General features: G+C 32.9%; 43 protein-coding genes and 5 pseudogenes (2 of these 48 running past the window's edge). 28 read left to right on the plus strand and 20 right to left on the minus strand.

The window, feature by feature from the left end; genetic code table 11:
• Together Dongsha4_RS08435 and Dongsha4_RS08440 are read right to left on the minus strand one after the other, a co-directional pair.
• Positions 1-304 carry the 5' portion of a hypothetical protein gene (locus Dongsha4_RS08435; protein WP_330205228.1) on the minus strand. It extends 53 nt beyond the left edge of the window, so only the first 304 of its 357 coding nucleotides appear in the window; the start codon lies at positions 302-304; the stop codon falls past the left edge of the window.
• On the minus strand, positions 301-894 hold the full coding sequence (locus Dongsha4_RS08440; protein ID WP_330205229.1) for a sigma-70 family RNA polymerase sigma factor: 594 nt from the start codon (positions 892-894) through the stop codon (positions 301-303). The genes Dongsha4_RS08435 and Dongsha4_RS08440 overlap by 4 nt, the downstream gene beginning before the upstream one ends.
• Before the next feature lie 138 nt (positions 895-1,032).
• Between Dongsha4_RS08440 and ftsY the strand changes: the two genes are divergently transcribed.
• Positions 1,033-2,412, plus strand: coding sequence for a signal recognition particle-docking protein FtsY (ftsY, locus tag Dongsha4_RS08445; RefSeq protein WP_330205230.1), 1,380 nt, complete (start codon positions 1,033-1,035; stop codon positions 2,410-2,412).
• A 192-nt stretch (positions 2,413-2,604) separates the two neighbouring features.
• Here ftsY and Dongsha4_RS08450 read toward each other — a convergent pair whose 3' ends face one another.
• On the minus strand, positions 2,605-3,042 hold the full coding sequence (locus tag Dongsha4_RS08450; RefSeq protein WP_330205231.1) for a hypothetical protein: 438 nt from the start codon (positions 3,040-3,042) through the stop codon (positions 2,605-2,607).
• Positions 3,043-3,176: 134 nt separating this feature from the next.
• A complete protein-coding gene (locus Dongsha4_RS08455) occupies positions 3,177-6,365 on the minus strand; it encodes a valine--tRNA ligase (protein WP_330205232.1) in 3,189 nt (1,062 codons plus the stop codon).
• Between the two features lie 150 nt (positions 6,366-6,515).
• On the opposite strand from Dongsha4_RS08455, the gene Dongsha4_RS08460 reads away from it, so the two are divergent.
• Positions 6,516-6,782, plus strand: a complete 267-nt coding sequence (locus Dongsha4_RS08460) for a hypothetical protein (RefSeq protein ID WP_330205233.1) — start codon at positions 6,516-6,518, stop codon at positions 6,780-6,782.
• Here the strand turns inward: Dongsha4_RS08460 and Dongsha4_RS08465 are convergent.
• Positions 6,696-7,034 (minus strand): annotated as a pseudogene (locus Dongsha4_RS08465) (DUF4440 domain-containing protein); the annotation flags it as partial. The gene Dongsha4_RS08460 and the pseudogene Dongsha4_RS08465 overlap by 87 nt on opposite strands.
• Positions 7,035-7,636: 602 nt before the next feature.
• On the opposite strand from Dongsha4_RS08465, the gene ltrA reads away from it, so the two are divergent.
• Both ltrA and Dongsha4_RS08475 read left to right on the plus strand, forming a co-directional pair.
• Entirely contained in the window at positions 7,637-9,460 is a 1,824-nt protein-coding gene (gene ltrA / locus Dongsha4_RS08470) for a group II intron reverse transcriptase/maturase (RefSeq protein ID WP_330203424.1), read from the plus strand.
• A gap of 295 nt (positions 9,461-9,755) precedes the next feature.
• Positions 9,756-10,067 carry a cupin domain-containing protein gene (locus Dongsha4_RS08475; protein WP_330205234.1) on the plus strand — a complete coding sequence of 104 codons (312 nt, stop codon included), beginning with the start codon at positions 9,756-9,758 and terminating at the stop codon, positions 10,065-10,067.
• A 24-nt stretch (positions 10,068-10,091) separates the two neighbouring features.
• Here Dongsha4_RS08475 and Dongsha4_RS08480 read toward each other — a convergent pair whose 3' ends face one another.
• Both Dongsha4_RS08480 and Dongsha4_RS08485 read right to left on the minus strand, forming a co-directional pair.
• On the minus strand, positions 10,092-10,967 hold the full coding sequence (locus Dongsha4_RS08480) for an alpha/beta hydrolase (protein WP_330205235.1): 876 nt from the start codon (positions 10,965-10,967) through the stop codon (positions 10,092-10,094).
• 11 nt (positions 10,968-10,978) lie between these two features.
• Positions 10,979-11,416, minus strand: coding sequence for a hypothetical protein (locus tag Dongsha4_RS08485; RefSeq protein ID WP_330205236.1), 438 nt, complete (start codon positions 11,414-11,416; stop codon positions 10,979-10,981).
• Between the two features lie 205 nt (positions 11,417-11,621).
• On the opposite strand from Dongsha4_RS08485, the gene Dongsha4_RS08490 reads away from it, so the two are divergent.
• Complete coding sequence (locus Dongsha4_RS08490; RefSeq protein ID WP_330205237.1) at positions 11,622-12,005, plus strand: hypothetical protein; 384 nt, start codon at positions 11,622-11,624, stop codon at positions 12,003-12,005.
• A gap of 182 nt (positions 12,006-12,187) precedes the next feature.
• Here Dongsha4_RS08490 and Dongsha4_RS08495 read toward each other — a convergent pair whose 3' ends face one another.
• Entirely contained in the window at positions 12,188-13,108 is a 921-nt protein-coding gene (locus Dongsha4_RS08495; protein ID WP_330205238.1) for an Hpt domain-containing protein, read from the minus strand.
• Positions 13,109-13,198: 90 nt separating this feature from the next.
• Between Dongsha4_RS08495 and Dongsha4_RS08500 the strand changes: the two genes are divergently transcribed.
• From Dongsha4_RS08500 to Dongsha4_RS08515, 4 genes are all read left to right on the plus strand, one after another.
• A complete protein-coding gene (locus Dongsha4_RS08500) occupies positions 13,199-14,350 on the plus strand; it encodes a cysteine desulfurase family protein (RefSeq protein ID WP_330205239.1) in 1,152 nt (383 codons plus the stop codon).
• An 87-nt stretch (positions 14,351-14,437) separates the two neighbouring features.
• Positions 14,438-15,628, plus strand: a complete 1,191-nt coding sequence (locus Dongsha4_RS08505; RefSeq protein ID WP_330205240.1) for an FAD-dependent monooxygenase — start codon at positions 14,438-14,440, stop codon at positions 15,626-15,628.
• A gap of 214 nt (positions 15,629-15,842) precedes the next feature.
• On the plus strand, positions 15,843-15,959 hold the full coding sequence (locus Dongsha4_RS08510; protein WP_015220814.1) for a photosystem II reaction center protein I: 117 nt from the start codon (positions 15,843-15,845) through the stop codon (positions 15,957-15,959).
• Between the two features lie 233 nt (positions 15,960-16,192).
• Positions 16,193-17,110, plus strand: coding sequence for an NAD(+) kinase (locus Dongsha4_RS08515; RefSeq protein ID WP_330205241.1), 918 nt, complete (start codon positions 16,193-16,195; stop codon positions 17,108-17,110).
• A gap of 129 nt (positions 17,111-17,239) precedes the next feature.
• On the opposite strand, the gene pflA is transcribed toward Dongsha4_RS08515, so the two are convergent.
• Together pflA and Dongsha4_RS08525 are read right to left on the minus strand one after the other, a co-directional pair.
• Positions 17,240-17,983, minus strand: a complete 744-nt coding sequence (pflA, locus tag Dongsha4_RS08520; RefSeq protein WP_330205242.1) for a pyruvate formate-lyase-activating protein — start codon at positions 17,981-17,983, stop codon at positions 17,240-17,242.
• Positions 17,984-18,181: 198 nt separating this feature from the next.
• Complete coding sequence (locus Dongsha4_RS08525) at positions 18,182-19,684, minus strand: cryptochrome/photolyase family protein (RefSeq protein WP_330205243.1); 1,503 nt, start codon at positions 19,682-19,684, stop codon at positions 18,182-18,184.
• A gap of 140 nt (positions 19,685-19,824) precedes the next feature.
• Between Dongsha4_RS08525 and Dongsha4_RS08530 the strand changes: the two genes are divergently transcribed.
• Positions 19,825-24,267: a PAS domain S-box protein gene (locus Dongsha4_RS08530; protein ID WP_330205244.1), complete on the plus strand. Its 4,443-nt coding sequence runs from the start codon at positions 19,825-19,827 to the stop codon at positions 24,265-24,267.
• 139 nt (positions 24,268-24,406) lie between these two features.
• Here the strand turns inward: Dongsha4_RS08530 and Dongsha4_RS08535 are convergent.
• Positions 24,407-24,789 (minus strand): annotated as a pseudogene (locus tag Dongsha4_RS08535) (endonuclease domain-containing protein).
• Positions 24,790-24,865: 76 nt separating this feature from the next.
• Positions 24,866-25,804: pseudogene (locus Dongsha4_RS08540) on the minus strand (transposase).
• Between the two features lie 253 nt (positions 25,805-26,057).
• Between Dongsha4_RS08540 and Dongsha4_RS08545 the strand changes: the two are divergent.
• The 13 genes from Dongsha4_RS08545 (at position 26,058) to Dongsha4_RS08605 (ending at position 40,083) form a co-directional block, all read left to right on the plus strand.
• Positions 26,058-26,558: a type IV pilin protein gene (locus tag Dongsha4_RS08545; RefSeq protein ID WP_330205245.1), complete on the plus strand. Its 501-nt coding sequence runs from the start codon at positions 26,058-26,060 to the stop codon at positions 26,556-26,558.
• A gap of 175 nt (positions 26,559-26,733) precedes the next feature.
• Positions 26,734-27,276, plus strand: a complete 543-nt coding sequence (locus Dongsha4_RS08550; RefSeq protein ID WP_330205246.1) for a type IV pilin protein — start codon at positions 26,734-26,736, stop codon at positions 27,274-27,276.
• A 76-nt stretch (positions 27,277-27,352) separates the two neighbouring features.
• Entirely contained in the window at positions 27,353-28,159 is an 807-nt protein-coding gene (locus Dongsha4_RS08555) for a hypothetical protein (protein ID WP_330205247.1), read from the plus strand.
• A gap of 19 nt (positions 28,160-28,178) precedes the next feature.
• On the plus strand, positions 28,179-30,374 hold the full coding sequence (locus Dongsha4_RS08560) for an O-linked N-acetylglucosamine transferase, SPINDLY family protein (protein ID WP_330205248.1): 2,196 nt from the start codon (positions 28,179-28,181) through the stop codon (positions 30,372-30,374).
• A gap of 167 nt (positions 30,375-30,541) precedes the next feature.
• Positions 30,542-33,583: a hypothetical protein gene (locus Dongsha4_RS08565; protein ID WP_330205249.1), complete on the plus strand. Its 3,042-nt coding sequence runs from the start codon at positions 30,542-30,544 to the stop codon at positions 33,581-33,583.
• Between the two features lie 53 nt (positions 33,584-33,636).
• Positions 33,637-35,697 (plus strand): hypothetical protein, encoded by a 2,061-nt coding sequence (locus tag Dongsha4_RS08570; protein WP_330205250.1) that lies wholly within the window; start codon positions 33,637-33,639, stop codon positions 35,695-35,697.
• A 44-nt stretch (positions 35,698-35,741) separates the two neighbouring features.
• Complete coding sequence (locus tag Dongsha4_RS08575) at positions 35,742-36,218, plus strand: Uma2 family endonuclease (RefSeq protein ID WP_330205251.1); 477 nt, start codon at positions 35,742-35,744, stop codon at positions 36,216-36,218.
• A gap of 31 nt (positions 36,219-36,249) precedes the next feature.
• Positions 36,250-37,455, plus strand: coding sequence for a tetratricopeptide repeat protein (locus tag Dongsha4_RS08580; RefSeq protein WP_330205252.1), 1,206 nt, complete (start codon positions 36,250-36,252; stop codon positions 37,453-37,455).
• 75 nt (positions 37,456-37,530) lie between these two features.
• Complete coding sequence (locus Dongsha4_RS08585; RefSeq protein ID WP_330205253.1) at positions 37,531-37,812, plus strand: hypothetical protein; 282 nt, start codon at positions 37,531-37,533, stop codon at positions 37,810-37,812.
• A gap of 55 nt (positions 37,813-37,867) precedes the next feature.
• A complete protein-coding gene (locus tag Dongsha4_RS08590) occupies positions 37,868-38,746 on the plus strand; it encodes an IS982 family transposase (protein ID WP_330205254.1) in 879 nt (292 codons plus the stop codon).
• 93 nt (positions 38,747-38,839) lie between these two features.
• Entirely contained in the window at positions 38,840-39,094 is a 255-nt protein-coding gene (locus Dongsha4_RS08595; protein WP_330205255.1) for a hypothetical protein, read from the plus strand.
• 74 nt (positions 39,095-39,168) lie between these two features.
• Entirely contained in the window at positions 39,169-39,909 is a 741-nt protein-coding gene (locus tag Dongsha4_RS08600) for a class I SAM-dependent methyltransferase (RefSeq protein ID WP_330205256.1), read from the plus strand.
• A 6-nt stretch (positions 39,910-39,915) separates the two neighbouring features.
• Positions 39,916-40,083: a hypothetical protein gene (locus tag Dongsha4_RS08605; RefSeq protein ID WP_330205257.1), complete on the plus strand. Its 168-nt coding sequence runs from the start codon at positions 39,916-39,918 to the stop codon at positions 40,081-40,083.
• Positions 40,084-40,134: 51 nt separating this feature from the next.
• Here Dongsha4_RS08605 and Dongsha4_RS08610 read toward each other — a convergent pair whose 3' ends face one another.
• The gene (locus Dongsha4_RS08610; RefSeq protein ID WP_330205258.1) at positions 40,135-40,707 is read right to left on the minus strand and encodes a Uma2 family endonuclease; all 573 of its coding nucleotides are present in this window, start codon (positions 40,705-40,707) and stop codon (positions 40,135-40,137) included.
• A gap of 46 nt (positions 40,708-40,753) precedes the next feature.
• Between Dongsha4_RS08610 and Dongsha4_RS08615 the strand changes: the two genes are divergently transcribed.
• The 3 genes from Dongsha4_RS08615 (at position 40,754) to Dongsha4_RS08625 (ending at position 44,947) form a co-directional block, all read left to right on the plus strand.
• Positions 40,754-43,138: a tetratricopeptide repeat protein gene (locus Dongsha4_RS08615; RefSeq protein ID WP_330205259.1), complete on the plus strand. Its 2,385-nt coding sequence runs from the start codon at positions 40,754-40,756 to the stop codon at positions 43,136-43,138.
• A 190-nt stretch (positions 43,139-43,328) separates the two neighbouring features.
• Positions 43,329-43,547, plus strand: coding sequence for a hypothetical protein (locus Dongsha4_RS08620; protein ID WP_330205260.1), 219 nt, complete (start codon positions 43,329-43,331; stop codon positions 43,545-43,547).
• 131 nt (positions 43,548-43,678) lie between these two features.
• Positions 43,679-44,947: a class I SAM-dependent methyltransferase gene (locus Dongsha4_RS08625; protein ID WP_330205261.1), complete on the plus strand. Its 1,269-nt coding sequence runs from the start codon at positions 43,679-43,681 to the stop codon at positions 44,945-44,947.
• 101 nt (positions 44,948-45,048) lie between these two features.
• Here Dongsha4_RS08625 and Dongsha4_RS08630 read toward each other — a convergent pair whose 3' ends face one another.
• Entirely contained in the window at positions 45,049-45,663 is a 615-nt protein-coding gene (locus Dongsha4_RS08630; protein WP_330205409.1) for a Uma2 family endonuclease, read from the minus strand.
• A 44-nt stretch (positions 45,664-45,707) separates the two neighbouring features.
• Complete coding sequence (locus Dongsha4_RS08635) at positions 45,708-47,045, minus strand: class I SAM-dependent methyltransferase (RefSeq protein WP_330205262.1); 1,338 nt, start codon at positions 47,043-47,045, stop codon at positions 45,708-45,710.
• 112 nt (positions 47,046-47,157) lie between these two features.
• Here Dongsha4_RS08635 and Dongsha4_RS08640 point away from each other — a divergent pair, with 112 nt between their 5' ends.
• Positions 47,158-49,350, plus strand: coding sequence for an O-linked N-acetylglucosamine transferase, SPINDLY family protein (locus Dongsha4_RS08640; RefSeq protein WP_330205263.1), 2,193 nt, complete (start codon positions 47,158-47,160; stop codon positions 49,348-49,350).
• A 45-nt stretch (positions 49,351-49,395) separates the two neighbouring features.
• A pseudogene (locus Dongsha4_RS08645) lies at positions 49,396-49,823 on the plus strand (Uma2 family endonuclease).
• A gap of 274 nt (positions 49,824-50,097) precedes the next feature.
• Here the strand turns inward: Dongsha4_RS08645 and Dongsha4_RS18985 are convergent.
• The 5 genes and pseudogenes from Dongsha4_RS18985 to Dongsha4_RS08665 all read right to left on the minus strand — a co-directional run.
• Positions 50,098-50,190: pseudogene (locus Dongsha4_RS18985) on the minus strand (YgiT-type zinc finger protein); the annotation flags it as partial.
• 55 nt (positions 50,191-50,245) lie between these two features.
• Complete coding sequence (locus tag Dongsha4_RS08650) at positions 50,246-50,416, minus strand: DUF2283 domain-containing protein (RefSeq protein ID WP_330205264.1); 171 nt, start codon at positions 50,414-50,416, stop codon at positions 50,246-50,248.
• 80 nt (positions 50,417-50,496) lie between these two features.
• A complete protein-coding gene (locus tag Dongsha4_RS08655) occupies positions 50,497-50,718 on the minus strand; it encodes a hypothetical protein (RefSeq protein ID WP_330205265.1) in 222 nt (73 codons plus the stop codon).
• A gap of 4 nt (positions 50,719-50,722) precedes the next feature.
• The gene (locus tag Dongsha4_RS08660) at positions 50,723-51,010 is read right to left on the minus strand and encodes a type II toxin-antitoxin system HigB family toxin (protein WP_330205266.1); all 288 of its coding nucleotides are present in this window, start codon (positions 51,008-51,010) and stop codon (positions 50,723-50,725) included.
• Between the two features lie 106 nt (positions 51,011-51,116).
• Positions 51,117-57,671, minus strand: partial view of an FkbM family methyltransferase gene (locus Dongsha4_RS08665; protein ID WP_330205267.1) — the 3' portion only. 456 nt of this gene lie beyond the right edge of the window; only the last 6,555 of its 7,011 coding nucleotides appear in the window; its start codon lies beyond the right edge, outside the window; the stop codon is at positions 51,117-51,119.

The following is a 57,671-nucleotide window of genomic DNA, read 5'->3' on the forward strand; positions in this document are numbered from 1 at the left end:
TTTCCTCATCATGGTCAGAAGCCATTTGAGGGGAAGAATTTGGTTTAAAGATATATGCAGATACCAAGAGTATTACTGTTAATATGGCTGTGGGGAAGATGAACCTACGCCATCGTTTAGTCTTTTGAGATTGTTGTTTTTCTGTGAGAATTGACATCATGATTAAGTCTTCACAGGGCTTTAACTCCTCTGGTGGAGGAGGGCAGTGGGTTTGTAAAAAACTAACTAATTGCTCATCTTGGGATGATAAATAGATGTCTTCTACATCGCAAATTCCATCGGAATTACCACTTTCGTGTTTCATAAGCTAATACCTTCAAGTTCTAAAAATTGACGCAAATTTTTTCTGGCTTTGAATAAACGAGATTTAACCGTACCAAGGGGAATAGATAATATTTCCGCTATTTCCTGTTGTGGTAAATCTTCTAAATCATGAAGAACTATGACTGCTCGGTGATCTAAACTGAGATGTTGTAATCCTCTAGCTACCAATTCTTGATAGTGAAGTTTCAACAACTCTTGATGATTATTACTAGATTTTGCCAGACTATATTCCAAAGATTGTTTTGTCTGGTTAATATTTGCCTGATGACGTTGCAATTCTCGCTTTTTGCTAGAACCTTGATCATAGGCAACATTCCAACAAATACGATAAAGCCAAGTGGAAAAATATTGAGGATTACGTAATTGGGGTAAAGATTTCCAAACTTTTAAAAATACCTCCTGTTGTAAATCATCTAATACTTCGCTACCACACAACTTATATAAAGTTGCTCTGACTTTATGATGATAACGTTGATATAGTAAACGAAATGAAGTTTTATTTCCTTGTTGACAATTCCTGACTAAATCAGAATCTGCAACTTCAGAGTAATCATCAGCTAACACGCTCATCTCAATTTTTGTGATTTATTGTTGCTATGATTTTAGACTTTTGACTTTGAGTAAAGGTTCACATTCTCTTGGTATAAACCTGAAACCGATTCCTTTCTAGGGTTACAATATATTAATGAATATTTATGCACAATCACTATGTTTAATTGGTTTCGCCGTAAAAAAGAGAATAAAGAAAATATTGAACAAAAACCTCCTGTTGTTGAAGATAAACAATCTAATGCTCCTTGCTCAACCTCCGAAACTCAGTCTCAACCTTCTTTAGAGTGGGCAAAAGCCGCTTATGCTAATATTCAGAAACAAAAGCAGGAAATTCCTGACAATTCAGAAGATGATAGAGTTGCTTCTGTCGAAAATAGTCTTTCTGCTGAGGGGGAAAATGTTGATTCGTCTTCAACGGTGGAGGAAAAAACTGAGGAAGTCAAGGAAAATGCCCCTGCTTGGATGCAAAAAAGCGATCGCCTCTCTGCTTTAAAAGAAACGGCTATAGAAACGGAAAAAGAAGAAGAAACCCCATTAGACGAAGATTTTGTTTGGTCTGCACAGGTGCTTGAGTCTCAGGGAAGGACACCTGATGATGTGTCGGAGGAAGAATTTACATGGCTGAGAAAATTACGTCAAGGATTGGGCAAAACCCGTCGTAACTTTGTTAATCAGTTAAAGTCGGTTATCGGACAAGGACCTCTTAATCAAAACGCTATTGAGCAAATTGAGGCGATGTTATATAGTGCTGATGTGGGTTATGAAGCAACGGAATATATTGTTAATACTTTACAGAATAAGTTAAAAGAAGAATCTCTGGCTTCTGAAGATGCGATCGCATCCTTAAAGGAAATACTACAACAAGTTTTAGATGAACCGTTACAAAAATTAACAAAAACTGAATTTGAACCAGAGGCAGGAAAACTCAATATTTGGTTATTAACAGGAGTGAATGGTGTAGGTAAAACCACCACTATCGGGAAATTAGCACACCTAGCGAAAACATCAGGTTATCATTGCGTCATAGCCGCCGCCGATACTTTTAGAGCCGCCGCAGTAGAACAAGTTAAAGTGTGGGGAGAAAGGACGAATACCCCTGTAATTGCCAATGAAGGTAAAAATACAGACCCTGCGGCCGTCGTATTTGATGGTATCAATGCTGCGATCGCACGTAATGCAGAAATACTATTAGTTGATACAGCAGGAAGATTACAAAATAAGAAAAACTTAATGGAAGAACTAGCCAAAATTCGCCGTATCATAGATAAAAAAGCCGTAGATGCCAATATCGAATCACTATTGGTACTAGATGCTACCCTAGGACAAAATGGCTTAAAACAAGCCCAAGTATTCTCAGAAGCCGCTCAACTAACAGGAGTAGTTTTAACCAAACTCGACGGCACAGCTAAAGGAGGAGTAGCTTTAGGAGTATGTCGAGATTTAGGCTTACCAATTCGTTTTATTGGTGCAGGAGAGGGCATTGAGGATTTGCGCCCCTTTTCTAGTTATGAATTTGTCGAAGCCCTTTTAAGTTAATCATAAGAGGAAATAGGGTGTTCTGGGTTCGGAGTTCGGAGTTAGGAGTTAGGAGTTAGGAGTCAGGTTATTGGAAGAAAGTAATAAGTAATGAGTAATGAATGTTCGGAGTTTTTAATGATTCACTATTCACCCCAACACTATTTACCTTTGCCCTTTGCCCTTTGCCCTTTGCCCCTTGCCCTTTATAACTTATTGATGTTGGGATTTAAGTTTTTCTTTTTCCCACGACAAAGTTTGTTCTAACTCCTGTAATTCCTCTCGTCTCGTTTCCACTTCTAAGCGAATACGGGTTAAATCTTGGCTCTGAGAAGTCAACTCTTGACGCCATTTTTCCAGTCTTGCTTCTTCTTCAGGTATATTGATATTACTGCGAAAATTCCCTTCAATTAAATACTCTTTGAGTAAATTTAAAATCCAATCTTTAGCTGATTGACAACGCAAAATTTGTCCTTGATTATTTAATTCCACTAATAATAATAATCCCTCTTTAAAATTATCATCATTATCTAAAGGGATATAGTGATTGTTGCAAAAAGTCCATTGTAATTTAGACTCTTCCACAGCAAGAAGATTTAATAAAAGTTTTCCTGTGTCAGTATCTTTGATAACTTCGGCTAAATGCAACATTTTTGGTAATAAACTTAGGTTTAGGTTTTAGGGTTTGGGGTGTGAGTAGTAGGGAGTAGGGAGTGGGGAGTAGGGAGAAATGAGTAATGAGTTTATTAATTCTTAATTTTTAATTCTTCATTCTTGATTGTTAATTATTTTAGTAATTCTAGGCGTTTTTGTAAGATTTCTCCCTGAATTTTGCTTTCTGCTAAGGCATTTCGAGCGTTTTCAATAATGTCATTGGGTGCTTTGTTAACAAAATTAGGATTATTTAAACGCCCTTCTAAAGATTTAACTTCCCCTTCAATTTTAGAGAGCTTTTTCTCTAATTTTGCGGTTAGTTTTTCAATGTCGATTATACCCTCTAAAGGAATTAAGATTTGAATTGTACCCACTACAGAGGCGATCGCCTTTGAGACTTCATCGGTTAAACTATCAGTAATGGTAAGATTCTCTACCTTTGCCAATTCCATAATATAGTTTTGGGTTTGTTGTAGAATTTCTCTTTCTTCAGGGTTTTCTGATTGCAGAATAGCGTTAACTTTTACCCCCGGTTTAATTTCTGCTTCCGCACGAAGGTTACGAATAGCACGTATTGTCTCGAAAAGAAGGCTAAAGCTAGTTTCTAATTTCTCATCGATAAGAGTGGTAAAGGTAGGGGTGATAACTGGGGGTGTATCTTCCGTTTCTATTTTAATCAGGGAGTCGGTTTTTTGAATATTACCGAATATCTCCTCTTTAAAGTTGGCTAACCATTGCAAAGTTTCCTGTCTTTTCTCCACAAAGATGAAATTTTGATAGACAAACCATCCTGTATAACCTAAACCAATCAGGCGTAAGAAGGGAGAAAGTAAGGGAAAATCATGGATAGCGGTGGTAATGGAGGAAATCAATTGAATAACTACTAATACCAAAAATGCGATCGCAACTACGGTAAAAGGTTGTTGATATTTTCTCAAGAAACCGCTAATTTGATCGGGTAATTGGTCTAATAAACTTACCACTTGATGACCTAATTTAACTATAGTGCCTTCCTCTGTATTTTCAAAACTCACTAAAGCCTGTTGAGGTTGAGTCATTTTTTGAATAGTAGTTAATTCCATCAATTCATCTACCACAGGTAAAGATTGCAAAGCTAAACTATCATCACTATTTTGAGTTAAAGTGTGCCAAATTTCCTCAGTGATATGAGGCATAAAAGGATGTAACAGTTTGAGGATACCTTCCAAAACATAAGCAAGGGTTTGTTGTGCTACCTTACGGGAAGCAGAATCTTTGTCTTGCCATAAACGGGTTTTCACTAACTCGATATACCAGTCGCAAAAGTCACCCCAGATAAACTCATATAATCCCTTTGCTGCTTCTCCTAATCCGTAATTATCAAGATATGTTTCCGTTTCCTTGACAATTTGATTAAAACGTGACAATATCCAGCGATCGCATCCTTCTAATTGAGTTAAGTTAGGATAGCCTAATTGGGCGGGGGTTTTACCATCTAAATTCATCAACACAAACCGCGCGGCATTCCATAACTTATTGGCAAAATTACGAGAGGCTTCTACCGAATCAGACTCATCGGTTTGACGGTTATATTGTAAACTAATATCCTGCCCTGCACCAGCTACTTCACGAATTAAGGTATATCTTAAGGCATCTGTACCGTATTTATTGCATAAAAGTAAAGGATCAATACCATTATTGGCAGATTTTGACATTTTTTTGCCATTTTCATCCCTTACCAAACCATGAATATAAACATCCTTAAAGGGCATTTTACCAGTAAAGTGACCTGACATCATGGTCATACGAGCAACCCAGAAAAAGATAATATCAAATCCCGTCACCATCGTGGTATTGGGGAAATAAGTATTAAAATCATCGGTATTGTTAGGCCATCCCATAGTAGAAAAAGGCCACAACCCAGAAGAAAACCAAGTATCTAATACATCTGGATCTTGAGTTAGAATAATATCCTCACCATATTTTTCAACGGCTTTGTCCCTCGCACTGTTTTCATTATGTGCTACAATAAAAGGAGTCTCATCGGTAATTTCCCCGTTAGTTAAACTGGTGACATACCAAGCAGGAATCTGATGCCCCCACCACAGTTGTCGAGAGATACACCAGTCTTGCAATTTAACTAACCAATCACGATAGACTTTTTCCCATCTTTCAGGCACAAAATGAGGGGATTGATTATCGTCTAATTCTGTTAAGGCTTTCTTGGCTAAGGGTTCAATTTTAACAAACCATTGAGTTGACAGTAAAGGCTCAACAGGCACTTTACCTCGATCGCTGTATGGTACACTATGACGATAATCTTCAACTTTGACTAAAAATCCTTCTTCTTCCAGTCGTTTAACCACATTCTTACGAGCGACAAAACGATCTTGTCCTGCAAATTCTCCTCCTTCTTCGTTAATCGACCCATCTTTATTTAAAATATTAATAAAAGGTAGATCATGACGTTTACCTATTTGAAAATCATTGGGATCATGAGCTGGTGTTACTTTAACACATCCTGTCCCAAAAGTGCGATCGACAAAATCATCAGCGACAATGGGAATCTCTCGATTAGTAATAGGCAAAGTAACGGTTTTACCGATTAAATCTTGATAACGCTCATCATTGGGATTAACTGCTACGGCGGTATCTCCCAACATAGTCTCAGGGCGAGTGGTAGCAACCTCTACATACCCTTCTCCTTCCGTCAAAGGATAACGAAAATGCCATAAATGCCCATCAACTTCTTTATTTTCTACCTCTAAATCAGACACCGCCGACTGAGATTCTGGACACCAATTCACCATATATTGACCACGATAAATTAATCCTTCTTCATACAGTTGCACAAAGGCAGTTTTTACCGCATCACATAAATTCTCATCAAGGGTGAATCTTTCCCTACTCCAGTCAGCAGATAAACCTAATCGTTGTAATTGATTAACAATAGTGCCACCTGATTGATGTCTCCATTCCCATGCTTTCTCTAAAAATTTCTCTCTTCCTAAATCGTAACGGGTTTTACCTTCGGCTTTGAGTTGCTTTTCAATGATTGTTTGTACGGCAATACTAGCATGATCTGTACCGGGTAAACAAAGGGTATTTCTTCCTTTCATACGGTTATAACGCACAAGGGTATCAATCAAGGAAGTATTAAAAGCATGACCCATGTGTAGAGTTCCCGTCACATTAGGAGGAGGAATAACAATAGCATAGGTTTCTCCGTCTTTATCGGGATTAGCTTTAAAGGTTTCTTTTTCCCGCCAAAATTTTTGCCACTTTGCTTCTGTTATCTGAGGATCATATTGAGGAGGTAAAATAGTTTCGGGTGTAGTCATAATAATAGAATTTTTTTAGTTAAATATAAATATTTATCTATTGTGGTCTTATTTATTTTCCCATAGATTAACTCTCAAATATTATTTGTTATGTTGCTAGATAGGTTAGAATAGGTTTTAATCGTAAATTTTGATCTGGAGATAAAGACCATGTCAAGACTAAAAAGTTGGGAATCTCCCCGTCGTCAGGGAAGAAACGACAAGGGAAAGGGTGGTTCTGCACGAAAGCGACAGTTAAAGAAAAGATTACAAATGTTGCGTAATCAATTAAAAAGTAAAGGGGAAGGGAAAGTTATCTCTTCCTTTTTTTGTTTTCAACGGAATTTTATTTTAATGTTGTCCTGTAGGCGACATATTGCGAATGGCGGTAATTTTCCACTGGTCATTTTGACGAGTAACAACAAATGTACTCCATAAATTTCTAACTCTATTGTCATTTAATTCTATTTGATAGCGTGTATCTACGATCGCTATATTTGGGTCTAAAAATCGAATTTGCTCTACTGTGATAGTTCTTTTTCCCTGATTAGTATTAGAACTGCGTAACATCCCATTGATGGAACTTTCTATTCCTCTTCGCCATTCTCCCGAAGAAACTAATTGATCAATTTCAGTGGTTAAAATTTTTTCTAGTTGGGTAACGTCTTTATTTTCTCTGGCTTGGTTATATTGTTCGTGCGATTCGTTCTAGTCAAAGTTAAGGCAAAATAGCCAAGACGTAAACTAGGCAAGGTTCACATATAATGTACCTTGACAACTTATTTACCATGAAGGTGTAAATCCTTCCCTCTCGATGTTGGAGTGACGGCATAACCGACAGTGAATTAGTGTTTGGTAAACTAAACGCTGAAGCTCGGTTAAATGGGAGTAATGAATAACCTTAATTCAAACTCTGTCTAGCGAAGTTATCCATGAGTAGGAAACAAACCTATGCCTGAATCATCGTAATTCCAATCCAGTGAAAATAAGGTTGATACACTGGGGACAAAAAAGTCAAAGGTCTAAGATACTAGCAGCCTGAAAATGCTGAACTAGGAACATCTATATAGACTCGGTGAAAAGTAGGATTCTAAAGATAACAAAGAATGGTAAATAGGAACGAAGTAACCCCACACTGACTCTTGTAAGATGAAACTCACAAGTAGTAACCAGCGTAAGTCAATATGGGAAAGGATTGAGTAAGAAGCCAAAGCTCCTTTGTAATGAAAGAGATATGCTGACGTACTCACTTTGATAAACAATGTAAACAATCGATTAGTAATTAATAAGTCATGGACTCGTTGAAGTATGAATGGAACAACTGGAACGAAATAGACTGGAAAACAGTCGAAATTGCAGTGTTCAAGTTACAAAAGAGGATTTACAAAGCAAGTCAACGTGGTGATATAAAGTCAGTACACAGACTACAACGTTTACTCACTAACTCTTACTTTGGTAGGTTATGGGCAACCAGAAGGGTAACACAAGACAATCAAGGAAAGAAAACCGCAGGGGTTGATGGAGTCAAATCCTTAACGCCCAATCAAAGGTTTAAACTTACAAATAACCTTAAATTAAACGGTAAAAGCAAACCGACAAGGAGAGTTTGGATACCCAAATCCAACGGGGAGCAAAGACCACTTGGAATACCCACAATGGAAGAAAGAGCAAAACAAGCTCTATTAAAACTAGCCTTAGAACCACAATGGGAAAGTAGATTCGAGGGAAACAGTTATGGCTTCCGTCCAGCAATGTCATGTCATGACGCTATAAAAGCAATATACAACAGTATAAGTCAAAAACCTAAATATGTTCTGGATGCTGATATAGCAAAATGCTTTGACAAAATTGACCATAATAGATTGCTTACAAAACTTGAAACATACCCAACATTAAGGAAACAAATAAAAGCATGGCTAAAGAGCGGAGTAGTTGATAAAAACTGGTCAGCTACTGAGAAAGGAACACCTCAAGGTGGAGTAGTCTCACCACTATTAGCCAACATTGCACTACATGGAATGGAACTAGAAATAAAGAAATTCATGGAAAGTGTGGATAGTCTCAAAGTTTTTGGAAGAAGGGTAAGTAAACAAGAAAAGAGAAATAGTATAAGTCTAATTAGATATGCAGATGATTTTGTAATATTACATCACAACTTAGACATAATTCTCGAATGTAAAAAAGTAATTGAAGGATGGTTAAAGGAAATAGGGTTAGAGCTAAAACCTAGTAAGACTAGAATTTCTCACACCTTATATGAATATAATGGACACAAAGGGTTTGACTTTCTCGGTTTTAACATCCAACAGTATAAAGTTGGAAAGAATCAAGGGGGAAAAACAGGAAGTAAAAACAACAAAAAACTCGGATTCACTACCCTGATAAGACCAACCAAAGAAAAAATCAAAGCCCATATACAAAAGGTAAAAGAAATCGTTAATAAGCACAAAAGTAGTCCACAAATAGCATTAATCAAAGAACTAAATCCAATAATAAGAGGGTGGTCAAACTACTATAGTGCGGTAAACAGTTCTGAAATATTTTCATACTGTGACCACGTTCTATACCTACAATTAAAAAGATGGGCAGAAAGAAGACACTCAACTAAATCGAAAAAATGGGTTGTCAACAAATATTGGCACACCAAAGAAAATAGAAATTGGGTCTTTGCTACGATTAAAGAGGAAGGTATGGGAATGGAGTTAGCATTACACGCTGACACAAAAATTAAATACCATACAAAGGTAGAAAAAGGCAGAAGTATATTTGACGGAGACTTAATCTACTGGAGTACACGCATAGGAAACTATCCTGAAATGCCTACAAGCAAAGCAAAATTGCTAAAAATACAAAAAGGCAAATGTAACTACTGTGGACTGAACTTTAAAGATGGAGATATGTTAGAGATTGACCATATTATTCCAAAATCAAAAGGTGGTAAGGATATATATAAAAATCTACAACTCCTCCATAAACATTGCCATGATGATAAGACATCCATAGATGGGAGTCTGAATTGTACCCATGACAAGGGGTTTATCAGAGAGGAGCGGAATGAGGTGAAAGTCTCACGTTCCGTTCTGAAGACGAGTGTAGGTGGCGACACCTATGCTTAGTTTAACTATTAGTTGATTAATTTCTTGCTCTTGAGGAGTTAATGTTTTTGTATTTTGAGCAGTTACGAATGAGGTGGATGATAGAAAAGTTGAAATTAAGAAAAAAATATTGATGATAAGAGTATGATTTTGGCTTTTCATGATTTTTTAGATAGTAATATCAATGATAGATATGGCTTTATTTTCCTTGTTGAAAGTCGAATAATAATCATTCAAGATAACACACTGGAATAGTTAGATAATTTCCGTTAGGCTAAGACTACTATGAGCTTTTTTGCAACTATCTTTTTTCTGTATGACTAAAGCCGAGAATTTGTTTAAAAATATTCCTTTTTTGCTTGAAGGAGAGGAGTTTTTAGAACTTCTAAAATGTCGTAATATTGCGATCGAAAGAATTGTTAGTAGTGATAAGCCCGATAATAAAATTTATAAGCAACTTCAAGATGAATGGGTTATTTTAATTAGAGGAGAGGCAACATTAAAAATAAATGATGATATTGTTAATCTCAAAGCTGGAGATTATGTTTTTATTCAGGCTCAAACTCCCCATCAGGTACTTGTTACTTCTAATAATTGCTTGTGGTTAGCTATACATATTTATCCTTAGTTTTTATTTTATATTTTGTATTTTTTATTGCGTTTTTTCTAGTTGTAATGATTGTAAAAATTGATTAATGGTTTGATTAAATTCATCAGGTTCAACAATAAAAGCCCAATGATTCCCTTTAACTTTAGCCATTTGTAAATTGGTCAAAAATTGTTTATAGGGACTAATTTGCCATGATGTTCGATTTAATCCTTTTTCTGGAAGAACTAATAAACTGGGTAAGTCTAATTTAGTTGTCAATCCTTTTTCTCTCATGACATCTTCAAAAATTTCGTTACGAGCGGATTGAGAGAATTTACTACTCCAATAACCATCTTTTTTTTGTTCAATACCATAGTTAAATATTTTCTGTTGCCAAGGTGTCCAACCTTGATATTGTTTGAGAGTTTTTGCTGTATTTTCTATGGATAAATAATCGGGAAATAATTGCATTAATTTAAGAAATGGCAGAACTTTATAAAGAAGAGGAAAAGTAAATCTGAAAAAAGAAGGCATAGAGTTAATAAAGAAAGGATCTATAAGGGTTAAACTTTGACATAATTGAGGATTTTGTGTTACCCAAATACAAGCTATTTTTGCACTCCAAGAGTGAGCAATTATATGGGCTTGTTGCCAGTTAAAATGTTGATAAATTTTTGATAAATCCTCTAAATAATCATCTTTAAAATATCCTGTTTTTGGTTTACTGCTGTCTCCATGACCTCTTAAATCTGGGGCTATAATATGATAATTATCGTTATTTGTGGATAAATATTCTCCTAATTTTTGCCAAACTAAGCAATTATCAGCCATGCCATGTAATAGCAATATGTTTTGTGATTTACCCTCTAATAATCCTTGATTTTTCCACTCTAAATAAGCTAAATTTAGATTCCCTAATGCTATTTTTTCTCTATTCATTCTCGGTTTTTTTAGTTTGCAACAGATTTTTCTTGTAATTTCACTGAGGGAGAAGCACTACCATAATTGACTCTACACCCCATATTAAATAAACTTGTACCACACTCCAGAGGCACTATTTGATTATCTAATTTTGCACTACAACTGATATATTTATCATCATTACTATCTTGCATCATACAGTCGATCGCTTCTGCTTGAGCATGATTTGCCCATCCTTTTAAACTCTGTAAAGCAATAATATGTTTCCAAAAGAAAATAACCCATAAAGACGATATAAGCGCGATCGCAGCTATAATTACTTTTAATTGCCAACTAAAAATAAAAGATTTGATGTGATTAAATAAATTGTTCGACTCTTTTGATTCAACAGTTTCAGAAGATGTAACCACATTTTTAACGGAGGAAGATTCTTGATTTGTTGGTTGCTTATTGGCATTATCACTCATAATTTTTACCTCAGAAATTTCTTTTTCTAGTTCTGATCATAATCAAATTTCAACAAGATGAAATCAAATAACAATTGACATGATTCGACTCTTTCTGAAAATTACTTTTTATTTCTTAAAAAAAATTCATATAAGTAACAATCTGTTATAATTCTTAACTAATAATTTCATAAAAATTAATAATAACTAAAGGAGTAATAATTTCATGGCTGGTTTATTCGGCTTATTTGGTAGGAAAAATAGTAATCCTCAACCCGCTCAACCCAAAGATGCGTATTTCTTAGATCCTGATTCTGCAAAGACTTTCGGAGATATTGATTATATGCGCAAATCTAAAACTGTCAGAAGAACTTTCCCCAAAACTGCTAGTAATCCTAGCGGTGGAGAATTAGTACAAGAAGTATCTTCCACAAAAATGGCAAAGAAAAACCCCAATCAATTCGGTGGTTTTAATAGCTCTTCCAACGTCAATTCTACTCCTTCCACTAGCAATAATACAGAATCATCCCCTAGTTTTTCTGATCAACGCCGTAATACTGATACCAGTATGGATATGTTCCGTAATATGGCAAAGAAAATTAAGAAATAATTAGGGGTTCGGGGTTCGGAGTTCGGAGTTCGGCTTTTACACTCCTTTGGGTTGTGAACAGGATTTTTAATTTTTAATTATCAACTATTCACCCCAACACTATTACTATTCATCTTTGCCTCTTGCCCCTTGCCCTTTACCCTTTTTACTTTGCCCTTTGCCTTTTAATTTTACTCGCCCACTTACTTAGCTTGTAGTAAATCCACCAATTTAGAAATCTGCTCTGGATTAAATACCTTGTGAATGGTTTCGGCGGCAATTACGGGATCAACAGTAACTAAAACCTGTGGTAATTTAGAATGGGCTAATTGTTCTAAGCCCTGAGATGGTGTTATTTCTGAGCCTTTTCCTACTTCTAAGCAGTCTCCAGCTAATTTCACTTCTTTGATGATGACTGGTGCTAACAAACGATAGGAATGTTTTGGGTTGCCAATGGCGAGTCTGGCACACTTGAGAAGATTTTGCCACCCGTTTTCTGCTGGTGCTATTTTCACCAATTTATCACACATTCCCTGCAATTGTTGTCGATTATTGGGAGTAGCATCTTGTTTGAAAATCACTAGCATTTGCTGTAAGATTTGCCTAACCTGCATCGTAATTTCGTCGCTAGGAATTGCCGTTAAAGACGGAGTGGAAGAGCGAACAGAGGCAGAGGTAATCTTTTGAACATCGGGGCTTTCTCCTGCCACTAACTGCTCAATGTAGTTAAGTAGTTCAACAAAATGTGGTTCGGCTTCTTTCATTATCTCTTCTCCTTCATCCTCGGATAAGCCAAAAGGTCCTTGGAGACGTTCTAATAAGTCTTGTAGAATATCGTAGGCTTTGAGAAAGAGACTTTCTAGGGTTGAGTCTGGTTCAATGGTTTCATCTCTAAGGATTTTAAAGGCATCTTCGAGACGGTGGGATGTTTTTTGGATACTGGTAAAGTTGAGCATTGCCGCACCACCTTTGATGGAGTGGGCTGCCCTAAATAGTTCGTTAATTCTTTCTTCGTCATTGATGGCGGATTCTAGGTCTAAAATCCCTTTTTCAATGGTTTCTAAATGTTCTTTTGCTTCCTCAATGAAGTAGCCGACAATCTTCTCATTATTCGCACTATCCATAATTTTTTACTCCCACATAGTGAAAACCGTCTTTAACTGTTTGTTTATAATAATAACTGATACTTTTATCTTCAGGTTACTAAATCTCTTATGCGCGATCGCCCCATTTATTTAGATGGACACGCTACCACACAAGTTGATGAACGAGTGATTAAGGCTATGATGCCCTATTTTACTGAATATTTCGGTAATCCTTCTAGTAATGCCCATGTTTATGGTTGGGAGGCTCAGGCGGGAGTGAAAAAAGCGAGAGATGCGATCGCATCTGCCATTAATGCTGAACCCAGAGAGATCATTTTTACCAGTGGTGCAACAGAAGCCAATAATCTAGCCATTAAGGGAGTTGCTGAAGCCTATTTTCAGAAAGGCAGACATATTATTACAGTAGAAACAGAACATAGAGCAGTCATTGAACCCTGTGAGTATTTGCAAAGTCTCGGTTTTGAGATTACTTTTTTGCCAGTAGAAAAAAACGGTTTATTAAACTTAGAATTACTAACAAAAACTATCAGAGAAGATACTATCTTAGTGTCAATTATGACGGCTAATAATGAAATAGGAGTAATTCAGGATATAGAAAAAATAGGGGCTATTTGTCGTGAAAACGAAGTTGTTTTTCATACTGATTCTGCCCAAGCTATTGGCAAAATTCCCCTTGATGTGCAGAAAATGAATATTGATTTGATGTCTTTAACCGCCCATAAAATTCATGGTATAAAAGGAATTGGGGCATTATATATCAGAGCAAAAAATCCTAGGGTAAGCATCGCCTCTCAAATTCAAGGGGGAAGACAAGAAAGAGGTTATCGATCTGGTACACTATGTACACCGCAAATAGTGGGTTTTGCCGAAGCGATAAATATAGCTTTGAAAGAGATGGAGCAAGAAAATAAAAGACAGAAAGAGTTAAGAGACTATCTATGGCAAGAATTAAAACATTTAGATGGTATTTACTTAAATGGAGACTTAAATCAACGATTAGCAGGAAATTTAAACATTAGTGTTGAGGGAGTAAATGGATCTGCATTATTATTAGCATTACAGTCTCAAATTGCCGTGTCATCTGGTTCTGCTTGTTCTTCCACATCCACTAAACCTTCCCATGTTTTAAAGGCTTTGGGACATTCCGATGAGTTGGCAAGGGCTTCGTTACGATTTGGCATTGGACGTTTTAACACTCTCGAAGAAATTAAAGAAACCGCCAGTTTCACTCTACAAACTATTAAAACTCTAAGAAGATGAATTATAACTAATCTGAGTTCAATATAAAATTATCGGTGTTGAAAAGGTATCAGGTATCAAGTGAAAGAATTGATTTTGTAAAACATTATGGAAAAGGAAATTATTATTGTTGGTGGGGGTATTGGGGGATTAACTTTGGCTCGTGCTTTACAGTTAAAGGGAATTGGTTTTCAATTATATGAACAGGCAAAATCTTTTGAGGCTCTAGGCTATGGTTTGCAAATTAGTCCCAATGTGGTTCGAGTTTTTCAACAATTAGGATTAGATAAGGAGTTAGAAACCATTTCTCATCGTTGTTATGGCTTTCAGTTAAAGTCTTTTGATTCTGACAGAGAAATTGCATCTTGGCAATTAAATCAAAAAATTCCTTACTATCAATGTCGCCGAGCAGATTTGCACCAGTTATTATATGATTCTATTGAGGATAAAAGTAGAATTCATTTTTGCCAACGGTTAACAGACTACCACCAAGAGGCAGAGAGTTTATATTTTAGTCTTGAAAATGATCCTCAAAAGTATTCTGCTAAGGCTTTAATCGGAGCGGATGGAGTGCGATCGCATCTTAGAAAGTCCTTGTTTCCCAATTATGAGGCGAAATACTCAGGTTATTTTGCGTTTAGGGCAATTTTGCCATTTTCTGAAAAATATCGACCTTTATGGGGCACAGCTACCGTTTGGATGGGGAAAAATCATCATGTTGTTGCTTATCCTAATGAGAATAAACAGAGAGGAAAGTGTTGGTTAAATTTAGTGTTAGTGGTAAGAGAAAAAAATTGGCAGGAGGAGGGATGGGCGATTACTGCTGATAAACAAGAAATTTGGCAACGTTTTGGCAATAAATCACCCTTACTTGACGAAATTTTGCAAGATTTACTCAAAACAGAGGAAACCTGTTATAAATGGGGCTTATTCACTCATCAACCTTTATCCTATTGGTCAAAAGGAAAAGTAACTCTGTTAGGGGATGCCGCTCATCCTATGTTACCATTTCAAGCCCAAGGAGCAGGAATGGCTATCGAGGATGCTTATGTTTTAGCAAATTGTTTGTCTCTGGAAACAAAGATAGAAACCGCCCTACTCAAATATCAACAACTACGCCGAGAAAGAGCGACTAAAGTTCAACAAACATCCCGAAAAAATGCTGACATATTTCACGCTACAGGCATAAGTGCGATCGCTCGTGATATGGCATTAGGCTTGGCAGTGACGGTTAATTCTAATTTAATCAATCTTAAAACTGCGTGGATATATGATTATGATGTCACTAACCCAGACTAGATAACCTGAGTTCAGAATAAATTTTCATCTATGAGTGATGGAGAAAAGGGCAAGGGGCAAAGGTAAATAATTAATAACTTCTAACTCCGAACTCCGAACTCCGAACTCTGAACTCCTAACTCGTTTCTCCCTAATTCCCCAATAATTCTCATAAGGTAAGGACATTTTTCGGTAGAATAGACCAAGAATAAAATCATTAGGAGTATATAAAAAAGTGTTAACCCTTAAAATTGTTGTAAATATTGTTGTAGCGTCTTTTATCCTTCTATTTATCTTTGGTTTCTTATCTGGAGACCCTGCTCGTAACCCCGGACGTAAAGACTTAGAATAATATCATACTTTAATATTAATAACAACGGTGGGGCTTTTTGTGCTTATAAACCCCGCCTTTTTTATGGAGAAAAGGTCAAAGGGCAATAGTAAAAAATAATTCGTTACTCTTTATAGCTTACAAAAATAGGGAAAAATTTATCGGCGATAGCAACTTTTAGTGATAAAATAATTTGTCAACTGTGCTATGCAGACCACGGCAAATAAAAACTTAATTGATCAGGAAGAATATTGATGCCCAAAATAGGCGTAATTTACAACGATATTAAACCCATTGCTTGTCAAGTCGCCACGGAATTAAAGGAAAAATTGACAGCCGAAGGTTATCAAGTTCACCTCGCCACTGGTTATGCTGGTATTTTGGGATATTCCAGACCCGATCGCCCCGTTTGTTATAGTGCCATTGAAAAAATTGCACCTTTTGGCTTTGACCAAGATATGAAATTTGCCATTGTTTTGGGAGGAGATGGTACAGTTTTATCCGCTTCTCGACAGGTTTCTCCTCACAATATTCCCATTTTAGCCGTCAATACAGGGCATTTGGGCTTTTTAACGGAAATCTACCTTAACCAACTACCAAAAATATTAGATGCCGTTTTAAGAGACGAGTATGAAGTGGAAGAACGTTCCATGATGAGGGTTCAAGTAATTCGAGATGGTCATTTACTCTGGGAAGCCCTTTGCTTAAATGAGGCTGTGATACACAGAGAACCATTAACAAGTATGTGTCATTTTGAAATTGCCATTGGCAGACACGCCCCCGTTGACATCGCCGCCGATGGTGTTATTATCTCAACTCCCACCGGTTCAACAGCTTATTCTTTGAGTGCAGGAGGTCCAGTGGTTACTCCAGATGTACCCGTATTTCAATTAGCCCCCATTTGTCCTCATTCTCTTGCTTCTCGTGCGTTGGTTTTCTCTAATCAAGAACCTGTAACTATTTACCCTGCTACTCCTAATCAAATGGTGATGGTGGTTGATGGTAATGCAGGTTGTTATATTTTACCAGATGACCAAGTGGTAATAGTGCGATCGCCCTATCCTGCCAAATTTATCCGCTTACAATCTCCCGAATTTTTCCGTATTCTCCGAGAAAAACTAGGTTGGGGATTACCTCACATTGCCAAGCCAACCTCTGTAGAAATTCCCTAATAATTATGATGCTACCTCACCTGATTTCGATATAAAATTATCTGGTGGTGATATATGAATAGGAAAAAATATCTATAATTGACATAAACTGCGGTTGAATTTATTGAAAATACATCTTATTGATACATTTTATTGAACATTTAAACCATTTCTTTTGAATATTTCTGAAACTTTAGCAATCAATTCGGGGGAAGGTGGTTGGGTATTTTTTAGTTGATAGTCATATCCTAACTGTTCCCACTTATATTCACCCATTTTATGAAAAGGTAAAACCTCAACTTTTTCAACATTTTTTAATCCTGCCACAAACTCAGCTAACCCTTGGACATTATGATCAGGATCTGTTAGATTAGGCACTAAAACAAAACGAATCCATGTTGGTTTATCAATTTCCGCTAAATAATTAGCAAAATCAAGGGTAGGTTGCAGAGAAACACTTGTTACTCGTCGATAAATTTCAGGATCATAAGATTTAATATCCAACAACACTAAATCAGCCGATTCTAATACTTCCTTAGCTTGATTTAATTGCACATATCCTGAAGTGTCCAAAGCAGTATGAATTCCTTTTTTATGGCACTCCTGAAAAATTGCCTTGACAAATTCTGGCTGCATTAAAGGCTCTCCTCCTGTCACCGTGACACCTCCCCCTGAATAATTGAAATAAGAATGATATTTCTCAATTTCTTCGATTAACTCCCCTACTGTTATTTTTTTTCCATTTTCTATATGACGACAATCAGGATTGTGACAATATAAGCATCTTAGAGGACATCCTTGGGTAAAAACCACGAAGCGAATACCTGGCCCATCTACTGTGCCACAACTTTCTGTGGAATGAATTAAACCAGTAATCAAATTATTATCATTCATACAATAAGTTGGTTAAATTTCTGATGTTTGATGAGGTTCTTTTTTTGCCCTCTAATATCATTCTATGTCAACTTACTCTGAGTAGTTAATTTTATCTGAAACCTGCCAATCAGCAGATATTTTTATATCGAACTGAGGTAAGATATGGTAAAACAATCTATGTTTTGAATTAGCACTAATATGGTAAATTTGAAGACTTTATTCTATAGTTGAACTAGCCAAATTACGCATTTTATTTAATTCATCAGGAGACATTTTTTCTAAATGTTTTAACACTAAATTCATTCTTCCTTGAGATCGCAATTTATCTTCATGACGAGCTAAAAAATCCCAATATAAATAATTAAAAGGACAAGCATTTCCTGTAGTTTTTTCTTTTGGATTATAACAACAATTAGAGCAGTAATCACTCATTTTATTGATGTAGTTAGCCGAAGATGCGTAGGGTTTTGATGCTAATAAGCCACCATCAGCAAACTGCCCCATTCCTAAAACATTGGTTTGCATTACCCAGTCATAAGCATCTATGTAAACACCGTGAAACCATTTTTCTATTTCTTGGGGAGAAATACCTTTAATTAAAGCATAATTACTAATTATCATTAATCGCTGAATATGATGGGCATAACCTGTATTTTCTGTTTGTTTTAATACCTGTTTTAAGCAGTTCATTTTTGCTTGTTTACTATCCCAGAAAAAAGACGGTAAGGGTTGTTGATGGTTAAACCAGTTTGCTTGAAAATAATCTTCTTTTACATAATGGTAAATTCCATACATATATTCTCGCCAACCTAATATTTGACGAATAAAGCCTTCTACAGAATTTAAAGGGAATGATTTGTCATAATAAGCCTTTTCCACAGTTTTAATAACTTCTAAGGGTTGTAATAAACCCACATTAAGATAAGGTGAAATAAGACTGTGCCACATAAATTTTTCATTAGTTATCATGGCATCTTGATACGTTCCAAATTTTTCTAAACGATAATTAACGAAATTATCTAATACTTTTAAAGCATCTTTTCTTGTCACTGCCCAGTTAAATTTATCACTATTACCATAGGTTTTTATGTCTAAGTTTTTAACTTTTTCTATTACTTGTTGTGTGATATTATCTGGCTGAAATATCAGAGGTTGAGGAGGAGATAAGTTATTTTTAGGGGGTTTTCTATTTTCTTTATCTAAGTTCCATTTTCCGCCCACTGGTTGATTATTTTCTGTTAATAATATTTGCCATCTTTTTCTACTTTCTCTGTAAAAATCTTCAAGAATTAACCTTTTTCTTTTATCTGCCCATTGTTTAAATTCTTCTGGTTGCCATAGAAAATTTGGGTTAGCATATAGTTTTATATCGCAGTCTAATTTGAGATTTTTAATTGATTGTAAAAAGATGCGATCGCACGGAGTTATTGTTCTGATTTCTGTAAGACTATATTTTTGAATTGTATGAGATAAACCTTCATTAAAATTTTCAACTATTTGATAATTTACTTGCCAATTATTTACCATTAATTCTTCAGCATAATGACGCATTGCTGACCAAATAAAGATTAGTTTTTGTTGATGATAAATTCTTTTTTTAACATGATTTAATGATTCAATTAAAATAACTATTACATCTTTTTTGTTAGCTTCTAATTCTGATAAAATAGGATGATTTTCAAGGAGTTGATCACCTAAAATCCAAACACCAATAGTCATAATTTGTATGAGAAAATTTGTACAATTTTATTTTAATAGCAAAAGATTATTTCCTGCGTTCGTCTTATATACTACTGTGCGATCGAATCTATTTTTAAGGTAAGTTAATAATATAATGACATGAATTAGAGATTTGATTTATGTTTCCCTTGTCGCAAAACCACCCCATTAACCATAATTTCCTTCGGGTTGCCTTAGATACTTCTTTACTCGACGTGATTAAACTATTAAGTAATAGTCACAAAGATAGAGAAAATCAAGGATTGAGTTGCGTTGTTGTCATTAATCAAGGAAGATTAGTTGGCTTAATTACAGAAAGAGATATAGTTAAAATATCTGCACAGCAGTTGTCTTTGGAAAAATTAGTTGTTGCAGAAGTAATGACAAGGGATTTAATCACCTTTTCTGTGGATAAGTTGGGCAACATAACAGATTTGATTGATATTTTTCGTAAATATTATATTCGTCACTTACCCATTGTTAATGATAATCAGGAAATTTTGGGCATCGTTACCCCCGAAAGCATCCGCAGTGGTTTACAACCCCTTGATTTACTCAAACACCGTTATGTTAGCGATGTCATGCGTCGTAATATTATTTGCGGTTATTCTCAGCAAAAATTAATTGATTTAGTTAACGTTATGGCGCGTAATGCTATCAGTTGTGTTGTCATTGGCAAAGAAACGGAAAGAAATACCATAAAACCCTTGGGCATTATTACCGAAAGAGATATTGTGCGTTATCAGGCTTTAAGAATTAATCTCACTCAGATTAGTGCGGAGGAAGTTATGACACAACCTCTGACGATGATAAAAAAAGAAAAATCTTTATGGGATGCCCATTTAATGATGTCAGAGTATGGTTTTCGTCGTTTGGTGGTGGTGGATGATGAGGGAGATTTACAGGGCATTATTACTCAAAGTAGCATTTTAGAGGGAATAGATCCCAGAGAATTGCAAGGAGTTATTAAAGTTTTAGAAAAGCAAGTTGAAGTTTTACAAACAGAAAAAACTCAGTTATTGAAAGAATTACTAACCCAACAAAAGCAAAATTTGCAATCAGCCGAGAGAAGGGGAAAATTAATTTCTGATATTGCCCTCAGAATTCGCTCATCTTTAAACCTGAAAACTATTTTACAAACTGCCGTCGATGAGGTTTTGTCTCTCCTTGATACGGAGAGGGTTATTATTTATCACCTAGAAGAAAATAACAATCATATCGCAGTAGAAGCATTAAAAAATAATTCCTTCTCTTTAGCAAACTATTCCCTTGATGATGAATGTTTAAGACAAGAATTTTTACTATCAGGCAATCTATGGAAAACAAAAGTTATTAATGATATTAGTGAAGAAGCGATCGAATCTTGCTATCATCTACTAACAAGTAGATTTGGGGTTAAAGCCTGTCTAATTACCCCTTTAATAGTTAATAGTAGCCTTTGGGGATTATTAATTGTCCATAATTGTCATCAACCTCGGCCATGGCAAGAAGGAGAAATCGAATTTTTAGAACAATTGTCAGTACAATTAGGTATAGGAATTCAACAAGCCACTCTCTTACAACAACTGCAAGAAGCCAGACAAAATTTAGAAGTTAAAGTCACAAAACGCACAGCAGAATTACAAAAAATTAATGATAAATATGAACAAGAGTTAATTAAATCTAAACAAACTCAAGTCAACTTACAAAAAACAGAAAAAACCCTTGCAGGAATTTTAAACGTGGCTAACGATGCCATTATTTCCATTAATCCTCAACAAGAAATAATCATGTTTAATCAAGGGGCATCGAAATTATTTCAATATACCCCTGATGAGGTAATGGGAAAACCCCTAGATATACTAATCCCAACACGGTTTATCACCATCCACCGTCACCATGTAGATGAATTTCACTCTAACTCAAAAATTCCCACCTGTCGAGAAATGGCGGAAAGAAAACAACGATTAGTTTTTGCCCGTCGTCGGGATGGTAGTGAATTTCCGGCGGAGGCTTCTATTTCCAAATTGATTACCGAAGAAGAAGATGTTATCCTGACGGTAATTTTAAGGGATGTTAGTGAAAAAAGGGCTATGGAAGCTCAAATTAGGGAATTAGCTTATTTCTTGGAAGTTAGCTTAAATGAAATCTATGTTTTCTCCGCAGATGATTTAAAATTCCAGTATGCCAATTCTACCGCTTTACAAAATATTGGCTATGATAAGAAGACTTTACAAACAATGACTCCATTGGAGATTAAACCAGAGTATGAGAAGGAAAATTTTATCGAATTACTGAAACCTTTATTAACGGGAGAAAAAGAAAATATACAATTTCAAACAATTCATCGTCGTAAAGATAACAGCAATTATCCTGTAGAAGTTAATATGCAGTTAGTCAAACAGGAAGACAAATCGGTTTTTTTGGCTGTTGCTAATGATGTCACGAAAAAACAGGAAGTAGAAAACGCCTTAAGGGAAAGTGAGAAACGCTTTCAAATGATGGCAGATAATGCACCTGTATTAATTTGGTTGGCGGGGAAAGATGGAAATTGCACTTATGTTAATAAAACTTGGTTAGAATTTACGGGTAAAACCTTAGCTGAAGAAATTGATAATGGTTGGTTAAATAATGTGCATCCTGAAGATAAAGAAAGATGTTGGGGGGCTTATCACTCTTCTTTTGAAGGGCATTTTCCTTTCCAAGTAGAGTATCGTTTGCGTCGTTATGATGGTGAATATTGTTGGTTTTTAGATGTGGGTGTGCCTCGGTATGACCATGATAGTAACTTTTTGGGCTACATCGGTTCTTGTACTAATATCAGCGATCGCATCCGTATAGAAAAAGAGTTACAAAAGCAGTTGCAAAAAAGTATTCTATTGACAAGATTAACCGATAGAATCAGACGTAGCCTAAACTCAGAAGAAATATTTTTGACGGCGGCAGAGGAGATATGTAAGGCGTTTGGAGTTGACCAAACTTTGATTTTTACTTGTAAATCAGGAATCAGAGAAAAGTTACCAAAAACCATGACGTGTGTTTCTGAGTATATTTTAGGAAAATCCCCTTCTTGTCTAAATTTGGAAATTCCTGTGATTGATAATCCTTATATGGAATTAGTTTTAGAGAGAGAAAAAGCCATTGCCATTGACAATACGGAGAATCATCCTCTATTTGCCAATCCTAGAGAAAGAGAAATCATTAATAATATGAACATAAAATCTCTTCTTGCTTGTGGTACTTTTTATCAAGGTAAAGTTAATGGTAGCATAGGATTACATCACTGCGATCGCTCTCATGTTTGGAGTAAAGAAGAAATCGAACTTTTAGAAGCGGTTGCCGCCCAATTAGGGATAGCCATTGCCCAAGGAGAATTATTACAAAGGGAAAAACAAAGACTGCAACAACTGGCGTTAAAAAATAAGCAATTGCAAAAGGCGAAACAGGAAGCCGAATTAGCGAATCAGGCAAAAAGTGAATTTTTAGCGATTATGAGTCACGAAATTCGCACCCCCATGAATGGAGTTATCGGCATGACAAATTTATTAGCAGATACACCCCTTAATTCTGAGCAAGAAGATTTCCTTAAAACTATCCGTCATAGTGGTGAAAGTCTCTTGGTAATTATCAATGATATTTTAGATTTTTCCAAGATTGAATCAGGAAAATTAGAGTTAGAAAAAAAACCGTTTAATTTAGAAGAATATATCCAAAGTACCATCGATTTATTTAGTTTTCAAGCCCAAGAAAAAAATATTAAATTTAATTATAAATATTCTAGTTATGTTCCTAGGAACTTTCTCGGAGATGTTATTAGGGTCAAGCAAATACTTATAAATTTGATTGGAAATGCTCTTAAATTTACTGATGAAGGTTTTATAACTATTTATATAGAAGGGCAAAAAAGAGAAAATAATAATTATAAAATACAATTTGCAATTCAAGATACAGGCATAGGCATACCCCTAGAAAAACTCGATCGTTTATTTAAGGCTTTTTCCCAAGTAGATGCTTCTACATCTCGAAAATATGGAGGTACAGGATTAGGATTAGCTATTAGTAAACGTTTAGCCGAAATAATGGGCGGTACTATGTGGGTTGAATCTGAAGAAGGGCAGGGTTCTACTTTTTACTTTACCATAGTTCTTCCTTTAGTAGAAATGGAAAAAAATCTTCCTCTTAATCAGATTAATTCTTTTGAGACAATTATCAATCCTCCTCAATGTCAAATTCTTTTAGCTGAAGATAATAAAGTTAACCAAAAGGTTGCCTCTTTAACTCTGAAAAAACTAGGTTATCAAGGAGAGATTGTTAATAATGGTTTAGAAGTAATTGAAGCAGTGCAAAAAACTGATTACGATCTGATTTTTATGGATATACAAATGCCTGAAATGGATGGTTTACAAGTCACTCGTTGGATTCGTTCTCATCTTACTCAACAGCCGTATATTGTAGCAATGACAGCTAACGCTATGGAACGCGATCGCACTATTTGCTTAGAAGCAGGAATGAATGACTACATAGCAAAACCTTTACAGATAGACGCTTTAAAACAAATATTAAACAAATTTCAACAGACAAGCGGCAATTATCATTATTACTAGACTTCTTACTACTCTTTTCTGGCTTCTTCGTGATGGAAAATTTTAGATTTATCGAACCCTTATACTCCAAACTCGATCGCACCTACAATTCAAATTCCCCCCTTATTAAGGGGGGCTAGGGGGGATCTTGTTTTAAGGGCTAGGGGGGATCTAAAGTATCTAACTGAAAACCGATCGCACCACAAACTCCCTCAAAACTCCTCAAAACATCATCATTGCTAAACCGAAGTACCCTCAAACCATAATTCTGCAAAATAGCCGTACGGATGCGATCTCGCTCTATCCCTTCTGGTTGAAAATGAGAATCTCCATCAACTTCGATCACTAATCTTTTTTGACTACAATAAAAATCCACAATGAAATTATCAATGGGGCGTTGTCTCATGAACTTATAGGAAACTTATAGGATAAGTGTCGAAGATATTCAGACCATAATTTTCGTTCCGCAGGAGTCATATTTTTTCGTAACTCCCTCGCTCTTTCCTTGAGCTTATAGTTATAGGGGAGGAAAAAGTCACTCATTTTCGGTTTTTGTTTTTCATTATATCTGAACTCTCCCCCCTTGTCTCGTCCTCACCTAACGGTACTTAGACAAAAATTAAGCCCAAATAAACCCTAAACTTGCTTTATATAAGCTAAATACTTCCACCTTATCTTTTAACCATTGAAAAAAGCGAAAAGACACTGCTGTCCGAAACGCCTCTAAACCTTCTGCAAAAGTATTTAAAGGTTTATTCCCCCATTGTCTCCTTAACCCCCCTGTCAAACGATGCCATTGAATAAAAGTATAAGCACAAAATACAATATCAAATGTCTCATTACACTTCTTTTATTTCTCACTTAGTATTCTGATAAACCTAACCATCCCTTTATTTCACGGTAAAATACTTCTATCCAATTTCTTTGTGTATAAGTTTCTACTATCCAATTCCCATTGACTTTTTCCCCTGCTTTATTCGTCATTAAATAATCAATATCTGTGGAATTTTCAAAACTGTCTGCATTCATGACGATAGCTACAGTTTTTATTCCCGATAAAGCTGATAATTTAATCTTTATCGTTGCTACCCAGAGAGTTTTTTCTTGATTTTTTCCTATTCTTATTTCTTCAAAACTTTCTTGTATGAGTAGTGACGATGACATTGCCATTATCAGTTTTGCCAATTTGACCAATATATTGTCTTCCAACACAATCAGTAAAATTACCACTCTTACGATGACCTGAATCATCGATAATTAAAGAGAAATATCTACTTATTTTAGTTTGACGACAAGAAGCTATTATTTCTAATCTTTGATCATTGACCTCATCATAATTCCATGTGGACTCTGTTAGAAAATGATGTAATTTATGATAAGTAATATCAAGATTATTATTGGCAATTTGAGTGATATTTTTTCTTTGAGAATCTCCTAATAAACCCCCCAAATAATTTCTAAACTCTCGTTTTTGTGCCTTTGTTTTTAAGACAGGATCTATTTTTTGACACCAGCGATTAAAACATGGGGGCATTGATGAAGAGGTGATTTCTTTCATTTTGACCTAAAAAAACTATCATATAATCATTATAAGTCAATTCTTAACATCTTTTTGTTTAAGTACCGCTAACGTTAAAAACCAGCCCTTATGAGCTTAACTTGATCCCCCTTAACCCCCCTTATTAAGGGGGGAATTTGAAAAATAAAAAAATTTTTTGAGCAGGTGATAGGTTTTTGATCGAATCTGGGTAATGTATAACTAAGAGAAAAAACAAACTATTTAAAATATCCCTCACAGGAGACATAAGATTATGAAACCCGAAGTAACTTTAAAATATTTATCCTACCTCCGCAACAAAAAACAAAATGATGAAGGTTTTACCTTAATTGAATTATTAGTCGTAGTCATTATCATCGGTGTATTGGCGGCTGTTGCACTTCCTAACCTCTTAAGCCAGGTTGGTAAAGCTAGAGAAACAGAAATCAAAAACTTCGTTGGTACTACCATTCGTTCTCAACAAGCATATCACTTTGAACGTCAAACCTTCGCTACTAACTTAGATTTATTAGGGGTTAAATTTGATTCTCAGTATATTACAGCCGCTACTATTGCCGGTAACACTGGAACAGCTACTTCAACTCCTGTCAATAGTGATTCTGCTAATGATGGTACTCGTGCCTACAGTGGTCTAATTTCTTACGCCTCTGGTAACTATTCTCAAATTGTTTGTCAGAGTGATGCCGTTGCTAACTCCCTTGCCGCTCCCACTGGTACAAGTGCTTGTCCTGCTTCCAGTGCCGTTGTACAGTAAAGCTAAAGAAACGTACATTAAACTTCAGTTGACTAAACTTAGTCGCATAGCCAGGTGGCATTAAAAACCATCTGGCTTTCGGTGTAAAATTGGGGAAGAAAATATTATTACAGACACTAAAATTAGTCGCCTTAGTGGATAGTTTCAAAATAAAGACATTAATGCGAGGTTGGTTATGAGTCAAAAACAAAAAAACAGAAAAAGAAACCTCAAGAAAAGATTGTTTTTTTCCCATCAAGTAAACACTAGGGGGTTTACATTGATAGAATTATTGGTGGTTATTATTATTGTGGGAGTATTAGGGGCGGTGGCGTTGCCCAATTTCTTAAGACAGGTAGGTAAGTCAAGAGAAGTGGAGATGCAAAATCTTATCGGGGCTATTAATCGAGCACAACAGGCTTATCATTTTGAAAAACAAAACTTTGCCGAAGGAACAGATGATAATGATTCATTAACTAAATTAGGCTTAACTTTTGATAGCAACTATATTGATAGTTATAATATTATTGCTAATACCAATTCCGCCACTACTACACCAACGAACACTAATTACGATAAAGATGGTACCAGAGCCTATTCGGGGGGAATGTTTTACAATGCAGGAGTATATAAAGGAGCTACTTGTCGTTCAGAAGATGTTGCTTCTTCCATTCCTGCTCCTTCTGTCACTTTTGTTCCCCCTTCTGTAGATTGCGGGGTAAATGTTTCTCTGCAATAAATAATATATTATTGAAGATGGAGAAATATAAAATTAATGAATAAAAATTTGACTCTATAAAAATCAAAAATCAAGAATGTTCGCAAATTTCCTGAATACGAAAAATCTGGTTTCATTGGGTTTTATTTTATTTAGTGTCGTTTCTATTGGTTTTTTACAAAAACCATTATTGGATAAGAATCAAACGAGAACAAAAGCTGATTTGATCACAGAGGCAACTATTAATGAATCGAAAATTACTCTGCTTAATAGATTTCCCTCCTTTGGTTTTAATAACTTAATTGCCGATTGGACTTATTTAGACTTTATCCAATATTATGGCGATGCAGAGGCGAGAAAAATTCTTGGATATGATTTACTGCCCGACTATTATCGTTTAATTGTTCATAGAGATCCCCGTTTCATACAAGCCTATTTCCTCCTAGATCCAGCTACGACTCTATTTGCTGGAAGACCAGATGTAAGTGTAGAGCTAATGAATTATGGTCTTAAGTATATTACTCCTCAACAACCCAGGGCTTATCAGGTTTTAGCATTTAAAGGAACAGATGAATTACTTTTTTTGGGAAAAACGGAAGAAGCGGAACAATCTTTTTTGACAGCATCGCAATGGGCAAAACGGGAAAACAGCGATACTAGCCGACAACTTAGTCAAGTTTATCGTCAAACCGCTCAATTTTTAGCAGACAATCCTGATAGTAAAAAAGCAAGAGCTAGTTCATGGTTGATGATTTTAAGTAATGCAAGAGATGATCAAGTCAGACAAATTGCATTAACTTATTTAGAAAAATTGGGAGCGGAAGTAAGCTATGAAAATAATAGAATTTCAGTTAGTGTACCAGATGACATTGACGAAAAAAAACCTATAATTGATAAAAAATAGGTTAAAAAAATGATTTTTTATGGATAACGATAACATTGCGGAACAAAAAAAATTAAGTGATTATTTAAACAAATTAGACTATCAAAGTTTAATTAAACATATAGAAGAAAAAATCGAAATAGATCCACAAAATTATTATTATTACAATTATCTGGGATTAGCCTATTTTTTGAGTGGACAATCACTAGAAGCCCAATCGGCTTGGTTTTTTGTTTTTAATGGTGAAGAAAATGATATATATTTACAACAATTAGCCAAACTTTTAGAGCAAGAAGCACAAAGATATTTTAATTTCAACTCTTATCATGTTAGCTATTCTTTAAGACAAATTATCCGAGAAATATTACCTAACAACATAGACAATTTATTTTTTATAGTAGAAAATTTAATACCCCTAAATATATTTAATAATAATTATGAGCAGGAAATAAACATAATTGCTATTTTACAGCAAATTAATGATAATCAATTTTATTTTGATAAAATATACACTGTTTTAGATAAGATATTAGATTTTAACTATCAAACAAATATAGATTTAGTTGAACAACTTTTCAGAGTATATCCCAATAAACAAGAATTATTAAATTTTATTAATAAAAAGACCTTATATTTAGGTAATATCAAAAAATGGTTTAACTTTGCTGGAGATCTTTTATCCCTTTCTCTAAAATATATAATTGATCATCCACAAAAAATAAGCACTTTGAAAGATATATGCGGTTATTACATTTCTGGCAGTAACTATCAAAAAGCACAACATTACGCAGAAATATTCCAACAAGAAGCTATCAGTAAATCAGAAAAAGCCTTTGCATCTTACCAAATGGTTCGTTTAATGATGGACAAATGTGATTGGTATAACAGTAATAACTTAAGAGAAGAATACAGACAAAATTTATTAAGTCTGGAAGGTGAAAATATAGAGGATATTGAAAGTTATTTAATTGACTTTTTTATCACTATATCAGAATGTTTATTATACTTTGATGATGAACCTGCTTATAATCGACAAATATTCAACCACTGTGCCTCACTATTTGAAGAATTTGTGAGAAAATATTATGCTTTTGTTAACTTTAGTCCATATAAATTAGTCAGAAATAACAACAAAAAATTGAAAATTGGTTATATTGCCCATACTTTCCGAAATCATTGTGTCGGTATCTTAAGTCGTTGGCTTTTCTATTATCACAATAAAAATGAATTTGATATATATGTATATTTAATTGGCTCTGAAGAAGATGAAATTACAGCAAAATGGTTTAAATCAAATAGTAAAAAATATGTAAATCTTCCTAATCATGTTGTTAAAGTTGTCGAAGAAATAAGAAAAGATAATATTGATATTTTAGTAGAACTAGATTGTTTTACATCTAGAACAACCCAAGGAATTATGGCTCTAAAACCTGCCCCTATACAGGTAAGTTGGTTGGGTTTAGATTCAACAGGATTACCTAGCATCGACTATTTTCTCACAGACACTTATGTTTTACCCAATAATGCTCAAGAATACTATCGAGAAAAATTATGGCGTTTACCCCATAGCTATTTGGCAGTAGATGGATTTGAAGTGGGTATTTCTTCAGTGAATCGAAAAGATTTAGATATTCCAGAAGATGCTATCGTTTATTTAAGCCTACAAACTCCCTTTAAAAGACATCCAGATAATATTCGATTGCAAATGAAAATTTTAGCGGCATTACCGAATAGTTATTTTTTAATCTCTGCGGGATCCTATCTGGACAGTATTATAGAAAATGTGAGAAATTTGTTTACTGTCATCGCACTAGAGGAAGGAGTAAACCCAGAAAAAATAAAACTTCTACCTTTTTTACCCCTTCAAGAATATAGAGGATTTTTAACAGTGGGAGATGTGGTTTTAGATACCTATCCCTTTAATGGTGCAACTACTACTTTAGACGCATTATGGCTAGAAATTCCATTGGTAACTAAAGTCGGACAACAATTTCATGCTCGTCAGGGCTATACTTTTTTGAAAAACTTAGGTATTGATGAGGGTATTGCTTGGAATGATGAAGATTATATTCAATGGGGTATAAAATTTGGTAAGGATGAGAATTTAAGAAAAAATGTAACCTGGAAATTAAAACAATCAAAAAGAACATCTCCTTTATGGAATACAGAAAAATTAACCAGAAATATAGAAAATAGTTATCAAAAAATGTGGCAACTATATATTAAAGAAAGTTAATTACTCAGATGGTCAAATTTTCCCTAATTATAGCAATTTTCAGCATTATGAGGTACAAACAGATCCCCCTAAATCCTCCTTAACAAGGGGGACTTGCAAATAAAAAAATATATCTCATAAACATAGGAAATGCTATAGATTTACTTATTAACACATATTTTATGACAATGAATATCCTAGTAACGATTCCCCACTATTATAAATCTCAACCTGACTCCCAATACGGTTCACAAAGAAACCCTCAATCAAGAATCCATGCTTTATCAGAAGTAATACTACATTTACAACAATTATTTGGACTTGAACAATCAATAATATTGATAGATGAAAAAAAGGCTATCTCCGCTAATAATTTATTGAGAAGCAAAATAGAGATTGTTATATGTACCACGGGTAATAATCATTTACTAGATCAATTAGATATTCCTAGCTCTCTTTTTTCTCACCATAGAACTAACTGTGATCCTCTCCTCTTAGGATTTGAATGTCATCAAGTTCTTGCGGATAATTTAGGAAAATACGACTATTATTGCTATTTAGAAGATGATCTGGTGATTGTAGATCCTCTTTTTTTTAATAAACTAAATTGGTTTAATAGTCATTATGATGAAAGCAAATTATTAGTCCCTTATCGTTATGAATTAGGACTTAATCAAAATATTGGTAAATGTTATATCGATGGTGATTTAAGCCCAAGTATATCAGATTCTTTTCAAAGGGTTAATGATGAACCAGAATTAAAACAAGATTTTCTTGATCTTTCCATCGTATTTGAAAGAGTTTTGAATCCTCATTCAGGTTGTTTTTTTCTTAATCAAAAGCAAATGAATCTCTGGATACATCAAGACTATTTTTTAGATCGTTGTACGGATTTCATTGGTCCTTTGGAAAGTAGTGCAACTTTGGGAATTATGAAAACATTTAAGGTATATAAACCCGCCATTGAATGTATTAATTTTCTGGAGTTATATCATGGGGATCAGGGCTTTATTCATCAATTGGGTTCAACCTTTGAAATTGATTTAGAGAACCAATGGGAACAAAAAATCAAGAGGTATTTAAAAAAAGGACATTATCAAGAATTAATTAAATTTTTAGAAAGTAATGAGCAGATTGAAAACTCATTATATTATTGTTATTTAGGTTTAGCTTATTTTCTAAATACCAGAAAAGACGAGGCATTTTCAGCATGGTTTTTTGTATTTCAAGATAGCGATTTTCCAACAAAAAATCTCGTTAATATTTTAGAAGTAGAAGCCCAAAGAAATTTACAAAACACTAACTATCAATTAAGTTATGAAATTAGAGAAGTTATAGAGGAAATAGATCCTTACAATGTTAATAATTTACTTTTGATGATGGATCTAGCCATTGAACTCAAGATAGAGTTAATTAATCAAGAATATTTGGCAAAAATAATCGTAGCTATCAGAAATTCTCAGCTAGATGACATAGACTTTAATCTTATACACAGATTTTTGGAAAATATTTTAGATTTTCCCTTTAATCTCAATATCGAATTAGTTGACACGATTTTAGAATCAGCAGAGGCATCATTCAGAGAAAATTTAATTAAATTAGCTATACAAAAAGCCTATCAATTAGCACATTTTACAAGATATCCTTTATATGCGGCAGATTTAGGATCTACTTGTCTCAAATATTGCCCAAAAAATCTTTTTGTTTTGCAAAATACTTTTTTCTATTTAATGTTAGCCTATCAGTTTGAACGAGCTAAAACAATGGCAGAACAATTTCAATTAAATGCCATAACCTTAGAAGAAAAAGCCTATAGTTCTTATTTATTAATTCATTGGATGTTAAAAAGTGGTGCTTGGTTAGAGAGGGAATCTTTGGTGAAGAATTATCAAACATCTCTATCTAATTTAGCAAAGAAAAATGAGGGAAACATAGCTACTTATATTCACTGTGCTTTAGTTTATATGACACAATACTTATTGTATTTTGAAGATAATCCTCAATATAATCGACATATTATTAACGGAATTTCAAGGATTTATCAAAGTCATTTTAATCATCTCCAATTAGAACTGTGCAAAGATAAAAATTATCGAAAAAATAGTCTTGTTAAGAAAAAAATCAAAATAGGTTATATTGCTTTTACTTTCAGAAATCATTGTGTAGCTTATCTTTGTCGCCATTGTATTAGCTTTATTGATCGTAGTAAATTCGATATATATATATATATGCTAGGAACGATACAGGATGAGATAACAGAACAATATTTTAAAAAAGATGTAACCAAATTTATTGCTTTTCCAAAAGATTATCAACGCACAGCACAAGAGATAGAAAAGGACCATCTTGATATATTGGTTGATTTAGATTGTTTTACAAATGATATTACCCATGCTGTAATGGCTTTAAAACCAGCCCCTATACAAGTCAGTTGGCTTGGCTTAGATTCTACGGGAATACCAACAATTGATTATTTTATGGTTGATCCTTATGTTGTTACTCAAAATGCTAAAAACTATTATCGAGAAAAGTTATGGTTTTTTCCACAAACTTATTTAGCGGTTAATGGTTTTGAAATAGGAATTAGTAATTTAAGAAGACAGGATTTAGATATCCCTGAAGATAGTATAGTTTATATGAGTTTGCAAAATGGAGAAAAAAGACTTCCTGAGAACATAAAATTGCAAATGAAAATTTTACAGAAAGTTCCCTCCAGTTATTTTCTGGTTTCTGGGGGTTTTAATGAAATTATGCAAAATAACATTATATTCTTATTTGAAATGATTGCAGAAGAAGAAGGAGTGGATTCAAAAAGAATTAAAGTTTTACCTTTTATGCCCGTCAATACCTATCGAGGTAATATTATATTGGGGGATGTGGTGTTAGATACTTATCCTTTTAATGGTGCAACAACAACTCTCGATGCTTTATGGTTAAATATTCCCCTTGTTACTAGGGTAGGTGAACAATTTCATGCTCGTCAAGGTTATACTTTCCTTACAAATTTGGGTATTGGGGAGGGTATTGCTTGGAATGACGAGGAATATATTGAATGGGGAGTAAAGTTTGGCACGGATGAGGAGTTAAGAAAGAAAGTATATTGGAAGTTAAGGGAGTCGAAAAAGACTTCTCCTCTGTGGAATGGAAAGCAGTTTGCTAGGGAAATGGAGAAAGCCTATCAGCAAATGTGGGAAATCAATGTCAGTAAACAGACTAAGATGGAATCATAATATGTTAAGGATTGAGGCATCGTATCAAATATTAAGGAAAATTTATAAATATAATGGATAATATTGACTATTCTGACATCGTCAAATTTTATCAAGAAGGGAAAACAGCCCAGCTAATTACTGCTTGTGAAAAATTTATTAGTAATAATCCCTGTGAAATAAATAATTATTGGTATTTAGGGGTTCTTTACTTATTAAATAATCAGATAAAGATGGCACAATCTGTGTGGATGTCAATATTATTGGAGAGTGAAAATATAGATGAAGAAACTCAACAATTAATCAAAATTATTCAGAATATAGCTATTAATTTTGTCAAACTAAATTACTGGAAAGAAGCTAAATTATTTTATGAACAGTTAATTAATTTAGATGAAGAAAATTTGGTTTATTATAAGTATTTACTTGATCTAAATTTGCAAATAGGTAATGAAGAAGAAGCAGAAATTATTTTTAAATACTTAATTAATGTAGAAATTCAAGATCCTAACATTTATTTAGAATATGCTCGATTTTTAGCGAAGCAATATCGTCACGAAGAATTATTTTTAACCTTACAGCAAGGAATTAAAGAATTTCCTTATGAGCAAAATTTATACTTAGCAATGGTTCAATTTCTTAGAAATAATGGACGGGCAAAAGATGCGATCGCACTTGCGGAAAAAGGTTTGGCATTGAATCCTCATAATATAATTTATCAGTTAGAAAATGCGAAAATATTACCTATAATTTATGAGAGTGAAAGAGAAATAGAATTTTATCGACAAAGATTTATTAATAATTTAGAAAATATATCTCAACATTTGTGTCTAAGAAATGAAATAGAGAGAAAAAATGCTTTAATGGCTATTAGTTTAAGTACAAACTTTTATCTCCAATATCAAGGAAAAAATGATCTAAACATTCAACAAAAATACGGGCAATTAGTAGAACAAGTAGTCAGGGCACATTTTCCACAATTTGTTAATACTGTCAAATATTCTCAGAAGCGAGAAGAAAAAATAAGATTAGGGATTATTTCTTGCCATTTTCGAGATCATAATGGGGCGAATTGGGCTTTAGGTTGGGTTAAGTTATTGGATAAAAATAAGTTTACTATTAACTGTTATTATTTGGAAGATTTAAGAGATTATATAACGGAAGAATTCATAATATATAGTGATAAATTTTATTTCTGTTCGTCAGATTTAATAACAAATATAGAAGCCATTATTCAGGATAAATTAGATGTTTTAATCTATACAGATATAGGGATGAAACCGGTTACCACTATATTAGCGAGTTTACGACTTTCTCTTGTCCAATGTGTAACTTTAGGTCATCCAATTACTTCAGGTTTATCTACTATAGATTATTATATATCGAGAGAATTAATGGAAACAAAAAATAGTCAAGATCATTATACAGAAAAGCTCATTTTATTACCCAAAATTGGTCTTTATTTAGAGGAATTAAGTTTATCAAAAACAGCAAAAACAAGAGAAGAATTTGGTTTTGAACATAAATCTGTTCTTTATTTATCAACTCAATCTCTGTTCAAATACTTACCCCAATTTGATTATATTTATCCTAAGATTGCACTCAAAGTTACTACTGCAAAATTTATTTTTATTGAGTTTCCCATTAGTAAATATGTAAATTTTTTATTTAGAAAAAGACTGAGAAAAGTCTTCGCTCAATATAATCTAAATTATCAGGATTATTGTGTGATTTTACCCCGCCTCAATGAGGAAGAATTTATGAGTTTACATATAATCGGAGATATTTTTCTGGACACTTTGACTTGGTCAGCAGATAATACTTGTAGATTAGCTGTGAGTTGTGATTTACCCATTGTAACTTGTCCGGGTGAATTTATGAGGGGCAGACATTCCTACGGAATTTTAAAAATGATTAATGTGGAAGATACTATTACTTATTCGGAAAAAGACTATATCGATATGGCAATAAAGTTAGGGAATAATCAGCAATGGAGACAGAAAATAATTGATAAAATGAAACTTAATAAACATAAACTATTCTATGATTTAGATTCTGTTCAAGGTTTAGAAAAATTTTTAATGGAAGTTGTCAATAATGACATAAATGTTAAAAATTATAAATTAAGATTTTAAAAATAAAATTAATGATAAAATAAAATAAAACTGTTTTATAAATTATGAAATGGCAAGAAGTTTGTGATAATAAATATTTACAAGATTTACCATTCAAAATAGAGTTAAATAAATGGGGACAAATTGTTATGAGTCCTGTTAAAATTAGACATTCTTTTTATCAGGGGAGAATCTTACTTTTATTGGAGTCTTTTTTGAAAACGGGTGAAGTCATGCCAGAATGTGCCATAAATACATCCGATGGAGTTAAAGTTGCTGATGTGGTATGGTATTCAAATAAAAGATTTCAACAAATTGAAGATGAAGTATCTGCCTCCATTGCCCCAGAAATTTGTATAGAGGTAAAATCAAGTGGGAATACAGAAGGAGAAATGCTATTCAAAAAACAGTTATATTTCTCGGCAGAGGCGATGGAAGTTTGGCTATGTGATGAAAATGGGAGTATCACCTTTTACGATAAACAAGGTAAATTAGAAAAATCTTTTTTAGTACCCGATTTTCCTGATCAAATTAAACGATAATACAAGTTTATAAGTACTTATCACATAAATAATGGAAAAATTGGCGATCGCACTTATTAAATCACAACTGCACCATAAATGTTTAATAGAAACTCAGGAAGCGATTCACTATACTTTACAAGATATGGGTTTTGATAGCATTTTAACTGATGATTTGGGAAGATGCGATCGACAATATATTATTTTAGGTGTTAATAATTTACTTTATCCGAATCAGGTTGAATTACCCCCTAACTCAATTATTTATAATCTCGAACAAATTTATCCTGAATCTCCATGGATACAATCTGGCTATCTGGATTATCTATATCAATATCCTATCTGGGATTATAGTTTATCGAATATCGCTCAGTTACAAAAATGGGGTATTAACAATATTCAACACCTACCCATCGGTTATCATCCCTGCTTGACTTGCATTCCTAACAATGAGAATCAAGATATTGATGTATTGTTTTATGGCTCAATTAATGAACATCGTCAAGAAATTATAGACAGTTTAAAAGAGGAAGGAATAAAAGTTGAGGCACTTTTTGGGGTTTATGGAGAGGAAAGAAACCGCTATATTGCCAGAAGTAAAATTGTTTTAAATATGCACTTTTACGAAGCTCAAGTTTTTGAAATTGTGAGGGTTTCTCATTTGTTAGCAAATCGAGTTTTTGTTATCTCAGAAAAGGGTAATAATTTTCAGGAAGAAAGTTATTTTCAAGAAGGTTTAGTATTTTGTAATTATGAAGATTTAGTTTCCACTTGTATCGAGTATTTAAAAAGGGAGCGAGATAGAAAGATAATTGCAGAAAGAGGTTATAATTTATTCACAAGTCTTCCTTTACAAGAATATTTAAAACCCCTAATTAATTCTCTTTCTCAAAATATTTATAATTGCCATAAATTTATCAAAGATTTTTATCGAAAAAATCAAGCTAAAACCGCTTTTAATCAAGGTCATTATCAAGATGCGATCGCACTTTATGAACAAAGTTTACAAGTTGATAGAGATTGTTTAGAGAGTCATGTTTATTTAGCATTAGCTTTTTTATATGATAATAATGATTTAGCGTCTGAATTAACCTTATATTCTTTTATTTCTGAAGGGGAAGAAAAAGGAGAAGATGTAATCTTATTAACCGAAAATGTATGTAAATTATTAAGTAAGGAACTCGAACAACAACTATTATTAAATAATCTGGAATTAGCGAGTAAGATTAAAGTATATATTGAAAGTTTATCACAATAAATTATGACAGTAGCTATTAGCGAAATAATCGAAAATGGGATAATTTTTGATCTAAAAAATTGGAATAAAAAAATAATGAATAGTAATAAATTACTTGAAAATGTTAATCAATTATTTAAAATATTAGAGAATCGCAAAATTAACTACTTATTAGTTGGAGGAGTAGCTTTATTAAGCTATATTGAAGGAAGAAATACTCAAGATATTGACTTAATCTTATCTGTTGATGAATTGAATCAGCTACCAGAAATGATTGTTAATGAACAAAAGAAAGATTTCATAAGAGGGAGTTTTGGCTTTTTACAAATTGATATTTTACTAACTCAAAATAATTTATTTAACCTCAGTTTTGGATAAGAAAACAGGCAGATAGTAAGCTGAATATAACAAACCATCAACTAACTACTGCCCTATGTTTAATTTAGATTATTTATTTTGTCATGTCGATGATTTCTGCCAACAATTTGAGCCTCAATGGCAACAAAAACTTATCTCTCATGGTGCTGTCCAACGTGTTCGTACTAAAAGTCTGTGTTTAAGTGAAATTATGACTATTCTCATTGCTTTTCACCAAAATCATTACCGTAATTTCAAACATTTTTATCTTAATCACGTTCAACAATATTGGACTTCTGCTTTTCCCAAACTTCCCAGTTATCAACGTTTTGTCCAATGGATTCCATCAACTATTATTCCCTTGTGTGTTTACCTCAAGCACTGTTTTGGGAACTGTACCGGAATTAGTTTTATTGATTCTACCAAGATCCAAGTTTGTCATAACCGCCGTATTCGCCAACATAAAGTATTTAAAAATTTAGCTCAAAGAGGCAAAACCTCTGTGGATTGGTTTTTTGGTTTTAAACTCCATCTGGTAGTCAATGAACTGGGGGAAATTGTGAATATGAGCTTAACCCCAGGTAATGTCGATGACCGTAAACCTGTAGTCGATCTTTTAAAAGAGCTTTGGGGAAAAGTTTTTGGTGATAGAGGTTATGTCTCACAAAAATTAGCCACAAAGTTACTGAAAGATTTTGGTATTGAGTTTTTTGCCAAACCCAGACGCAATATGAAGAACAAATTAATGAGACTTCATAACAAACTTTTATCTCGGAAACGAGCGATTGTCGAAACAATCAATGATCAGCTCAAAAACATATCACAAATAGAACATTCTCGTCATCGTTCACCAATAAATTTCTGTGTCAATATATTATGTGGGTTAATCGCATATTGTCATCAACCAAAGAAGCCCCACCTTCGCTTAGAATGGATTTTACCTCAATCTGCTTAACCAAAACTCAGGTTATTTAATAAAGTCTTAAAAGAATTTGCCACAAAGAGAATATTTGGTAAAATCTCAATTAATTGTGTAAGCGTAAAAGGATTGATTTTACTTAAATTGTATGTTATTCCCTCTTTATATCGTCAAGGAAAATTCGAGCGAGTTAGTATTTATGAAAATGATATTCTGCTTTTAATGTTAAATTATAAGATGGAAACAGAATCGTTAATCAAGTTACTGAGTGAATATTTATTAGAGAGTGATTTAGATGAAATAAAAGAGATTTTAACTGATATTGAAGCTAAAATTAAACGTTTTGCTTCCAAAAAAGAATTTTTACAAGATAATGAACTGTAAATAAATTGTTAATATATTTATTTCTTGTTGTATCTTTTTTACTAAATATAATTACTAAAACTTATTATTTTATTATGGAATATATTGATTACGATTTTCCTAATTACCTCAAATTAATAGATCAAGAGATAGATAAACAAACTTATTTACCCGTAGAAGGAAATATTTATCTTGAGATATTAAGTGCTTTTCATGAAACATTAAATCCGCAAACTTATTTGGAAATAGGAGTTAGTCATGGTGATTCATTAAGGTTTGCTAAGAATAGAATTATAGGGGTTGATCCTAATCCTCAAATACAAGACAATGGTGAATATTTAATTTATGCTAAAACTAGCGATTTATTCTTTGCAGAAGATGCAAATAATCTCTTTCAAATAGCAAAAATAGATTTAGCATTTATTGACGGAATGCACTTATTTGAGTTCGCTTTAAGAGACTTTATTAATATTGAAAAATACGCCCATAAAAATAGCTATATTTTAATTCATGATATTTTGCCTCGTTGTTTTTCTGAAAGTAGTCGAGCTAGGGTTACAATAGATTGGACTGGTGATATTTGGCGTTTAATGATAGGTTTAAGAAAATATCGTCCAGACTTAAATATAACTGTTTTAGACTCCTATCCGACTGGTTTGGGTATTATTACTAATCTGAATCCAGAGTCTCGAATTCTAATAGATAACTATGATGAAATTGTAGAAGAATTATCACAAATCAGTACATTATCTTTTATTAAAGCAAGAGATTTAATTTTACATACTTTTTCTACTGAATTATATTTAATGAATTTTATTCTTGAAAATACTTTATAAACAGCGATGAAAATTTTGTTTATTTCTCAAGGGGATTTACCAGAATATCAATGTGATTCTCTTTTTCATGGACTGCGATCGCATTTTGGTGAGACAATAATAGATGTCAATAAAATTAATTATATGTATCAAACTTTTCCCCAAAATGCCAAAACAAAATTGTACAATAAATAACATTATGTTTTACTTTTTTTACATGATAGTGATGAGAATTAGTTCATCTAATTAACAGTTAATATCCATTTGTAGCTCAAAATTAGGTAATACATCTTCTCCTGATAAAAGACAAGGCATTTTTAACACTTCCACAGATTTTTCAGGACGATATACTTCTACTTCCCCATCTTGAGGGTTAATTAACCAACCTAATCTTAAACCACTATTTAAGTATTCTTGCATCTTTTCTTGTAATGGCTTTAGTCTATCACTTTCTGATCTCAATTCAATCACAAAATCGGGGCAAAGAGGTGGAAACTTCCTTTTTTCTTCTGGAGTTAAACTATCCCATTTTTCCTGTGATACCCACGCTACGTCTGGACTGCGATCGCCTCCATTGGGTAATTTAAAGATAGTTGATGAACTAAAAACCTGTCCTAGTTTATATTGAAGATTCCATATTCCTAGCTTAATCGTTAAATTAGCTTCTCGATTACCACTTTCTCCACCTACGGGTGACATAATAATTAAATCTCCTTGAGGACTTTTTTCCATCGTTATATCAGGATTACTAAGACATAATTGATAAAATGCTTCACTAGTTAGATTGATCAGTGGTTTAACATTAATAACTGTAGCCATAGTCATAATTCTAATTTTTATTTACTTATAATAACAGCTCATTTATATGAATCAGCGTTTTGCCATTAAACAATTTTTAGACTTAGAAAACTATGATAATTTGATTAGTTTTTATGAAAAAAGACTAGAAGAAAACTCAGAAAATTATACTGATTATATTTATTTAGGATTGGCTTATGTATTAAATGGAAATCAAATTGAAGGGGAAACAACTTGGTTTTATCTTTTAACTCTGGAAAATTCAGAATATTCTGATTTATTAATTTCAGTTTTAGATCAAGTTATGGTAGCTTTTGTTGAGAATAATCAAATCGATTTTGCTATCTTAGTCTATCAAAATTTAAGAGCGATCGCACCTCATTATAAACAATTACAGCTAAAATGTAATAATCTTATTCAACAGTGGATTGAAGAAGCCATAAAATTAACAAAAAATAGTTTGCTTAACGAAGCTAAATATCAATATCAATTAATTATTAAATTTGAAGATAATCAAAGTTATTTATGGCAAAATTTATCCTTAATTCACTATCAATTATCAGAATACATACAGGCTTATCAAGCTATTTTACAAGGGATTAATTCTGATCCTGAAAATTATCTCAACTTCTATTATGGGGCAATATTTCTGGAAAAACTTAATAATATTGAAGATGCAATAAAATTCTATCAACAATCTATTAAGTTAAATCCTAACCATTTGGATAGCTACAATAATTTAGGAAATCTATTATTAAATAATAATCAGATAAAACAAGCAGGAAAATATTACCTATTAGCATTTGATGTTGATAATCAATACTTTGGTACTTGTTTGAATTTAGGTAATTTATATTTAAAAGATGATAGAATCACCTTAGCATTAGATTACTATAATCAAGCCCTAAAAATTAGCCCAACTTATGAAAACTTTTTGTGGATAGTTAACAATATTCGCTCTTTTAATTATATTCAAGAATCTATTAATTTTGCTCGTCATAATTGTCATTTATTGCCCGACGATAATTTATTTGCTTCTTTAGAATGGGATACCGAAGGCGTAGACTTCGCCTCCCGCATTTTACCTTTTATATATGAAAATGAAGAAGAAATTACTTTTTATCGACAGAATTTAACAAGATTTTTACAGAGAATATCTCAGATAAATTTAGAAGTTAAAAATAATCGTTTATTAGCTTTACATTTAATAAATATTCATACAAACTATCACTTACATTATCAAGCCCAAAATGATTTACAATTACAAAAATTATATGGTAATTTTATTCATGAAGTAATGAAAACTAATTATCCTGATTATTCTCAACCCATAAAAATAAATAAAAATCGAGAAAAAATCAGAATTGGTTATATTTCTTATTGTTTAAGAACTCATGTAGTCGGAAAATTATTCCTCGGATGGGTAAAAAACCATAATCAAAATAAATTTGAAATTTACTGTTATTATTTAAGAGATTTTCCCCAAGACAAAATAACTGATGAATTTAAACAGCATAGCGATTATTTTTATCAATTTAAGGATAATATTAGTATCGAAAAGATTGCTAAACAAATTAAAGACAATGATTTGGATATTTTAGTCTTTTTAGACTTGAGTATGTATTCGAGAATGTCTCAATTAGCAGGATTAAAACTCGCACCAATTCAATGTGTTACTTGGGGACATCCTATTACTTCTGGTATCCCTACCATTGACTATTTTATTTCTAGCGAATTAATAGAAGGAGATAATGCCCAAAATCACTATTCTGAGAAGTTAATTAAATTACCTAATTTAGGGGTAGTTTATCCTCAAAGAAAATTACCTCAAGTTGAAAAAAATAAAGCTAAATTTAATTTAAGGGAAGACAAAATAATCTATATTTCTTCTCAATATTGTTCTAAATATTTGCCCCAATATGATTATATTTATACAGAAATAGCACGACAAGTAAAAAACTGTCAATTTGTTTTTATTCACCCTAGAATTAATCAAAATAATGACAAAATTACAGCTCAACTCTGGGCAAGAATTAAACGCAGTTTTAGTAATTATCAATTAGACTGGCAGGATTATTGTATCTTTTTACCTACTATTAAAAATCATCAAGATTACTGGCAATTATTAAATAGTTGTGATATATTCCTTGATACCATTGGTTTTACAGGATTCAATTCTACCCTCGACGCTTTAGAGTCTTTTTTACCCGTTATCACCTATTCAGGAGATTTTTTCCGCACTCGACAATCAGAAGGAATTTTAAAGATGATTCAAGTTATAGATACCATTGCTAACAGTGTAAAAGATTATATCAAACTTGCGATTAGATTAGGTCAAAATGACGAGTTAAGAAATAATATTAGTGATAAAATCAGAAAAAACATTTATTTATTATATGATGATTGGACAGCTGTTAAAGGACTTGAAAAGTTTTATTTAAGTATAAAATAACTCGCTTTTTTTGATAAAATGTACTTTTGGTGAAAATTCTGGTTTTTGCATCTTATTTAGGGCTTATAGCCCGATTTATGGATATGTCTAATCAAATTATTATTTTTCCTTTATAAATAGAAAAGAGGCAACTGTTACTAATGTTTTAGTAGAATTAAGGAAGAATGATCAACTTCAGGATTTATAACCGTTGTTATCATTCTTTGCATCTTTTGTTTTAGAAATGGCGATCGTACAAAAAATAATGAGGTGGGATATGACAGTATTGAGGGAATCTCTTTTGTATCAGACTATTTTACAAGAAGGTTTCGTCAAAGGGGAACAACAAGGAGAAAATAATTATCTTAAGTTGGCTAGTATTGATTTTTCTCTTTCTGTTTCCCAGATTTATCCAAGAATTATTTCTTAAAAATTTACTTAAAGAAATAATTAATTGCAATTATTAAACTAAAATAAAATGTTCGTGGTGAAAATTGGTAGCCTCAAACCTCCCGTAAATATAGACTCAAATTATAACAAATTATACTCAAATAACTAACGATGGATAGTCAAAAATTTTTACAATTAATTCCCAGTATCTTTGATTTTGAGAATCTGGAATCGATCGCATATAAAAAAAATGATTTCTCTTTAATTTTAGAGAATCTTAATAGTACCATCAACCCCTATGTTTTATTGTTACTAAATACTGCTGTCAGTTGCTTAGAAGAAAAAGAAGTATATTGCGAGGTATTAGAAAAATCTGGTGCTAGTTTAATTTCTACCTTACAGCATAATCCTCAATTAATGGCTTATGGAATTATCGATGATGAAACCATCGACTTGGATGATATTAATAATCTTTTAGAATCATTTAATTATCTTGAACGGACTTGCTTTTATGAGGGAGATGTAACAAGTTTTTGTGAAGATTTAGAATACTTAAATAGCGAGGAAAAAATTGGTTTATTTTACCTAGATGGCAATAAATCTTACCGAGAAATATTATTAGCATTAATGAGTATCAGACCGTTTTTAGCAGAAGAAGCCTTTATTATGATTTCTCATACAGAAAATCAAGAAACAAAAAATGCTATTGCTGATTTTCAAAACTTTAATAATGCTAATAATATTCATGAGTTATTGGTTGTTAATCCAGAGACAAAATCTTACAGTTTTATGGAACAGGAGTTAGTTATTTTACTATGGCAAAACAATGCAATTAACAAACAAATAAAAAGAATTAATCATCAAGGATTAACCAAACTTAATCAGGCAACGGGAGATAGTAAAAAAACCCTTCTCCATGTGGGATGTGGCGGTTATAATCCTAATGCTTTACCTCAAGATTTTCGGGGGGATGATTGGGTAGAAATTCGTTTAGATATTGATCCTAATGTACAACCAGATATTATTGGTACAATCACCGATTTAAGTGGTGTGCCAGATAATAGTGTGGATGCAGTTTATTCTTCCCATAATTTAGAACATATATATAATTTTGAAGTACCCATTGCCCTTGCTGAATTTAAACGAGTGTTAAAAGATGGGGGCTTTGTGATGTTTGTTGTACCTGATATGCAAACCGCTGCGGAGTGGGTAATGCGAGGCGAAATGGAAGAACCTCCTTTATATCAATCTCCGGCAGGTCCTGTTCCTGCATTGTGGATGTTTTATGGCATGGGTACTAGCTATCACGGTATGCCTTATATGGCACATAAAACAGGTTTTACTACTCAAAATTTGGGCAAACAGTTAGAAGAAAATGGTTTTAAGGATTTGAAATTAATTAGAAGAAGTTTTGATATTGTTGCCTATGGTTATAAATAGTTAATGGTAATAAATAATACTGGCAGGATTTCCTGTTACTATGGCATCAGTCAAAATGTCTTCGGGCATAAATTCTATTGCCCGAGCAAATATATTATTATTTATATGCCAGAAATCTTGATAATTTCCGCTACTATTAATTTTAATTCAGGAAAAATGGAGGAAATTATTTGTTCATTATTTTTAAAGGATCTACATTGATATTTCCCGTCTTGCAACTGATAGACAAAAACCATCGGCACTTTTGGATTACCTAAGTAGCTACGGGAAGCGATCGCTAAATAATCCACGATCCAATATTCTTTAATACCCACAGTTTCATATTCTTCTAATTTATCAATATAATCGTCTTCCCAATTTGTTGATACCACTTCTACGGCTAATTCAAGAGGTTCGGTTACAGCACCGTAAGTGATTACATTATTGTTCCATAAAGAAGCCTGAACTAGGCTAACATCAGGAATACGTCCCCTTTCATTTCCTAATCTGTTAACTGTGCGAATCACTATATCCTTATCTACAATATAATCTAACCCTAAACGTCTAATTTCATCGTTAAAACTAAACACTAAAAATCGGCTAATATTTTTATGAGCCCGAATAGCTTCCATTCTGATTAATTCTCCATCTACTAATTCAAAAAAACCCTCCCCTTGGGGGTATTGTCTTAAATATTCATCAAAAGTTAATTTTACCCTAGATGCGATCGCACTCATTGTAGTCACCTATTTATTAAATGTTTTTGAAGCAAGATTATTATTTAATTGATTTTTTCCACTAAAACATATAAGAAATTTTCCAATCTAACAATAACATTAATTAATTCCTCATAAGCCAATTCTAAAGATTTAGATTCTAAAGAAATTAGATCATTTGGTTGAATGATTAACCAACGATTGATTAATTCTTCTAGGGTAACACTTTCTGCTTCCCAGAGAACAAGAAGACAACTGGCAACATCACTTTCAATTTCAACATTTCCCTTAGCAGGAAAAGAGATATAATTATTAAAAAGAAAAGATTGTTTAGTTTGAATTGCTTTTAATAAATCTTCTTTTATTTTCGAGTATTTTAAGCGAGGATGTAAAGAAATTTTAGCTTTCTTCCAATCATTTATATCCCAATTTACTAAAGGAATTGTAGAAGATTGAGAACTATTATTAACACACCAAAAATCGATTAAACGATGAATGGGATTTAATAATTCATATAAAGATAACTCTTCTTCAGGAGAAATTTCGGCTAATCCCAACTCCCAAATATCAGGTAAATCATTAGGATTTTGAAATAAATCTCTGATATTCCACTGTCTCCATATTACCATACTTAAAAAATTTAAGTTAGCGGAGTTTAACATCTCAAATACTTGGGGAATAGTAAAACCTTTATCTCCTTGTAAAAGATAATTAACTAAAACAGATTGCTTTAATTTTTCTGGTTGATTAAAGATACGAGAAAACTTATTTTGCCATAGTTGTTTTGCTCCAACTGTATCATTTAAACTATTAAAAGTTTCTTTGACTATCTCCACTTCTAAATCATCAGGATTACTGTCCATTAAACCCATATTTTTAAATAAATTTTGTAATCTAAAAAAATTAAATCTCTGATAATAGCTATGAAAATTAACTCTAATAATTCCTTCATTATTGATGACAGATTGAAAAAATTTTAAGACTTTTTCTGGTTCGGGCAAGAGATAAATAACTTCATCACAATTAATATAGTCAAAACAATAATTTAACTGCCCAATATCTTCTATAGAAAGGGCATAAAATTCTGAATTAGTAAAACCATGATAGTTTAATCTCGTCTTAGCTACCTCTACAGATTTTGCTGATAAATCAACACCGATTATTTTTGCACCTGGATTGGCATAAGCTAAAAATAACGAAGTCCACCCACTACCGCAACCAGCATCTAAAATAATCTTATCTTTAGTGTCAATAATTTTCTGTTGGTATAAATAATAGGGAGTAGTTAAATCATGAATAAATAAGGTATCGTAATATTCTTGGGGTGACTGTTCAAGAGGAATTTGTGGATAAGGTAAACTGTCATATTGTTGCTGTAATGATTCTGTTATTTCTTTGTTCATGTCAATTAAAAGATTTTTTATGGTCAATTATTGTATAATATTTTAAGCTCAAAATAATATGAAATATTTTGCTATTTTTGAAGTTATTTTAAGTTTTATTTAGGTTGATTTTATGACTAACTGGAATCCACAAGTTAAAGATTATTTACAACAAAAAGATTTCGGACAAGTAGTTACTTTTTATGAAAGTTTAGTAGAAAATTACCCAGAAGAGGTCAGTAATTATTGGTATTTAGGGTTAGCTTATTTACTAGCACAAAAGGAGCAGGAATGTCAATCAACTTGGTTAACAGTTTTTTTTGAAGCAGATGAACTTAATCAGGACAAATGTCAGCAAGAATTAGTCAATATTTTAGAAAAAGAAGCGAATTATCTGGCAGATAATAAAGAATTATATCTTAGTTACTCAATTAGGGAAAAAATTAAAGAAATAGAGCCTAATAATCTGAACAATTTGTTAGATTTAGCCTTGCTAAAATTCAACTTAAATATTTTGAAAATAGATGATATTAAAGACATAAATCTAAATAACTTATTGGATGAGAATAGTGTTGAAATTGATGATGAAAAATTACTAAATTTTATGGACAACATTTTGCTTATTCCTTGCGATGAATGCTTAGATTTTGCTGATATAGCTAATAATTATTTTCAGGGAAATAAAGAAATAACAGATCTATTTTTGTCCAAAGCTGAAGTTATGGGGCAGGAAAGGAAATATTATTTTTATGCTTCTCAATTAGTGGAAATTTGTATAAAAAATCAACCTAATAATTTAGAAATTATTAAACAAGGAATTTATTATTATTCCAGTAATTATAACTATGAGAAATCAAAAATTCTTGCTCAACGTTTTTATGATTATAGTAATACTTTGGCAGAAAAATCGTTGGCTTTACGGCAGTTAATTTCTAATGCAATTACGGTAGGTGATTGGCAGAAAGCATTCAATATAATTCCAGAATACCGTTCTATTTTAATGGATTTGGTGGAAGAACAACCTCACATTGAAAAAGCCTATATTCGTACTTGTTTAAGTATGTTAACTCAACCTTTGCTTTATTTTGATGATCAAGCAAGGGGAAAAAGGTTAATTATTAATGGTGTCGGTGCATTATTTCAAAAATTAACTCAAGATCATTATAGTTGCCCTGTTCATTTTCCTTCACCAAATACTAATAATTTATCTCGAAAATTAAAAATAGGTTATATTGGACATACGATGCGATCGCACTCTGTGGGATTATTGAGTCGTTGGCTAATGCGTCACCATGATAAGGAAAAATTTACTACCTATGCTTATTTTATTTGTCATCAAGTGGAAGATGATATTACTAAACAGTATTTTAGGGATGTTGTGGATTATGCCTATAACTCCAATAATGTAATTAATGACTTAGTTACCCAAATTGAAAAAGACGAAATTGATATATTGGTTGATTTAGATAGCTTTACCCATAACATGACTTCCATGATAATGGCATTAAAACCAGCACCAATTCAGGTAAGTTGGCTAGGAATGGATACAAATGGTATTCCAGCTATAGATTATTTTATCGCTGATCCTTATGTGTTACCTGACAACGCTCAAGAATATTATCAAGAGAAAATTTGGCGTTTACCTCATAGTTATGTTGCCGTTGATGGTTTTGAAGTTGATACGACACCCCTAAAAAGAGAGGATTTAGATATACCTGAATCGGCAATTATTTATTTTAACACCCAAAATGCTCTCAAACGCTATCCGGCAACTATTCATTCACAAATGAAAATTATTAAGGCTGTGCCAAATAGTTATTTAGTAATAAAAGGTGATGGTAATCAAGAAATATTAAAGCAATTATTTACTACCATAGCAGAACAAGAAGGGGTCGATCGCACCCGTTTGAGATTTTTGGAGCGATCGCCCTCAGAGGAAATTCATCGGGCAAATTTGCAAATAGCGGATGTAGTATTAGACACTTATCCCTATAATGGGGCAACTACAACCCTTGAAACCTTATGGATGGAAATTCCTTTAGTAACAAGAGTTGGGGAACAATTCGCCGCACGTAACAGTTATACTTTTATGATGAATGCAGGTATCACTGAAGGCATTGCTTGGAGTGATGAGGAATATATAGAATGGGGTATTAAGTTAGGTACAGATGAAAATTTACGCAAGGAAGTTAGTTGGAAGTTAAGGCAGTCTAAAAAAACCTCTCCTCTGTGGAATGGGAAGCAGTTTACAAAAGAGATGGAAAAGGCTTATCAACAAATGTGGGAAATTTATGTTAATCAACACACTAAAATAGAATCATCATAAATATCGTAGTTAATTTATTATTAATTTTGATAGGAATTTCAAATCATGGTTGCTCAACTTGAACTCAAATACTATACCCCAGAAAAATATCTGGAATTAGAGGAAAAATCAGAGACAAAAAATGAATATCTTGATGGAGAAATAATCCCCGTGGCTGGAGGCACAACTAATCACAATCAAATTGCAATCAATTTTTGTCGGGCTTTTCCCTTAACTATTGGCGATCGAGATTATTATATTTATATAAATGATGTGAAACTCTGGATACCAGACTATCGCTTCGTTCTTTACCCAGTTTACAGGAATATATACTAATTTCTCAATCTAGTTATTATGTAGAACAGTTTATCAAACAAACGGAGCAACAATGGTTATTTAATGCCATAGAAGGGGAAAATAATCATCTTGCCTTAGCTAGTGTTGATTTTTCCATTTCCTTTTCTCAACTTTATCAGAGAATAGTTTTTGAATAGTAAAAGGTGCGATCGTGTGGTGACACTTCGTGGTCAAGGTTTTTGCTAATGGTGGGGGTGCGATTAAGGAAGCCAGTTTTCATTGAGGATTTATTCAAGAGGTGCGATCGCACAATGCTACTTCGTGATCGGGTTTTCTATCTTTAAATTAATCCTTGTTTTATTTTTTGAGTAAATAAGATTTACCTGTAACAATTAAATCTTTAGTTTGTCTTGACTTTAATTTTTGTTTAATTAACTCAAATTTTTTCATCGTTTCAAGATCATAATATCTTTCTCCACAATTATCACAAACTAGAGCGGATACTTCTAAACTGACGGTATCTCCATCATTTTTAATAATTTCTGTTACTGTTTTTTTCTTAATTTTCCTTCACAAAATAGGCATTTATCAATGGAAAACATAATTTACTTACTATTAGTTAGTTTGGATTTGCTGAAAATAAAGAAGCATTTAAAACGGTAATTCCTACTAATATTTGATCAACATAATGATAGATTATATTATTTTCATAAATACTATCATTAGCTTTTTGGGGTTTACGAAAACTAATGTATAAAACTTCCGCATCTTCATCATAAGTCATCCACATTTGATGGGAGGGCGCTTGAAGAAGATTAAGGTACTGATTTTAAAAGATTTATTTCTATCATAAAATACCTCCTTTAATAATTAAATTTCTGGGATATTTTCGTTCTCATAATTTTCAATTAAAACTCCAATAATTTCCATTAAATTTGCCAAAGGGTGAGATTCATTTTCCCCTACTTCATCAATAAGAGAGTCTAGTAATTTTACTAAATATTCATAATCTGCTTCATTATGAGGTACAAATAAAGTGTTATTTAAAAGTTGCCAATTTTTAGTTGTTTCTTGAATATCTAGGGCTAACATAGTTTTATTCCTTCCATTTATCTAAATCATATTCAGAGTGAGTTAAGACAGCACGAATATAAACTTTTTTTCGATTATAATGTATTGCTGTTATTAACCTGACTTTATTACCGCCAATATTAAATACTGTTAGCTTCCTAACTTGATCTGCTGTAGAAAAAATTTGTTTCACTTCGGCAAAAGAGTTAAAATTAGCTTCTTTAATTAATTGATACCATTTCCTTAAAGCTGTTTTAACTTCGGGATAACGTTCAGCAAATTCATTTAATTTTTTACGGCTAATAATGTGCATACTTCTTTTTTTAAATTATTTTATTTCAATTATACTAATGCTTAATTCCCTCCATCAATCATAATTTATTTTCTACATTCTAACACCTAAATATTATTAAATATAATTAATTATCTACCAATAAATTTTCTGGTAAATCTTCATAATTAATGCTCATTTTGTCTTTAATTAATCCCCCTAAACTTTGCCACTGTTTAGCAGTAAAATTCACAAAGTTAATGTGTAAATTATCGGATAATTCTATCCCCTCCATTAACATTAAATTCATGGCTATTTCTGAGAAAAATAAGCCGACTTCTTCTTGATCTACATTATTAAGATTAACTAATAAAGTACCGTTTTCTTCCTCAGAAAGATTCATTAATACTTGACTAATTTCTAAAGCTAAGTCCTCTTGATCTGCTTTCCAATCAGGGAAGATAGCATAGTTATTACCATTCCTCTCAATAGTAACTAAATCCTCAAGATTAAGCTGATTAATAGCTTCTTGATTTTCATTTTCAAGGGTTATTTTCGCCGTAATTTTTGGGAATAAATTATTCCATTGTTGTTCATTTAAGTTATTAATTAGGGCAAAGTCTAAGGTATTTTCTAAGTCTAATTCTTCCTCCATCATCAAATTCATGGCAATACCTGATAAGAATAAGTTAGCGTCTTCTTCCGTTATACCAGTGCGATCGACGACAAGGGTGATTATGCCCTCACCCCCAACCCCTCTCCCAATGGGCGAGGGGAGATTTGATCCTTCTTTATCCTCTGGAGTGGGATTTGATCCCCCCCAACCCCCCTTAATAAGGGGGGAGTTATTGGCTAATAGGAAAATGAGGTTATATAATTCGGCGGTTAAGGTTTCTTCGTCGCTTTGCCAGTCAGGGAAAATTAGATAATTGGTATTGGTTAAGTTAAACTCTCTGAGTGTATTTTCGTGTTGATATTGTTCATATAAATTAATAAATATTTTTTCTATTTTTTGAGAATATTTTTTACTATCTAAAAAGCTCGGATTACTCCGCATTTTTTGTTTTATTTTTTCTCGATATTCTTCTCTCAGTTGAGAATTTTGAGCTAGTAAAACTGCTTTTTCTATGTATTCTTCTGGGGAATAGGCAATTAGATCATCTAATTCAAAATATCTTAAAATAGAGGCTGCTTTTTGCGATCGAGAAGTCTTCCCACTAAATACTAATGTTGGTAAATAAACTGATAAAGGATCAATCATTGAAGTCATCCCAGAGTAGGGAAACGAGTCTAAATAAATATCACATACTTTGAGTCTTTCTTTTATTTCTAAACTATTTTTAACAGGCTCAAGAATAATTAATCTATCTTCAGCAATATTATATTTTTGTAAAGTTTTAAATATTCTTTCTTGGAAAAGAGAAATGGGGTAATTATTTGACCAATTCGGGTTAAAAGGATATAAAACTAAGACAGAATTAGCAACTTTTGTGAGTATTTTTATCCACGTTTCTTCTACTTCGGGAATAATTTTAAAATAGTTTGCCCCTGAAACAAAAACTGTTTGATCAGATTTCAAACCTAAATCTTCTCTGTGGATAATTTGATCCGTTTTTAAGTTGGCTTCCGTACCAAAATCAAAGCATTGAGGAGGAATATCAAGGGTAATTAATCCTTCTGTGTAATGCTCTTGAGCCGTTGGCAAATGTTCGGATAGTTTACTGGTAATATAATAATCAATAGAGGGCAGTCCACTAGAAACAGGAGAGTTGGGATCAATAATCTGTATCCTTGCTAATCGGTGAAGTGCTAAGTATGTGATTGAGTGACTTCTTGCAGTAATATTTGTTCCAATGAATAAAACATCTAAGTCATGAGAACGAATTATATTTACTTGTTCTGATAAAGTTGAGGGTAGTTGAATAACTCGATCGCAATGGGCAAAACAATATTTTTCTAAACGATGATTATTGACTCTTAAAGTGAAAAGAGTTATATCAAATTTATCTCTATCTAAATGATTATAAACTGGTAGAGTGCTAAAAGTTTCTGTTTGAATACCATAGTGAGCGGCTAAAATCCCTATTTTGATTTTTTCTTGTTTAACTTCTCTTGGTAAAAATTCATATTCAAGTTGAAAACCTTTGATTCTTAAGGTAAATTCTAAAAGTTTGGCTCTATTAATATAGATTTCTTTAAGATTTTGATCATTAAAATAACAGGGAATAAAATAGGAGTTTTGGGCAACAATTAGAGCTATTTTTTGCCAGAGTTGAGATTGAGTATTTGTTTCTATCTTTTCTACAATATAATTTAAAAAGGTATCATAATAATCTAGGTATTTTTCAGCATCGTTATTATTCAAAAATATCTGACAATTTTGTAAAAGATATTGACAGTAACTTTCTAGGGCAGAATCTGGAACTTGATCAAATTGAAAAATTGTTGAATAAGGTAGCAGATAAGTTTGATTATTACCGATTTGTGCAAATAGTTTTTCCCACTGTGGAGAGGTTAAATTCCCAATAAAAGCAATTTCCGTTGTTTCTCGTAATTCTATTCCCTCCTCTAAGATTAAATTCATCGTTACAGCCGAAACTAACATTTGAGCATCTTCTTCACTTTCAGCATTGGTTGTATCAATAATTAAGGTGATTTCCTCCGCTTGGGGATGAGATGCGATCACGAAGTGGCGCTGCGCGATCGCACTTAATACTTCTGTTAGGGTTAATGATAATTCTTCCTCGTCTTGTTGCCAGTCTGGAAATATGATTAAGTTAAGGGATTGGAAGTTAATATTAAAAGAATTATTAATAGATTGAGCGTTTTCTAATAAGATATTCTGACAAATTTCTGCCGTTTTTGTCCAAGAAAATTTTTCTGCTTGTTGAAAACCTTTATTTCTCAATAAATCTCTGATTCTGGGTTTTTGAACCTCACACAAAGCCTCTATCATTCCTTGTAAATCATCTGGATTAACATAAAATACTGCATCCCCTCCAACTTCAGGAATAGAAGAATTAGGACAAGTTATCACAGGGCAACCACAAGTCATAGCTTCTAAAACGGGAAATCCGAAACCTTCGTATTTAGAGGGAAATACCAGTGCGATCGCACCATTGTAAGCAGTTTTTAAATCTTGATCACTCAACTGAAGTGAATGAATGGAACATCCTTGAATATATTGTCGATATTGTTCGGGAAAATAGCCTTTATTACCAGTCCAAACTATATCAAATCCAGACTTAGTAGGTAACTCAGCAAAGGCTTGGAAAAATAAAAGTTGATTTTTATAACCTTGAAATCCCTCATTTCCGACTACAAGATAATAAGGTTTTTGAATATTATATTTATGACGAAAAGCCATAATTTCAGATGGAGAAACTACCCCAAAATCTTGATCTGCGGCTAATAACGCAACAGTGATTTCTTTATTAACTGTTTCTGGGAAGAATTGTTGTAAATCTTGAGCAGTGTTTTTCGATATACTAATGAAACTAGAAGCATAATTAATAGCATCATGTTTTCCTTTCCAATAAAGATGATCACCATCCCAACCCATTACTTCAGGGATTAAATCATATATCATCATTACTGATTTGGTGGTTTTGGGAATAGTGTAATAAGTGGAAATGAATAAATCGGCTTTTTCTTCATCGCAGATTTGTTGTAATAAGGTGCGATCGCCCTCTAAGTTATTAGGATTATAAGGCTGAATAGTTCGATAGCGAATACTGTTAATTTTAGGGGCGGTGTTGGCGCGATCGAGGACTAAAATATGATTAGCAAAGTCAGTATTTGCCCATTGTTCTAATAAAGATTTCCAAACCCTAGCAATACCTGTTTGATTTAATTGAAAAAATACTCCATCAATTACGATTATGGGTGAACTTACTTCTGGTGTATTAATCATTTCATAGGAATTATTTTGAACATTAAGGGATGGGATAGTTATGTTATTGTCCTTTAATATTTTAGTGAGATACTGTATTTGTCGGTTTTGCTCCAATATTCGATAATCAATATAAAAATCTAAAACATTAACAGGGTAAGTAAAATGTTGAGCTAATTCTTGAGATTCTTCTGCAATATAATAATCGTTAATTCCATCAAAGAAAACGTGCTGATAACCTTTTTCTTTTAAAATACTGGGAATGTTATTTTCACAACGAATATTGGTATTAGGTAAAGTCGTTTCGATTACTAAAACAGTTGGTCTGAAATTTTCCCAATCACCACCTAAAATCACTTCTTCTTCTAAACCTTCAACATCAATTTTTAGAAAATCTATTTTTTGATTAACATATTCTTGGCAAATATCTTTTAAAGTCTTGACAGAAACCCTATATTGAAAGACATCTAAACCTTTTTCTTCTGCTACTTGATAGGCAACTTCTTTGTTTAAAGTGGAATTTCCCGGTTGTCCTACTACTTGGAAAAACTCTAATTCTCCCGAAGAATCACTCACCGCAATATTAAGGTTTATATCACGATTACGATCTTGTGTGAAAACATTATAAAAATCTTTAATAGGTTCTATATTAATACCAGACCAACCACGGTCATAAAATGCTTTCGTGACAGAATCAAAAGTGGGATGTAATGCCCCTATGTCAAGATAAAACCCTTTCATTTTATATTTAAAAACACGATTCAATAAAACATCTTCAAAGTTTTGAGCATAAGAAATAAAATTTAATTTGGAATTTTTATCTCCCTGACTAAAAATATATTTTTCCGTAAAATCATCAGCTTCAATGTTTCTCTCAACTTCAGTCGGATGAACAAGAGGAAAAACCATCTCATTCACAGGTATTTCAGCTAGAGGACTTTTTTTCGATGTGGTATGAGTACCTGAACCAAAACCGATATTAGAAACTAAATTTACTTCTGGTAAAATACATAAGCCATTATTAGCCCACATCGTAAACACCCAAATATAAGCCCAACTACTAAAACCATCATAAACAGATTGAAATATTCTTGACCAATAACCTGCGGCTTGATCATTTTTTAGAAGTTCAAATAACCAACTGCTATCTCTTAACTCTTCCCATTGCCCGATAGAATCATCATATTTTGTCCATGCTCTTCGCCAACTAGCCCACCCCCACACATGACCATAACGGGAGAAATAATAACTATATTCGGTTCGTTTGCGTCCAAATTGGAAATTATCGCCCGAAATCATCATGATTCTTTCATCATCTCGGTATTTCTCTAATAATTCCTGACAGTAACGGAAAAAGGTGGGATGGGGTAAACAGTCATCTTCTAAAATAATCGCTTCTTCTACCTGCTCAAATACCCAATCTAAACCACTACTAACCCGTTTACGACAACCTAAATTAACATCGGAATAGTTAACTAATACCTCACAATCCCAGTCAACTTGATTAATTATTGCCCTTGTTTGTTGACATAATTCTGCTTCTCCTTCTTTGTCAATCCTTGCACCATCAGCAACTACTAATAACTTGGGCGGTTTAGCTTCACGGATAGCGTTAAATATCTTTTGGGTGGTATCAGGGCGATTGAAGATGATAAAAGCAACTGGAGTGGTTAATTGCCATTTTTTTCCTGTATTATTTGATAATTGGTTCTTATTCATCACATTTTCAACTAATGTCTGTAATGTTTGTTTAGAAATATTTGTATCTGTTTGTATATAATTATTTTTCTCTGCTAATGAAGGAGGCTCGGATGAATTAATTATTTCGAGTATTTTATTTTTATTACTGGCGTAGTAAAAAATATTTTGTTCGATATACTCTTGATATAACTCTAAGCCAGAAGGGTGAAGAATAATGCTAGGAACATTAAAATTGAGAGCTTCATAACAAACTGATGACCACATTGTTAAATGATAGTGACATCTTTTGAGTAAAGAATAAAGGGCAATATTCGTCGAAAAGACAATTTCGTAATTAGAAACAGAATGATTTTTTAACATAGAGTCTATCTCCGAAAGCCAATGCTTTCTCAAAGGATGTACTCTAATTAACCAAAAGCATTCCGAAGGCGATTCTTTAATTGCATCGATTAAAAACTCTGGCAAAGGCTCTTCTAAAGGTTGTAAACTAATGAGAATAACTTTCTTTTTACGATCTAGTTCTTCTAAAAATTTCTTCTCTTTTGCTGTAAATTCACTCTCTAAACCATCACTGTTAACCCATTTTGATAACCATAAATTACCAGCACTTAGTGCTTTATGATAGTTAATTTCTTGATGCCATTTATTAATATTGTCTGCTGATTCTTTTCCCCAACACCAAAAATAGTCTGGTAATAATTCATAACCTTTTTCTGGATTAATTTTAGTCCAATGAGTATAAGCACCATGATAACGACCTTGTTTACCATGTTGTATGTCAACTGTTGTTATTCGTAACCTGTGACTAACTGCTATTAAAGCCCAGTGTTCTATACGATAATAACAGGGAAATAAAACTATTTGAGGATCAATTATATTAAGTATATCTTCGTATAGTTTGCAATAAGCATCTAAAGATAAAATTTGATTTTGAAGATTTTTATAGTCAAGAAAAATATCTATTTTTTGTTTTTTTAGATATTGATCAAGTATGTTGATATTTCTAACTGTAAGACACGAGGCTATATCTCGATTATTTTTCAGTGTTATGTTGCTATTATAATATTCAAAAAAAGTAGAAGTATCGAGCAAATAAGTATTTTTATATCT

The sequence above is a fragment of the Cyanobacterium sp. Dongsha4 genome, assembly GCF_036345015.1.
Classification (GTDB): domain Bacteria; phylum Cyanobacteriota; class Cyanobacteriia; order Cyanobacteriales; family Cyanobacteriaceae; genus PCC-10605.

Bases quoted from the DNA above. Each gene is read 5' to 3' on its own strand.
- Dongsha4_RS08440 (WP_330205229.1), bottom strand. From the start codon at position 894: ATGAGCGTGTTAGCTGATGATTACTCTGAAGTTGCAGATTCTGATTTA.
- ftsY (WP_330205230.1), top strand. From the start codon at position 1,033: ATGTTTAATTGGTTTCGCCGTAAAAAAGAGAATAAAGAAAATATTGAA.
- Dongsha4_RS08450 (WP_330205231.1), bottom strand. From the start codon at position 3,042: ATGTTGCATTTAGCCGAAGTTATCAAAGATACTGACACAGGAAAACTT.
- Dongsha4_RS08455 (WP_330205232.1), bottom strand. From the start codon at position 6,365: ATGACTACACCCGAAACTATTTTACCTCCTCAATATGATCCTCAGATA.
- Dongsha4_RS08460 (WP_330205233.1), top strand. From the start codon at position 6,516: ATGTCAAGACTAAAAAGTTGGGAATCTCCCCGTCGTCAGGGAAGAAAC.
- ltrA (WP_330203424.1), top strand. From the start codon at position 7,637: ATGGACTCGTTGAAGTATGAATGGAACAACTGGAACGAAATAGACTGG.
- Dongsha4_RS08475 (WP_330205234.1), top strand. From the start codon at position 9,756: ATGACTAAAGCCGAGAATTTGTTTAAAAATATTCCTTTTTTGCTTGAA.
- Dongsha4_RS08480 (WP_330205235.1), bottom strand. From the start codon at position 10,967: ATGAATAGAGAAAAAATAGCATTAGGGAATCTAAATTTAGCTTATTTA.
- Dongsha4_RS08485 (WP_330205236.1), bottom strand. From the start codon at position 11,416: ATGAGTGATAATGCCAATAAGCAACCAACAAATCAAGAATCTTCCTCC.
- Dongsha4_RS08490 (WP_330205237.1), top strand. From the start codon at position 11,622: ATGGCTGGTTTATTCGGCTTATTTGGTAGGAAAAATAGTAATCCTCAA.
- Dongsha4_RS08495 (WP_330205238.1), bottom strand. From the start codon at position 13,108: ATGGATAGTGCGAATAATGAGAAGATTGTCGGCTACTTCATTGAGGAA.
- Dongsha4_RS08500 (WP_330205239.1), top strand. From the start codon at position 13,199: ATGCGCGATCGCCCCATTTATTTAGATGGACACGCTACCACACAAGTT.
- Dongsha4_RS08505 (WP_330205240.1), top strand. From the start codon at position 14,438: ATGGAAAAGGAAATTATTATTGTTGGTGGGGGTATTGGGGGATTAACT.
- Dongsha4_RS08515 (WP_330205241.1), top strand. From the start codon at position 16,193: ATGCCCAAAATAGGCGTAATTTACAACGATATTAAACCCATTGCTTGT.
- pflA (WP_330205242.1), bottom strand. From the start codon at position 17,983: ATGAATGATAATAATTTGATTACTGGTTTAATTCATTCCACAGAAAGT.
- Dongsha4_RS08525 (WP_330205243.1), bottom strand. From the start codon at position 19,684: ATGACTATTGGTGTTTGGATTTTAGGTGATCAACTCCTTGAAAATCAT.
- Dongsha4_RS08530 (WP_330205244.1), top strand. From the start codon at position 19,825: ATGTTTCCCTTGTCGCAAAACCACCCCATTAACCATAATTTCCTTCGG.
- Dongsha4_RS08545 (WP_330205245.1), top strand. From the start codon at position 26,058: ATGAAACCCGAAGTAACTTTAAAATATTTATCCTACCTCCGCAACAAA.
- Dongsha4_RS08550 (WP_330205246.1), top strand. From the start codon at position 26,734: ATGAGTCAAAAACAAAAAAACAGAAAAAGAAACCTCAAGAAAAGATTG.
- Dongsha4_RS08555 (WP_330205247.1), top strand. From the start codon at position 27,353: ATGTTCGCAAATTTCCTGAATACGAAAAATCTGGTTTCATTGGGTTTT.
- Dongsha4_RS08560 (WP_330205248.1), top strand. From the start codon at position 28,179: ATGGATAACGATAACATTGCGGAACAAAAAAAATTAAGTGATTATTTA.
- Dongsha4_RS08565 (WP_330205249.1), top strand. From the start codon at position 30,542: ATGAATATCCTAGTAACGATTCCCCACTATTATAAATCTCAACCTGAC.
- Dongsha4_RS08570 (WP_330205250.1), top strand. From the start codon at position 33,637: ATGGATAATATTGACTATTCTGACATCGTCAAATTTTATCAAGAAGGG.
- Dongsha4_RS08575 (WP_330205251.1), top strand. From the start codon at position 35,742: ATGAAATGGCAAGAAGTTTGTGATAATAAATATTTACAAGATTTACCA.
- Dongsha4_RS08580 (WP_330205252.1), top strand. From the start codon at position 36,250: ATGGAAAAATTGGCGATCGCACTTATTAAATCACAACTGCACCATAAA.
- Dongsha4_RS08585 (WP_330205253.1), top strand. From the start codon at position 37,531: ATGAATAGTAATAAATTACTTGAAAATGTTAATCAATTATTTAAAATA.
- Dongsha4_RS08590 (WP_330205254.1), top strand. From the start codon at position 37,868: ATGTTTAATTTAGATTATTTATTTTGTCATGTCGATGATTTCTGCCAA.
- Dongsha4_RS08600 (WP_330205256.1), top strand. From the start codon at position 39,169: ATGGAATATATTGATTACGATTTTCCTAATTACCTCAAATTAATAGAT.
- Dongsha4_RS08605 (WP_330205257.1), top strand. From the start codon at position 39,916: ATGAAAATTTTGTTTATTTCTCAAGGGGATTTACCAGAATATCAATGT.
- Dongsha4_RS08610 (WP_330205258.1), bottom strand. From the start codon at position 40,707: ATGGCTACAGTTATTAATGTTAAACCACTGATCAATCTAACTAGTGAA.
- Dongsha4_RS08615 (WP_330205259.1), top strand. From the start codon at position 40,754: ATGAATCAGCGTTTTGCCATTAAACAATTTTTAGACTTAGAAAACTAT.
- Dongsha4_RS08625 (WP_330205261.1), top strand. From the start codon at position 43,679: ATGGATAGTCAAAAATTTTTACAATTAATTCCCAGTATCTTTGATTTT.
- Dongsha4_RS08630 (WP_330205409.1), bottom strand. From the start codon at position 45,663: ATGAGTGCGATCGCATCTAGGGTAAAATTAACTTTTGATGAATATTTA.
- Dongsha4_RS08635 (WP_330205262.1), bottom strand. From the start codon at position 47,045: ATGAACAAAGAAATAACAGAATCATTACAGCAACAATATGACAGTTTA.
- Dongsha4_RS08640 (WP_330205263.1), top strand. From the start codon at position 47,158: ATGACTAACTGGAATCCACAAGTTAAAGATTATTTACAACAAAAAGAT.
- Dongsha4_RS08650 (WP_330205264.1), bottom strand. From the start codon at position 50,416: ATGTGGATGACTTATGATGAAGATGCGGAAGTTTTATACATTAGTTTT.
- Dongsha4_RS08655 (WP_330205265.1), bottom strand. From the start codon at position 50,718: ATGTTAGCCCTAGATATTCAAGAAACAACTAAAAATTGGCAACTTTTA.
- Dongsha4_RS08660 (WP_330205266.1), bottom strand. From the start codon at position 51,010: ATGCACATTATTAGCCGTAAAAAATTAAATGAATTTGCTGAACGTTAT.